Annotated in this window: 48 protein-coding genes; 24 read left to right on the top strand and 24 right to left on the bottom strand. The window is 72.5% G+C overall.

Translation table 11 applies throughout. The features are described 5' to 3' along the window. Positions 1 to 314: 314 nt before the first annotated feature. Complete coding sequence (locus tag QEZ54_RS30635; RefSeq protein ID WP_281308216.1) at positions 315 to 1367, bottom strand: LacI family DNA-binding transcriptional regulator; 1053 nt, start codon at positions 1365 to 1367, stop codon at positions 315 to 317. A gap of 108 nt (positions 1368 to 1475) precedes the next feature. After that, entirely contained in the window at positions 1476 to 4952 is a 3477-nt protein-coding gene (locus tag QEZ54_RS30630; RefSeq protein ID WP_281308215.1) for a discoidin domain-containing protein, read from the bottom strand. A 299-nt stretch (positions 4953 to 5251) separates the two neighbouring features. Here QEZ54_RS30630 and QEZ54_RS30625 point away from each other — a divergent pair, with 299 nt between their 5' ends. Both QEZ54_RS30625 and QEZ54_RS30620 read left to right on the top strand, forming a co-directional pair. Further along, complete coding sequence (locus QEZ54_RS30625) at positions 5252 to 6658, top strand: GH1 family beta-glucosidase (protein WP_281308214.1); 1407 nt, start codon at positions 5252 to 5254, stop codon at positions 6656 to 6658. Between the two features lie 85 nt (positions 6659 to 6743). Continuing rightward, complete coding sequence (locus QEZ54_RS30620) at positions 6744 to 7988, top strand: FAD-binding protein (RefSeq protein ID WP_281308213.1); 1245 nt, start codon at positions 6744 to 6746, stop codon at positions 7986 to 7988. A gap of 181 nt (positions 7989 to 8169) precedes the next feature. Here the strand turns inward: QEZ54_RS30620 and QEZ54_RS30615 are convergent, their stop codons facing one another. Then, entirely contained in the window at positions 8170 to 9000 is an 831-nt protein-coding gene (locus tag QEZ54_RS30615; RefSeq protein ID WP_281308225.1) for an NAD-dependent protein deacetylase, read from the bottom strand. Between the two features lie 190 nt (positions 9001 to 9190). Between QEZ54_RS30615 and QEZ54_RS30610 the strand changes: the two genes are divergently transcribed. Both QEZ54_RS30610 and QEZ54_RS30605 read left to right on the top strand, forming a co-directional pair. Beyond that, positions 9191 to 10918 (top strand): glycosyl hydrolase family 18 protein, encoded by a 1728-nt coding sequence (locus QEZ54_RS30610; RefSeq protein ID WP_281308212.1) that lies wholly within the window; start codon positions 9191 to 9193, stop codon positions 10916 to 10918. A gap of 134 nt (positions 10919 to 11052) precedes the next feature. Next, positions 11053 to 11625, top strand: coding sequence for a GNAT family N-acetyltransferase (locus tag QEZ54_RS30605; protein WP_281308211.1), 573 nt, complete (start codon positions 11053 to 11055; stop codon positions 11623 to 11625). A gap of 180 nt (positions 11626 to 11805) precedes the next feature. Here QEZ54_RS30605 and QEZ54_RS30600 read toward each other — a convergent pair whose 3' ends face one another. Both QEZ54_RS30600 and QEZ54_RS30595 read right to left on the bottom strand, forming a co-directional pair. After that, positions 11806 to 12579, bottom strand: a complete 774-nt coding sequence (locus tag QEZ54_RS30600; protein ID WP_281308210.1) for an alpha/beta fold hydrolase — start codon at positions 12577 to 12579, stop codon at positions 11806 to 11808. A 57-nt stretch (positions 12580 to 12636) separates the two neighbouring features. Continuing rightward, the gene (locus QEZ54_RS30595; protein ID WP_281308209.1) at positions 12637 to 13632 is read right to left on the bottom strand and encodes a helix-turn-helix domain-containing protein; all 996 of its coding nucleotides are present in this window, start codon (positions 13630 to 13632) and stop codon (positions 12637 to 12639) included. Positions 13633 to 13702: 70 nt separating this feature from the next. Between QEZ54_RS30595 and QEZ54_RS30590 the strand changes: the two genes are divergently transcribed. Beyond that, entirely contained in the window at positions 13703 to 14989 is a 1287-nt protein-coding gene (locus QEZ54_RS30590; RefSeq protein WP_281308208.1) for an amino acid permease, read from the top strand. A 97-nt stretch (positions 14990 to 15086) separates the two neighbouring features. On the opposite strand, the gene QEZ54_RS30585 is transcribed toward QEZ54_RS30590, so the two are convergent. Continuing rightward, positions 15087 to 15932 (bottom strand): hypothetical protein, encoded by an 846-nt coding sequence (locus QEZ54_RS30585; RefSeq protein ID WP_281308207.1) that lies wholly within the window; start codon positions 15930 to 15932, stop codon positions 15087 to 15089. A 91-nt stretch (positions 15933 to 16023) separates the two neighbouring features. Beyond that, entirely contained in the window at positions 16024 to 16524 is a 501-nt protein-coding gene (locus tag QEZ54_RS30580; RefSeq protein ID WP_281308206.1) for a DUF402 domain-containing protein, read from the bottom strand. A gap of 152 nt (positions 16525 to 16676) precedes the next feature. Here QEZ54_RS30580 and QEZ54_RS30575 point away from each other — a divergent pair, with 152 nt between their 5' ends. Then, positions 16677 to 17276: a putative glycolipid-binding domain-containing protein gene (locus QEZ54_RS30575; protein ID WP_281308205.1), complete on the top strand. Its 600-nt coding sequence runs from the start codon at positions 16677 to 16679 to the stop codon at positions 17274 to 17276. Here the strand turns inward: QEZ54_RS30575 and rnhA are convergent. Together rnhA and QEZ54_RS30565 are read right to left on the bottom strand one after the other, a co-directional pair. After that, positions 17273 to 17731, bottom strand: coding sequence for a ribonuclease HI (gene rnhA, locus QEZ54_RS30570; RefSeq protein ID WP_281308204.1), 459 nt, complete (start codon positions 17729 to 17731; stop codon positions 17273 to 17275). The two genes, QEZ54_RS30575 and rnhA, sit on opposite strands and share 4 nt — an antisense overlap. A gap of 28 nt (positions 17732 to 17759) precedes the next feature. Next, complete coding sequence (locus QEZ54_RS30565) at positions 17760 to 18200, bottom strand: DoxX family protein (protein ID WP_281308203.1); 441 nt, start codon at positions 18198 to 18200, stop codon at positions 17760 to 17762. Positions 18201 to 18451: 251 nt separating this feature from the next. On the opposite strand from QEZ54_RS30565, the gene QEZ54_RS30560 reads away from it, so the two are divergent. The 4 genes from QEZ54_RS30560 to QEZ54_RS30545 all read left to right on the top strand — a co-directional run bounded on the left by QEZ54_RS30560 (position 18452) and on the right by QEZ54_RS30545 (position 21071). Further along, a complete protein-coding gene (locus QEZ54_RS30560; protein WP_217403279.1) occupies positions 18452 to 18730 on the top strand; it encodes a hypothetical protein in 279 nt (92 codons plus the stop codon). Between the two features lie 111 nt (positions 18731 to 18841). Beyond that, positions 18842 to 19132 carry a type VII secretion target gene (locus QEZ54_RS30555; protein ID WP_281308202.1) on the top strand — a complete coding sequence of 97 codons (291 nt, stop codon included), beginning with the start codon at positions 18842 to 18844 and terminating at the stop codon, positions 19130 to 19132. Next, the gene (locus tag QEZ54_RS30550; protein ID WP_281308201.1) at positions 19132 to 20664 is read left to right on the top strand and encodes a hypothetical protein; all 1533 of its coding nucleotides are present in this window, start codon (positions 19132 to 19134) and stop codon (positions 20662 to 20664) included. The genes QEZ54_RS30555 and QEZ54_RS30550 overlap by 1 nt, the downstream gene beginning before the upstream one ends. Further along, the gene (locus tag QEZ54_RS30545; protein WP_281308200.1) at positions 20661 to 21071 is read left to right on the top strand and encodes a hypothetical protein; all 411 of its coding nucleotides are present in this window, start codon (positions 20661 to 20663) and stop codon (positions 21069 to 21071) included. The genes QEZ54_RS30550 and QEZ54_RS30545 overlap by 4 nt, the downstream gene beginning before the upstream one ends. A 193-nt stretch (positions 21072 to 21264) precedes the next feature. Here the strand turns inward: QEZ54_RS30545 and QEZ54_RS30540 are convergent, their stop codons facing one another. From QEZ54_RS30540 to QEZ54_RS30510, 7 genes are all read right to left on the bottom strand, one after another. Further along, entirely contained in the window at positions 21265 to 22632 is a 1368-nt protein-coding gene (locus QEZ54_RS30540) for a wax ester/triacylglycerol synthase family O-acyltransferase (RefSeq protein ID WP_281308199.1), read from the bottom strand. A gap of 192 nt (positions 22633 to 22824) precedes the next feature. Beyond that, entirely contained in the window at positions 22825 to 23076 is a 252-nt protein-coding gene (locus QEZ54_RS30535; protein ID WP_281308198.1) for a hypothetical protein, read from the bottom strand. Positions 23077 to 23147: 71 nt separating this feature from the next. Further along, the gene (locus QEZ54_RS30530) at positions 23148 to 23573 is read right to left on the bottom strand and encodes a cytochrome c oxidase subunit 4 (RefSeq protein ID WP_281308197.1); all 426 of its coding nucleotides are present in this window, start codon (positions 23571 to 23573) and stop codon (positions 23148 to 23150) included. An 89-nt stretch (positions 23574 to 23662) separates the two neighbouring features. Then, the gene (locus QEZ54_RS30525) at positions 23663 to 24037 is read right to left on the bottom strand and encodes a hypothetical protein (RefSeq protein WP_281308196.1); all 375 of its coding nucleotides are present in this window, start codon (positions 24035 to 24037) and stop codon (positions 23663 to 23665) included. A gap of 45 nt (positions 24038 to 24082) precedes the next feature. After that, positions 24083 to 24832, bottom strand: coding sequence for a metallophosphoesterase (locus QEZ54_RS30520; RefSeq protein WP_281308195.1), 750 nt, complete (start codon positions 24830 to 24832; stop codon positions 24083 to 24085). Next, the gene (locus QEZ54_RS30515; RefSeq protein WP_281308194.1) at positions 24829 to 25089 is read right to left on the bottom strand and encodes a BON domain-containing protein; all 261 of its coding nucleotides are present in this window, start codon (positions 25087 to 25089) and stop codon (positions 24829 to 24831) included. The genes QEZ54_RS30520 and QEZ54_RS30515 overlap by 4 nt, the downstream gene beginning before the upstream one ends. A 21-nt stretch (positions 25090 to 25110) precedes the next feature. Continuing rightward, positions 25111 to 25668 (bottom strand): hypothetical protein, encoded by a 558-nt coding sequence (locus tag QEZ54_RS30510; RefSeq protein ID WP_281308193.1) that lies wholly within the window; start codon positions 25666 to 25668, stop codon positions 25111 to 25113. Between the two features lie 113 nt (positions 25669 to 25781). On the opposite strand from QEZ54_RS30510, the gene QEZ54_RS30505 reads away from it, so the two are divergent. From QEZ54_RS30505 to QEZ54_RS30490, 4 genes are all read left to right on the top strand, one after another. After that, positions 25782 to 26444: an NAD(P)H-binding protein gene (locus QEZ54_RS30505; RefSeq protein ID WP_281308192.1), complete on the top strand. Its 663-nt coding sequence runs from the start codon at positions 25782 to 25784 to the stop codon at positions 26442 to 26444. A 52-nt stretch (positions 26445 to 26496) separates the two neighbouring features. After that, on the top strand, positions 26497 to 26976 hold the full coding sequence (locus tag QEZ54_RS30500; RefSeq protein ID WP_281308191.1) for a GNAT family N-acetyltransferase: 480 nt from the start codon (positions 26497 to 26499) through the stop codon (positions 26974 to 26976). Between the two features lie 219 nt (positions 26977 to 27195). Then, the gene (locus QEZ54_RS30495) at positions 27196 to 27762 is read left to right on the top strand and encodes a YdeI/OmpD-associated family protein (RefSeq protein WP_281308190.1); all 567 of its coding nucleotides are present in this window, start codon (positions 27196 to 27198) and stop codon (positions 27760 to 27762) included. A 49-nt stretch (positions 27763 to 27811) separates the two neighbouring features. Continuing rightward, positions 27812 to 28219, top strand: coding sequence for an OsmC family protein (locus QEZ54_RS30490; RefSeq protein ID WP_281308189.1), 408 nt, complete (start codon positions 27812 to 27814; stop codon positions 28217 to 28219). A gap of 64 nt (positions 28220 to 28283) precedes the next feature. On the opposite strand, the gene QEZ54_RS30485 is transcribed toward QEZ54_RS30490, so the two are convergent. Beyond that, positions 28284 to 31040 (bottom strand): glycoside hydrolase family 3 N-terminal domain-containing protein, encoded by a 2757-nt coding sequence (locus tag QEZ54_RS30485; RefSeq protein WP_281308188.1) that lies wholly within the window; start codon positions 31038 to 31040, stop codon positions 28284 to 28286. Between the two features lie 373 nt (positions 31041 to 31413). On the opposite strand from QEZ54_RS30485, the gene QEZ54_RS30480 reads away from it, so the two are divergent. The 4 genes from QEZ54_RS30480 (at position 31414) to QEZ54_RS30465 (ending at position 35604) form a co-directional block, all read left to right on the top strand. Continuing rightward, entirely contained in the window at positions 31414 to 32187 is a 774-nt protein-coding gene (locus tag QEZ54_RS30480; protein WP_281308187.1) for an SDR family oxidoreductase, read from the top strand. Then, positions 32165 to 32563, top strand: a complete 399-nt coding sequence (locus QEZ54_RS30475) for a hypothetical protein (protein WP_281308186.1) — start codon at positions 32165 to 32167, stop codon at positions 32561 to 32563. Before QEZ54_RS30480 ends, QEZ54_RS30475 begins: the two co-directional genes overlap by 23 nt. Positions 32564 to 33139: 576 nt before the next feature. Continuing rightward, complete coding sequence (locus QEZ54_RS30470) at positions 33140 to 34534, top strand: family 2B encapsulin nanocompartment shell protein (RefSeq protein ID WP_348650590.1); 1395 nt, start codon at positions 33140 to 33142, stop codon at positions 34532 to 34534. A 29-nt stretch (positions 34535 to 34563) separates the two neighbouring features. Next, the gene (locus QEZ54_RS30465; protein WP_281308185.1) at positions 34564 to 35604 is read left to right on the top strand and encodes a family 2 encapsulin nanocompartment cargo protein polyprenyl transferase; all 1041 of its coding nucleotides are present in this window, start codon (positions 34564 to 34566) and stop codon (positions 35602 to 35604) included. Between the two features lie 27 nt (positions 35605 to 35631). Here the strand turns inward: QEZ54_RS30465 and QEZ54_RS30460 are convergent, their stop codons facing one another. Further along, positions 35632 to 36183, bottom strand: a complete 552-nt coding sequence (locus QEZ54_RS30460) for a DUF1697 domain-containing protein (RefSeq protein ID WP_281308184.1) — start codon at positions 36181 to 36183, stop codon at positions 35632 to 35634. Further along, complete coding sequence (locus tag QEZ54_RS30455; protein WP_281308183.1) at positions 36180 to 37004, bottom strand: DNA-formamidopyrimidine glycosylase family protein; 825 nt, start codon at positions 37002 to 37004, stop codon at positions 36180 to 36182. Before QEZ54_RS30455 ends, QEZ54_RS30460 begins: the two co-directional genes overlap by 4 nt. Before the next feature lie 128 nt (positions 37005 to 37132). On the opposite strand from QEZ54_RS30455, the gene QEZ54_RS30450 reads away from it, so the two are divergent. Further along, a complete protein-coding gene (locus QEZ54_RS30450) occupies positions 37133 to 39307 on the top strand; it encodes an acyltransferase family protein (protein ID WP_281308182.1) in 2175 nt (724 codons plus the stop codon). Positions 39308 to 39320: 13 nt separating this feature from the next. On the opposite strand, the gene QEZ54_RS30445 is transcribed toward QEZ54_RS30450, so the two are convergent. After that, positions 39321 to 39806 (bottom strand): MarR family transcriptional regulator, encoded by a 486-nt coding sequence (locus QEZ54_RS30445; protein WP_281308181.1) that lies wholly within the window; start codon positions 39804 to 39806, stop codon positions 39321 to 39323. 86 nt (positions 39807 to 39892) lie between these two features. Between QEZ54_RS30445 and QEZ54_RS30440 the strand changes: the two genes are divergently transcribed. Further along, positions 39893 to 40669, top strand: coding sequence for a pirin-like bicupin family protein (locus QEZ54_RS30440; RefSeq protein ID WP_281308180.1), 777 nt, complete (start codon positions 39893 to 39895; stop codon positions 40667 to 40669). Between the two features lie 51 nt (positions 40670 to 40720). Here the strand turns inward: QEZ54_RS30440 and QEZ54_RS30435 are convergent, their stop codons facing one another. The 3 genes from QEZ54_RS30435 to QEZ54_RS30425 form a co-directional block, all read right to left on the bottom strand. Continuing rightward, on the bottom strand, positions 40721 to 41980 hold the full coding sequence (locus tag QEZ54_RS30435) for a mannosyltransferase family protein (protein ID WP_281308179.1): 1260 nt from the start codon (positions 41978 to 41980) through the stop codon (positions 40721 to 40723). 125 nt (positions 41981 to 42105) lie between these two features. Then, positions 42106 to 42489 (bottom strand): hypothetical protein, encoded by a 384-nt coding sequence (locus QEZ54_RS30430; RefSeq protein ID WP_281308178.1) that lies wholly within the window; start codon positions 42487 to 42489, stop codon positions 42106 to 42108. Between the two features lie 10 nt (positions 42490 to 42499). Next, on the bottom strand, positions 42500 to 43981 hold the full coding sequence (locus QEZ54_RS30425; protein WP_281308177.1) for a cation acetate symporter: 1482 nt from the start codon (positions 43979 to 43981) through the stop codon (positions 42500 to 42502). Between the two features lie 146 nt (positions 43982 to 44127). Here QEZ54_RS30425 and QEZ54_RS30420 point away from each other — a divergent pair, with 146 nt between their 5' ends. From QEZ54_RS30420 to QEZ54_RS30405, 4 genes are all read left to right on the top strand, one after another. Continuing rightward, positions 44128 to 45324, top strand: a complete 1197-nt coding sequence (locus tag QEZ54_RS30420; RefSeq protein WP_281308223.1) for a histidine kinase — start codon at positions 44128 to 44130, stop codon at positions 45322 to 45324. Positions 45325 to 45329: 5 nt separating this feature from the next. Then, positions 45330 to 46085 carry a LytTR family DNA-binding domain-containing protein gene (locus tag QEZ54_RS30415; RefSeq protein WP_281308222.1) on the top strand — a complete coding sequence of 252 codons (756 nt, stop codon included), beginning with the start codon at positions 45330 to 45332 and terminating at the stop codon, positions 46083 to 46085. Between the two features lie 228 nt (positions 46086 to 46313). After that, a complete protein-coding gene (locus QEZ54_RS30410) occupies positions 46314 to 46661 on the top strand; it encodes a DUF485 domain-containing protein (RefSeq protein WP_281308176.1) in 348 nt (115 codons plus the stop codon). Further along, on the top strand, positions 46658 to 48301 hold the full coding sequence (locus QEZ54_RS30405; RefSeq protein ID WP_281308175.1) for a cation acetate symporter: 1644 nt from the start codon (positions 46658 to 46660) through the stop codon (positions 48299 to 48301). The genes QEZ54_RS30410 and QEZ54_RS30405 overlap by 4 nt, the downstream gene beginning before the upstream one ends. A gap of 52 nt (positions 48302 to 48353) precedes the next feature. Here QEZ54_RS30405 and QEZ54_RS30400 read toward each other — a convergent pair whose 3' ends face one another. Continuing rightward, the gene (locus QEZ54_RS30400; RefSeq protein ID WP_281308174.1) at positions 48354 to 48785 is read right to left on the bottom strand and encodes a CBS domain-containing protein; all 432 of its coding nucleotides are present in this window, start codon (positions 48783 to 48785) and stop codon (positions 48354 to 48356) included. Positions 48786 to 48861 lie beyond the last annotated feature (76 nt).

Below are 48861 nucleotides of genomic sequence, written 5' to 3'. Positions count from 1 at the left end.
GCCACCGCAGGCGGCGGTGGTCAGGATCAGCGATGCGGCGAGCAGCGAGCCGCCGATCACGACAGCGCGGCGCCGCAGACCGTTGCCGGTGTGAGCTGAACGCATTGCCATCCTCCAAACAGGAAGGGAAGGGGGTTTTCGAGGTTCTTGCGCGAAGGTGGTGCGGAGGTGCGATTGGAGAGCGCTCTCCCACACAGGAGCATGTTCTCCTGCCCCGCGCATGTCAAGGGGCTATTACCGTTCCGTTACGCACCCCCACCGCGCACGCTGCGCAGACCTGGGGTCACCAGGTCATAGGAGGTTGCGTCGATGCGTCAGGCCGACTGCCGGACCACGAGTTCCGGCTCGAAGATGACCGACGTGGTCCGGTGCCCGCGCTGGTCGATCCGGGCCAGGAGCAGCCGCGCCATCTCCGCGGCCATGTCCTCGACGGGCTGCCGCACTGTGGTCAGCGGCGGCCTGCCCGTGGTGGCGGCGCTGGAGTCATCGAAGCCGATGACGGCGACGTCGCCGGGAACGGCTTTCCCATGATCACGAAGGACCATCATTGCGCCCTGGGCCATCACGTCGCTGGCCACGAAGACGCCGTCGACCTCCGGATACTCCCGCAGCAGCTGCTCCATTGCGCGCTCGGCGCCGTCGGAGGTGAAGCCGCCGTCATAGGAGGGCACGTAGGCGAAGCCGTGCTTGGCCATCGCCTCCCGGAAACCGTTGAGGCGGTCGGCGCCGGCGGGCATGTCCATCGAGCCGGAGATCGTGGCCACGTGCTGGCAGCCGCGCGCGGCCAGGTGGTCGGCGGCCAGCCGGGCACCGTTGTACGTCGCCACGTCCACGTAGCTGATCGGCATGGGCGAGGCGGGGCGGCCGTACAGCACGGCGGGCACCGCCGCCTCGGCCAGCAGTCCGGGCAGCGGGTCGTGCGGGTGCAGTGAGATGACCACGACCCCGTCGACCTGCCCCTGCCGTACGTCGGCGACGACCTTCTGGCACGCCTCCTCGTCGCCGGCCAGGGTCAGCGCCAGGTGCACCCCGACCGGGCGCAGCACGCTGAGCACGCCGCCGACCACGCGGCCGAAGAACGGGTCGGAGAAGAACCGGCCCATGAACGGGTCGTCGGCGGTGCGGCTCTCCGCCTCGGAGACCACCAGCGCGATGGCGCCGGTGCGGCCGGTGACCAGCGAGCGGGCCGCCCGGTTGGGCACGTAGCCGGTGGCGGTGACCGCGTCCCAGACCGTCTTGTGCAGCGCCGGATCCACGTTGCGGATGTTGTTGATCACGCGGGACACGGTCGCCCGGGAGACGCCCGCGACCTGCGCCACGTCCTCGAGGGTGGGCAGCCGCGGCGCTGGGGGTCGGTCACTGCTCATGAACGAATTTATAGCACAGGCGGAGAGCGCTCTCCCTTCACCACCTGCGCGAAACGGGTGCGGCGGGCCGCCCTGCCGGGCCGCCCGCCGCACTCTACAAGCGCCAGGTCAGCTCTGATAGACCTGGAACTCCCACAGCGAGTAGCCGTAGGCGGTGTTGCGCGCGGTGCCGTTCATCCGGATGTACCGGCCCGAGGCGTTCACCGGGATCTGGTCGAACCCGCCGTTGCCGGTGGTGGTCGAGTAGATGTTCGTCCACGTGGTGCCGTCGTTGGAGACCTGGATCTGGTACGACTTGGCCGAGGCCGTCTCCCACGCCAGCAGCACGTTGTTGAACGACTTCACCGAGCCCAGGTCGCACTGCAGCCACGCGGTGTCGACCCACTCGCTGGCCCAGCGGGTGCCGTAGTTGCCGTCGGTGGCGTATGACGGCAGCTGCGGACCGTTGGTGCCGGTCGGCTGGTAGGTCGAGGCGGTGCACGCCCTGCCCTGCGAGATGTTGGTGCCCGGGATCGTCGGCGGCACGACCCGGAACGACTTCTGCTCGATGCCGACGTTGCCGTAGCCGTCGAAGGCGTACACGTACACCTTCCACACGCCCAGCTGCTCCGGCGCGGTCACCTGGAACTCGTTGCTGCCGAGCTGGGTGAACCGCACGTTGGAGAACCCGGTGCCGCCCGTGATGTGCTTGTTGCTGAACATCAGGTTGTACCGGATGGCGTCGCCGTTGGGGTCGCTCGCCCCGGCGTACACGGTGAAAGTTCCACCAGCGGGGACCGAGGTCTGGTTCGACAGCGTCAGGCTGGAGAACTCCGGCGGGGTGTTGGCCGAGGCCGTACCCGAGTACGCCTGCTTGAGCGCGTGGTACCCGAGCCGGCGCCAGCCGCCGGTCAGCGTGTTCAGCCAGACGCCGCCGAAGTCGTTCTCCAGGCCGTAGTGGAACTCGGTGGCCCCGAGCGCCACGCCGGGGTGGCTGAGGATGGCGTTCCAGCTGGCCGTGTAACCGGCCTTCTTCTGCACGTCGGTGGGCTCGGTCGGCACCCCGTTGATGTCGTTGGGCACCTCCCACTCGCCGTCCGGGCCGCCCTCGGTCACGACGTACGGCTTGTTGTAGCCGCCGTTGATCCACGCCTGCTTCACGCCGCCGATGGCGCCGTAGGAGTTGATCGCCCACAGGTCCAGGTTCGGGGCGTTGTTCTTGTAGTACGGCCACGCGCCCACCCAGGCGTCGGTCGAGGTGACCGGGTGGTTCGGGTCGGCGGCGTGGATCGCGACAGCCACCTCGTTGACGAAGGCCGCGTACGCGTTGCGCCGCGCCTCGACCTCGGCGGCCGGCAGGCCGTGGTCCTGCATCGTCAGCAGCACCTCGTTGCCGACGTCCCACATCAGCACGCCCTGGCGGTTCTTGAGCGCGTTGACCCGGGCCACGATCTCGGCCTTGACCGAGGTCTTGTACGCGGTGTCGTTGACGTAGTCCGCGCCCTGGTTGAGCCAGTGCCCGACGATCACCTTGATGCCGAACCGGGCGGCCGTGTCCAGCAGCCCCGGGGTCGCCGCGTCGTCCACGCCCCAGGTGCGGATGGTGTTGACGCCCATGTTCTTCAGGTCGCGCATGTACCCGTCGCCCGCGCCCTGCGGCGGACCGTAGGTCAGGCCCTTCACCAGGTACGACGCGCCGTTGACCTGCAGCTGCCAGTTGCCCTGGGTGCCGGTGACCTTGACGACGCTCGGACCGGCCGGCACGGCCGGGTCGGTCATCGCCGGGGCGGCGGTGCCGGCCTGCCGCGACACGGTCACCTTGTCCACGGCCAGGACGCCGCCGGAGGTGGTGGCCGGGGTCGGCACGGTCTCGCCCGCGATCGCGTTCGGGTAGAGGCCGCCGATGGCCAGGTCGAGCCGCAGGTAGAAGCCGTGGTGCACGGCCGCGTCCCAGGCGGCCACGCCGACCTGGCTCTCGCGCACGACGTAGGTCTGCACCCCGTCGAGGTAGAAGCGGATCTCCTCGTCGGTCTTGGTGCGGTCGATGACCTGCGCGTACTCGTGGAAGGCGGTCTGGCAGCCCTGGCAGCTGGCCAGGCCCGAGGTGCGGCCGTTGTACTCTCCGCACGGCCCGTCCGGGGCGGTGCCGCAGTGCAGCGTGTTCGACAGCTGGCTGCGCCCGTTGACGCCGCTCATGATGTCGGTCTCGCCGACGCCCGGCCAGTTGTTGTAGTTGCCCCGGTACGCCGCGCCGGTGGCCCGGAACGCGGGCCAGTAGCCCAGGCCGTTGGCCGGGTTGGGCTGCTGGATGACGGCGGAGAAGCGGGTCAGCTCGCCCGCGGCCGGGGTGAAGTCGGTGCGCTGGGTCTCCAGCCGGCCCGAGGTCCAGTTGCCGGCCCCGTCGCGGATCGCCTTGATGTTCAGCTTGCCGTCGCCGGTCAGGTAGACGTTGGCCGTCGACGCGCTGGCGGTCTCGATCTCACCGGTGCCCCAGTTGGCCGCGCCACCCGGGTACTGCGTACCGGTGCGCAGCAGCCAGTTGGCCGCGCTCGGGGAGGTGTTGGCGGCGCCGTCGAAGTTCTCCTCCCACACCGTGGTCCAGTTGCCCGACGGGCTGGGCGAGGTGTTCGGCGTGGTGCTCGGCGAAGCGCTCGGGCTGGTCGGGGTGCCGCCGGCGAAGACGCGCAGCTCCCACAGCGAGTAGCCGTAGCCGCCGACCCGGGTGGTGCCGTACATCCGCAGGTAGCGGCCGGTGCCGGACAGGCCCAGGCTCTGCGTGCCGCCGGTGCCGGTGGTGGTGGAGTAGACCGAGGTCCAGTTGCTGCCGTCGGGCGAGGTCTGGATCTGGAACGCGGTCGCGTAGGCCGCCTCCCACACCAGCTCCACCTTGCAGATGCTGTACGACTGCCCGAGGTCCACCCGCAGCCACTGCGGGTCGGCGAACAGGCTGCCCCAGCGGGTGCCGGTGTTGCCGTCGACCGCCTCGGCGGGCGAGCCGACCTCGACCGAGGACGCGGTCGCGGTCTTGCCCTGGGCGATGTTGGTGGTGCCGCAGGCACCGGCCGAGGGCGACGGGTTGGTCCCGCCGATGCTGCCGATGACCTTGAACTCGTACAGCGAGTAGCCGTAGCCGCTGTTGCGGGCGGTGCCGTACATGCGGACGTAGCGGCCCGAGCCCGTGACGTTCAGGGTCTGGGTGCCGCCGGTGCCGGTGGTGGTGCTGTAGATCGAGGTCCAGTTGACGGCGTCGTTCGACGTCTGGATCTGGAACGCGGTGCCGTAGGCGCCTTCCCACTGCAGCACGACCTGGCTGATGGTGGCGCTGCCCTGCAGGTCGACCTGCAGCCACTGCGGGTCGCTCCACTGGCTGCCCCAGCGGCTGCCGGCGTTGCCGTCGACCGCGTTGGCCGCGGCCAGGTCGGCGCCCTGCACGGAGGAGGCGGTGGCGGGCTTGCCCTGCGAGATCAGCGTGTCGGCCGCGTTGGCCGTGGTGAAGGGGACGATCAGGACCAGGGACGAGACGACGGTGGAGATCGCGACCGGTATCGCGATCCGCCACCGGCGGGCGAGTCGCCTCGCGCCCGGGCTGGTGAGGGCGGGTGTCATGGAGCTCCTACCTGTTCATCGGGGCGTTCGGAGGAGTCGTGGGTCGGGCCCGTGCGGGCCACGATGGAGAGCGCTCTCCGAGTGTTACGCCGAAATTTCCTCAGTGTCAAGACGGCGACGATCATCGGTGACGACTCGCCCCGATCAATCCGTTTTGACCGATCAAATCGGCAACCTCGTTGCGAGAAGAGCGTTTCGGCTCTTGACATCCGAGCCGTCCAACCGAGACCCTTGGCCGAGTGGGAGAGCGCTCTCCATTGCGTTTCCCGCTTCGTGCCCGGCACCCCGAGAGGTAATCGATGCTCACGCAGACCGAGGAACCCGCCGCCGCAACGCGGCATACGCTGCAGTTCCCCCAAGACTTCTGGTGGGGCGCGGCGACGGCGGCGTACCAGATCGAAGGCGCCGTGGCGGAGGACGGCCGCACCGCGTCGATCTGGGACACCTTCTGCGCCACGCCCGGCCGCGTCGCCGACGGGCACACCGGCGCGGTCGCGGCCGACCACTACCACCGCTACCGCGACGACGTGGCGCTGATGCGCGAGATCGGACTGTCGGCGTACCGGTTCTCGATCTCGTGGCCGCGGGTCAAGCCCGGCGGCGGCGCCGCCGTCAACCAGGCCGGCCTGGCCTTCTACGACCGGCTCGTCGACGAGCTGCTCGGCTCCGGCATCCGGCCCACGGCCACCCTCTACCACTGGGACCTGCCGCAGGAGCTGGAGGACCGGGGCGGCTGGCTCGACCGCGACACCGCCCACCGCTTCGCCGAGTACGCCGCGGTCGTGGCCGAGAAGCTGGGCGACCGGGTCAAGCTGTGGTGCACCCTCAACGAGCCGTGGTGCTCGGCGTTCCTCGGCTACGGCTCGGGGCACCACGCTCCGGCCCGTACCAGCGCGGATGGTGGTCTGAAAGCCACCCACCACCTGCTGCTCGCCCACGGCCTGGCCGCCCGCGCCCTGCGCGCCGCGGTGCCCGGCGCGCAGGTCTCCATCGCGCTCAACCAGGGCGCGGTCCGGCCGCTGACCGGCGCCGACGGCGACCGCGACGCCGCCCGCCGCATCGACGGGCTGCTCAACCGGATCTTCCTCGACCCGATCACGAAGGGGCAGTACCCGGCCGACGTCGTCGCCGACACCGCCGCGGTCAGCGACTGGTCGTTCGTCCGCGACGGCGACCTGGCCGTGATCGCCGCGCCGCTCGACGCGCTCGGCGTGAACTACTACGCCCCCGACCTGGTCAGCGCGGCCACGCAGCCGTCGGAGGAGAACTCGCCCTACCCGGCCACCGCCGACGTCGCGTTCCACCAGACCCCCGGCCCGCAGACCGAGATGGGCTGGACCGTCGACCCGACCGGCCTGCGCGACGTGCTGCTGCGCCTGCACCGCGACCACCCCGGGCTGCCGCTGTACGTCACCGAGAACGGCGCCGCCTACGTCGACGCGGTCGACGCCGACGGCCGGGTCCGCGACGCCGACCGCACCGAGTACCTGCGGCTGCACCTGTCCGCCGTGCACGAGGCCATGCGGGCGGGCGCCGACCTGCGCGGGTACTTCGTCTGGTCGCTGCTGGACAACTTCGAGTGGGCATTCGGCTACGGCAAGCGATTCGGCATCGTCCGAGTCGACTACGACACGCAGCAGCGCATCCTCAAGGACAGCGCGCTGTGGTACCGCGAGGTCATTAGGGCTGGTGGCATCGCGGGCTGACTCCCCACCACCGCGGGGAGTCCCACGGGGCGGGTCCGGCGCCGACCTCTCACGGCGCCGGACCCGCCCCGTCTAGGCTTTCCACGTGACCGTGACCAACTGGGCCCGCAACGTCGTCTTCCAGGCCGGACAGGTGCGCCGACCGTCGTCGGTGGACGAGCTGCGGACGATGGTCGCCGGATCCGCGCGGGTGCGGGCGCTGGGCACCGGGCACTCGTTCAACGAGCTCGCCGACACCGAAGGCGAGCTGGTCAGCGTCGCCGGGCTGCCGCCCGTCGCCGAGATCGACCGCGAAGCCGCCACGGTGCGGGTCACCGCCGGCACCCGCTACGGCGAGCTGGCCACGACCCTGCACGCGGCCGGGTTCGCGCTGCCCAACCTCGGCTCGCTGCCCCACATCTCCGTCGGCGGCGCCTGCGCCACGGGCACCCACGGCTCCGGCCGCCGCAACGGCAACCTGGCCACCGCCGTCGCCGCCCTCGAACTGGTCACCGGCACCGGCGACCTGCTGACCCTCGACCGCACCGACGACCGCTTCCCCGGCGCCGCGGTGCACCTGGGCTCGCTGGGCGTGGTCACCCACCTCACCCTGGACCTCGTCCCCACCTTCGAGATCCGCCAGTACGTCTACGACGGCCTGCCCGCCGCCTCCGTCCGCGGCTGCTTCGACGAGGTGCTCGACGCGGCGTACAGCGTGAGCCTGTTCACCTCGTGGTCGGGGCGCGGCATCGACCAGGTGTGGGTCAAGAGCACCGACGGGGACGGGTTCGCCGCCCCCGCCCGCTGGCACGGCGCGGAGCTCGCGGACTCGCCCCGGCACCCGATCGGGAGCATGTCGCCGGTGCACTGCACCGCGCAGCAGGGGGTCGCCGGGCCCTGGCACGAGCGGTTGCCGCACTTCCGGCTCGACTTCACCCCGAGCAGCGGCGACGAGCTGCAGTCGGAGTTCTTCATGCCGCGCGAGTCGGCGCCGGCGGCGTACGCGGCGCTGGAGCCGATCGCGCCGCTCATCGCCCCGGTGCTGCAGATCAGCGAGATCCGTACCGTCGCCGCCGACGACCTGTGGCTGAGCCCGGCGTACGGCCGCGACAGCGTCGCCTTCCACTTCACCTGGATCGCCGACGCGGCCGCGGTCGCCCCGGTCCTGGCGGCGGTGGAGCAGGCCCTCTCCCCGTTCACCCCCCGCCCCCACTGGGGCAAGGTCTTCTCCCTGGACCCGGCCCAGGTCCGGGCCGCCTACCCGCGCCTGCCCGACTTCCTCGACCTCCGCGCCGCCCTCGACCCCCAGGGGCGCTTCCGCAACCCCTTCACCGACCGCTACCTCCACTGACCCCGCCCAGCCCCGCCCGGCCGTGCCCGGCCCCGCCCCGATCGGTCCGGTGGCGAGGCCCAAGATCGTTCAAGTTGCCGGGCAATCGGGCGTATCAAGGTCTCCCTTTCGCCCGATTGCCGGGCAACTTCAACGATCTTGAGGGGCCTGGGCGTGGGTGCGGCGGGACGGGTCCTCCTGCTCAGGCGGGGGCGGTGGAGCGTTGGGGGAGGCGGTGCAGGAGGGCGGGCAGGACCGTGCCGAGGGGGGCGTCCAGGCGCAGGGCGGCGTCGGCGTCGGAGCGGGTGGTGCCGCGGTTGACGATGGCGACCGGGATGCCGTGCTTGACGGCGCGGATGACGAAGCGCCGGCCGGACATGACCGTCAGCGAGCTGCCCAGCACCAGCAGCGCCCGCGAGCGTTCGACCAGGTCGAAGCAGTGCTGCACGCGCGGGGCGGGCACGGTCTCGCCGAAGAAGACGACGTCGGGCTTCAGCATGCCGCCGCAGGCCTCGCAGTCGGCCGTGGCGAAGCCCGCCACCTCGTCGTCGGTCAGTTCGACGTCGCCGTCGGGGTGGACCGCGGTGATCTGGGCGGTGTAGCCGGGGTTGGCCGCCTCGAGCCGGCGGTGCAGGCGCTGGCGGGTGCTCAGGTCGCCGCAGTCCAGGCAGATCACCCGGTCGAGGCTGCCGTGCAGTTCGACCACGGCGTCAGCGCCCGCGGCCTGGTGCAGGCCGTCGACGTTCTGGGTGACGATGCCGGTGAGCAGACCGCGCTCCTGCAGCGCGGCCACGGCGCGGTGGCCGTCGTTGGGGCTGGCCCGGGCGATGCCGCGCCAGCCGAGGTGGCTGCGCGCCCAGTAGCGGCGCCGGGCGAAGGCCTCGCGGGTGAACGTCTGGTAGGTCATGGGGGCGCCGCGCCGCTGTACGCCGTTGGGGCCCCGGTAGTCGGGGATGCCCGACTCGGTGGACAGCCCGGCGCCGCTGAGCACGGTCACGTCGCCGCCGCCGACGAGCTCAGCCAGCTGATCCATGGTCACTTCGAGCACCCCACCATGCTGCCACCGCGGCCGCCGAGCGCCGAGCGGGCGTCCGTAGCACGTTAAGGATCATTGATAGGAGTCTTTACTATTAGGTTTCTTTAATTTACGTTGACGAGTACATGACAGCCTGCAAATCCAAGGTAGGTGGAAACTCATGAAACGCCCAGCTCAGAGTGCCCGCATGCGGGTACTGGCGGCCACCGCCGCCACGCTGGTGGCGATGGGTGCCTCGCTCGCGATCTCCACCGCGGCGTCGGCAGCCAACCTCGTCAGCAACCCCGGCCTGGAGACAGGCAGCCTCTCCCCCTGGACCTGCGCCGGCGGCCTCGGCAGCGTGGTCACCACGCCCGTGCACGGCGGCACCAAGGCCCTCGCCGGCGCGGCCAACGCGTCCAACCACGCGCAGTGCAGCCAGACCGTCACCGTCCTGCCGAACACGGCGTACGTGCTCAGCGCGTGGGTGCGCGGTGGCGGCGGCTACGTGTACCTCGGCTACACCGGCGGCACCGAGACCTGGAACCCCAACTCGGCCAACGCGTGGACCCAGCTGTCGCTCAACCTGACCACGGGCGCCGGCCAGACCTCGCTGACCATCAACATCCACGGCTGGTACGGCACCGGCACGTACTACGCCGACGACTTCTCGCTGGACGGCCCCGGCGTCCCGCCGTCGTCGCCGCCCGCGTCCCCGTCGGCCTCGCCGTCGAAGACGGCCAGCCCGAGCCCGTCGGTGTCGCCGTCGCGCTCGGCGTCCCCGTCGCCGTCGGTGTCGGTGTCCCCGCCGCCGCCCGGCGGCAAGAAGATCCTCGGCTACTTCGTCGAGTGGGGCATCTACGGCCGCAACTACCACGTCAAGAACATCGCGACGAGCGGTTCGGCCAGCAAGCTGAACTACATCAACTACGCGTTCGGCAACGTGACCAACGGCCAGTGCACCATCGGTGACGCCTACGCCGACTACGACAAGGCGTACGACGCCGCCACCAGCGTCGACGGGGTCGCCGACACCTGGGACGCCGGCGCCCTGCGCGGCAGCTTCAACCAGCTGCGCAAGCTCAAGAAGATGTACCCGAACATCAAGGTGCTCTGGTCGTTCGGCGGCTGGACCTGGTCCGGCGGCTTCGGCCAGGCCGCGGCCAACCCGACCGCGTTCGCCAACTCCTGCTACAACCTGATCGAGGACCCGCGCTGGGCGGACGTCTTCGACGGCATCGACATCGACTGGGAGTACCCCAACGCCTGCGGCCTGTCCTGCGACAGCAGCGGCCCGGCGGCCTTCAAGAACCTGATGTCGGCGCTGCGCACCCGGTTCGGCTCCAGCTACCTGGTCACCGCGGCGATCACGGCTGACGGCACCGCCGGCGGCAAGATCGACGCGGCCGACTACGGCGGCGCGGCGCAGTACCTCAACTGGTACAACGTGATGTCGTACGACTACTTCGGCGCCTTCAACGCGCAGGGCCCCACCGCCCCGCACTCGCCGCTGACGTCGTACACCGGCATCCCGACCCCCGGGTTCTACACCGACGCGGCCATCCAGAAGCTGAAGAGCAAGGGCGTGCCCTCCTCGAAGCTGCTGGTCGGCATCGGGTTCTACGGCCGCGGCTGGACCGGCGTCACCCAGGCCGCCCCGGGCGGCACGGCCACCGGCGCCGCGCCGGGCACGTACGAGGCGGGCATCGAGGACTACAAGGTCCTCAAGAACAGCTGCCCGGTCACCGGCACCATCGCCGGCACCGCGTACGCCAAGTGCGGCAGCAACTGGTGGAGCTACGACACGCCCAGCACCATCAACGGCAAGATGTCCTACGCCAACGCGCAAGGTCTCGGCGGCAGCTTCTTCTGGGAGCTCTCCGGCGACACCACCAACGGTGAACTGATCACCGCCATGCGCAACGGCCTGGGCTGATCCACCCGGGCGGTTGCCCACTGACGGCGGGCGTCCCCGAGGACGCCCGCCGTTCCGCTTCCCCGCGCGGGATCGGGAGCCGGCGGCCGCGAAACCCGAGGCGGCAGTGGTGGCAGGCGTGCGACCATGCCGCGATGGAGGTCTACCTGCGCACGGCTCGGCTCGAGCTGCGACCCTTCACCGGCTCCGCCGAGGACGTCGAGAACCTGTACGCCCTCGACGACGACCCGGCGGTGATGAAGTACCTGACCGGGGGCCGGAGCACGCCGCGCGAGACGGTCCGCGACGAGGTGCTGCCCCGGCTGCTCGCGGCGTACCGGCGGTCCCCCGGGTTCGGGTGCTGGGCGGCGGCGGCTCGGGACGGTGGCGCCTTTCTCGGCTGGTTCGCCCTCAGCCGCGACGAGTCGACGCCGGCCGGCCAGGCGGAGCTGGGGTATCGGCTGCGGCAGGAGGCTTGGGGGCAGGGGTACGCGACCGAGGGGTCGCGGGCGTTGATCGACAAGGGGTTCGCCGAGCTGGGGCTGGGGCGGATCACCGCGCACACGATGACGGTGAACCTCGGCTCGCGGCGGGTGATGGAGAAGTGCGGGCTGCGGTATGTGCGCACGTTCTTCCTGGACTGGCCGGATGTGATCGAGGGCGGCGAGCAGGGCGACGTGGAGTACGAGCTGCTCCAGGCGGACTGGACGCCGTCCTCTCGGAGCTGACGCGAGGCCCGTCCGCCCCGGCGCGGCCCGGCCTAGCATTGACGCTGGCCTATCCAGAAGACGAAATTCCCGAAAACGTCTTCTGGATAGGCCAGCGTCGATTTCAAGCGGGGCGCGGTGCGGCGCGGCGGGGTGCGGCGGGGTGCGGCGCGGCGGGGTGCGGCCAGCGGGTGGGGCGGGTCAGCGGGTGGTGGTGGTCGGGTCGGCCACGAAGGAGAGGAGCAGGGTGTCGAGGTCGCCGCCGAGCAGGGCTACGCCGTGGTCGGCGCCGGGGCGCAGGAGCAGCTTCTTGTGCTTGGACACCGACAGCCCGTACAGCTCCCTGGCCTGGTCGGTGAAGCCGCCCTCCAGCTCGCCCGCCGCGAAGATCGTCGGCACGTCCAGGGACTTGACCGCGACCCGCGCGTCGGCGTCGTACACGGTCGGCGCGGACAGGCTGACCACCCCGTCGACCGGCGGCGCGGTGCGCGAGGCCGCCGTCAGCGCGATGGTGCCGCCCCGCGAGGCCCCGAACACGAAGACCCGCTTGACCCCCGCCGCGCGCAGGTGCGCGATCCCGGCCTGGGCCACCTCGATCGCGTCGCGGGAGCCGATGTCCAGCGACAGCGCCCGGTAGCCCTTCTGCTGCAGGGTCAGCGCGAACGGATACCACTGGCACGGGTTGCTCTCCGCCTGGTGCAGCAGCACGACGCCGGTGTCACCGGTGCCGACCTCGATCGCGGCGGTCATGTTGTGCGTGGCGTCGGTGATGACCACGAGCGGGCCGCGGTCGGCCAGGCAGGCCACGTTGGCGTCCTCGAGCACCCGCTGCCGGGCGGCGGCGGTCGGGTCGAGCGGGGACGGCGAGGGTGTCCCCGTGCCGTCGGCGCCACCGCACCCGGCGGCGAACGTGACGCAGAGCAGCGCGGTCGTGGCGAGCAGGCGGCGTGACAGGGTCGCGGTGATTGTCCTCATGCGAGCCTGGACGCCCGACCGTACCGGACCGGTTGTCGAACTCTAAAGGTTGTTTACTTATCGAGACGCGGCCGTCCTGGCGACCCCCCGGCGGAACACCTGGCGGTATGTCTGCGGCGGCACCGAGGTGAACCTGCGGAAGTGCGTACGCATGTTGACCGCGGTGCCGAAGCCGACCCGGGCGGCGATCCGCTCGACCGGCTCGTCCGTGGTCTCCAGCAGCTCCTGCGCCCGCCGGATGCGCTGCTCCAGCAGCCACTGCAGCGGGCTGACGCCGAGGTTGTCGCGGAAGCGCCGGGCGAACGTGCGCGGGCTCAGGTGCGCCTGGCGGGCCAGCTGCGCCACCGTCAGCGGCTGGTCGAGGCGGTCGCGGGCCCAGCCCAGTACCGGGGCGATCTCCGAGCGCGCCTCGCCGCGCGCGAGCGGCTGGGCGAACTGGGCCTGCCCGCCCTCGCGGTGCGGCGGCACGACCATCCGGCGGGCCACCTCGTTGGCGACGGCGGCGCCGAAGTCCTGCCGGACCAGGTGCAGGCACAGGTCGATGGCCGAGCCGGTGCCCGCCGAGGTGAGCACCTCGCCCTCGTCCACGTAGAGCACCTCGGGGTCGACCTTGACCCGGGGGTAGCGGTGGGCGAAGTCGAGCGCGTTCATCCAGTGGGTGGTGGCCCGGCGGCCGTCGAGCAGCCCGGCCTCGGCCAGCACGTAAGCGCCGCTGCAGATGGAGGCGATCCGGGCGCCCCGCGCGTGCGCGGCCTGCACCGCCTCGACCAGGGCCGGAGGCGGGCCGCACTGCACGCCCCGGTTGCACGCGGGGACCAGCACGGTGTCGGCGGCGACCAGGTCGTCCAACGTGTACGCGGTCTGCACGAGCAGGCCGGAGCGCACCCGCAGCGGGCCGGGTTCGGCGGCGCACAGGCGCAGCTCGTACCACGGGTCGACCAGGTCGGGGCGGTCGACGCCGAACACCTCGCACGGCACGGCGAGCTCGAACACGGGCAGGTCGTCGGTGATCGCCACCGCGACGACGTGCCTCTTGACTGCGGCGGGCCCCATGGCAGGATCCTATCGCACGACGGCATTCCTGCCACTGGTGCGCCGACCAGCCATACCCGAGGGTGTAGTAATGACCGAAACGCTGCAGCGACCTGACAACACCGCTGCCGACCACTCCCCCGCGCACGGGCGGCTCACCCTGCCCCAGGGCGCCGCGCTGTACGTCGGCGCCGTCCTGGGCACCGGCGTGATCGCGCTGCCCGCGCTCGCGGTGCAGGCCGCCGGACCCGCCTCGCTGCTGGCATGGCTGGGCCTGGTGCTGCTCTCCGTGCCGCTGGCGCTCACCTTCGCCGCGCTGGGCGCCCGCTTCCCGGATGCGGGCGGGGTCTCCACGTACACCCGGAACGCGTTCGGGCCGCGCGCGGCGGCCGCCGTGGGCTGGTGCTTCTACTTCGCGGTGCCCGCCGGGGCCCCGGCCGCCGCGGTCTTCGCGGGCGCCTACGTCGAGGCGGCCGTCGGCGGCGGCCAGCGCACCGTGCTGCTCACGGCCGCCGCGCTGATGCTCGCCGTGACCGTCACGAACCTGTTCGGGGTGACCGTGTCCGGGCGGGTGCAGCTCGTGCTCGCGGTGCTGCTGGTGACGCTGCTGCTCACCGCCGTGATCACCGCCGCGCCGCACGGGGACACCGCCAACCTGCGCCCGTTCGCCCCGCACGGCTGGCTGGCCATCGCCCCGGCCGCGGCGCTGCTGGTGTGGAGCTTCGCGGGCTGGGAGGCGATCACGCACCTGGCGGCGGACTTCCGCAATCCGGGCCGGGACCTGCCGCGGGCGGCGGGCGTCGCGGTGGGCGTCGTCGGCGTGCTGTACCTGGCGGTGGCGGGCGTCGGCATCCTGGTGCTCGGGCCGCAGGCGGGCACCGGCGCGCCGCTGGCGCGGCTGCTGGAGATCGGTCTGGGCGGACCGGCCGGGGCGCTGGCCGCGGCGGCGGCGCTGCTGCTCACCTTCGGCACCATGAACGCGTACTACGCCAGCGCCGCCAAGCTCGGCGCGGCGCTGGGCCGCGACGGGGCCCTGCCGGCCTGGCTCGCCCGGGGTGCGCGCGCCGGGGATGTGCCGCGGCGCAGCCTCGCCGTCACCGCGAGCCTGTCCGCGCTGGCCATGCTGGTCGTCGCGGTGACCGGCACCGGGGCCGAGCCGCTGGTACTGCTGGCCACCGGCGCGTTCGTCGCCGTGTACGCGCTGGGCACCGCTTCGGCGCTCAAGCTGCTGCCGCGCGGCACCGCGGCGCACCGCAGCGCGATGGTGGCGCTGGTCGCGGTGGTGGCCCTGGCGCTGACCACCGGCTGGTACCTGCTGTGGCCGCTGGCCATGGGCCTCGGAGCGCTGCTCTACCAGCGGCGGGCCGTCCGCAACTGAACGGGCACGCCCGGCCCGCGCGCTCCCGTGGCAGAGGGATGGGAGGCGCGGGTCGGGCGTGAGACTCACCCGATGCTGGTCACCGGGCCGGTGGTGGTCACCAGGCCAGGGCGGCGCAGTCGGCCTCGTCCGGCAGCAGCGGCCGGATGGCGACCGAGTACGTCTTGCCGCCGGAGGTCCACGGCGTCAGCTGGTTGGCCTTGGCCGCGGCCGTGAGCACGGCGGCGGCCTGGTCACCGGAGGCGGCGACGCAGCCCAGGTCCATGCCCTCGGTGAACGGCTTGCCGGGCAGCGCCGGGCCGGGCCAGGCGATCTCGGCCTGGGCGCCCGCGTCGGCGTTGGCCTGGTAGGTGCTGGCCAGACCGGCGACGACCTTCGCCTGGTACGGCTCAGAGGTGCTGACCGCGCTCTTGCCGAGGGTGGTCTCCAGGTCGGTCAGCGCCTTGATCAGGTCGAGCAGCTTGCGCCGCGCCGCGACCTGGTCGGCCGACAGGCCGTTGGTGGTGATCTCCTCGGTCAGCGCGTACGCCGAGGTCGTCTTGTCGCCCTCGGCGGTGTGCACGGTGATCACGGTGTTGGGCATGTCGGTGACCCCGGGCTGGCCCAGGTCGGCCTTGTCGCCCACGCCCGCCTTGACCGCGCGGTCGACCAGCTTCTGCACGTCGCCGCTGGAGATGCGGCGCAGTTGGAGGTTCGGCAGCGCCGGACCCGGGTAGATCATCACCACGGGGCCCTCGGTGATGACGCGGCCGTCGGCGTAGACGCTGAGCATCGGAACGCGGCTGGCCAGGTAGGACGGGGGGACGAAACCGCCGACGTACTCGACGCGCAGGGCGACGGTGTCACCGCCGGGGAACGTGAACTGGTCGCCGTCGCCCTTGCTCGCGCCGTCGGCGGCCTGGGCGCAGCCGGCGGCACCGAGCACGAGCAGCGAGGCGAGCACCGCTCGGACTGCAAGAGTTGCCTTCATGCCTGCTGTGACCGCGCGCGGGCCGCCTCGGTTCCCAGGTTCCGGGAAAAGTTCCGTGCCACCCTCAGCCGAGTGCGGCGAACCCGTCGCCGGCCAGTGCCACCAGCTCCTCGAGCGCCTGCCGGGCCCGCGCGGCGGCGGTCGGGTCGCGCTGCTCGATGCCGCTGGCGACGAACTCGTCCTCGTCGAGCCGCAGCACCAGGGCCCGGTCGGCCGACACCCACAGGTCCAGGTCCAGGTCCTCGACGACCAAGCCGGCGGCGTCCCACTCGGCCGGCCGGGTGACGTCGCAGTACCAGCCTTTCCGCCCGGTCGGGCCGCCGACCTCCTTGACCGAGTACCACCGGTCGCGCCAGTAGTGCTCGGTGAAGACGTCGCCCGGGTCGAAGCTGACGAAGCCGAAGTCGCGCGGCCCGTCCCCGGCGAACGGCGCCCGCACCACCAGGTGCACGCCGTCGTCAGCGAGCACCCGCGCCGGATAGCTGATCTTCTCGCGGCCCTGCTTGACCAGCCGGACCAGTACCTCGTCCCCGACCACCAGCGGTTCACCCGCCCCCTGCCCCATCCCGCCATGATCGCACCACCACCCACCACCCCCCGCCCCGCCCACCGCCCCCACCGCGCCGCGCCCGGCGCCCCGCCCGGCGCCGTTAAGAAGGGGCCCTTCTACCTCGCAAAACGATAAGAAGGGGCCCTACCTTTCATTAACCTCAGGGCATGAGGCCGATGCCGCGTGCACTGCTGTGGGACCGGATGGTCGAGGTCGGAGCCGACATCGCCCTGGTCGACCTGCGTCCGGACCGACTGTTCGCGCACGGGCAGGCGGTGGCGGCCGAGCCGGTCGCCCACTCCTGCCGCTACGAGCTGGCCACCGGGGCGGGGTTCGCCACCGACACCCTGACCGTGGAGTCCGAGGGCGCGGGCTGGCAGCGCGAGGTCAGACTGGAGCGCTCCGACCGCGGCTGGCGGGTGGTCACCAGCGAGCAGGGCCGGTTCGGCTCGGCGTCGCTGCCGGGCATCGTGGACGCGGACCGGCTCGCCGACGCGTACGACGTGGACCTGGAGTGCACGGCGCTGACCAACACGCTGCCGATCCGGCGGCTGAACCTGCTCGGGGCGGCGCCGGGCACCGCCCACACCGTGGCGGTGGCCTGGGTACGGGTGCCGTCGCTGCAGGTCATCCCGGTGGAGCACACGTACAGCGTGGTCTCGCCGGAGAAGATCCGGTTCACCTCGGGCACGTTCAGCGCCGAGCTGACCGTCGACGGGGACGGCTTCGTGGTCACCTATCCGGGGTACGCCGCCCGCGTCGGCTAGCGCCCGCGGGCCTGGGCCATGCCCTTGTTCGCCAGGGCGTCGGCGCGTTCGTTGCCGGGGTCGCCCGCGTGCCCCTTCACCCAGCGCCACTCGATGGTGTGCCGGGCGGCCGCCTCGGACAGCCGCTGCCACAGGTCGGCGTTCTTGACCGGCTTGCGGTCGCTGGTCAGCCAGCCGTTGCGCCGCCACCCGGCCAGCCAGGACGTGATCCCGTTGCGCAGGTAGCTGCTGTCGGTGTGCAGGCGCACCGCCACCGGCCGCTTGAGCGCCTCCAGGGCCTGGATGGCGGCCATCAGCTCCATCCGGTTGTTGGTGGTCTGCTCGGCCTCGCCGCCGCACAGCTCGCGCTCGTGGCCGCGGTAGCGCAGGATGGCGCCCCAGCCGCCGGGGCCGGGGTTGCCGCTGCACGCGCCGTCGGTGTAGATCTCCACCAGGTTGTCGGCCGGGTCTGCCATACCGGGCAACCTACCGGGTGGGGCCGGGTCAGTAGCGACGCACCGGCCCGTCCGCCTCCTGGGTGCGGCGGTGGGACAGGAGGTGGTCGAGGCTGTAGCGGCCCGCGCCGACGGCGGCCAGCAGCAGGGCGCCCACGCCCAGGGCGATGACCAGCTCGGCGCCGCCTTTGTCGACGAACAGGCCGTGGCCGATGTGCACGGTCAGGTACGCCCCGAGCATGTCGACGGCCAGCAGCAGGCCCACGATCGGCGTGAGCAGGCCCAGGACCAGCAGCGCGCCGCCGACCAGCTCCACGGTCGCGGCGAGCCAGGCGGACAGGCCGGGCAGCGGGATGCCCATGGCCCGGAAACCAGCGGTGACCTTCGGGATGCCGAGGTCGAAGAACTTCTGCCAGCCGTGGGCGAAGAAGACGATGCCCAGCCCGAGCCGTGCGATGAGTTTGGCCAGGTCACGTACTGATTCAGGCACGACGAACATCGAAACGCCTCCACCGGATCGCCCACTGTCGACCAGCTTTTCACAGTAACGGACGGTTAGCCCGGTATCGCACGAGAAACCCGACAGGCCGGGACACACCGACACGCGAGCCGAACTCGGATGAGGCGCCCCGTCGTGCGGAAACCGCGCGGGCATGGTGGGATGCAATCCGCGAGGTCTCCACCGTGCCCGGCGGGCGACTCTCGTACGCACCGAGCGCACCCGGCAGAACGGAGGATCAGATGCCCTCAGACGGCCTGATTAACCGGCGATTCGTATACAACGGCCACGCCAGCACCGTCGCCGACTACGACGGCAACAAGCGGCTGGCCATCGTCATGGACGACCAGCCGCACCAGTGCTTCTCGGTCAGCATCGACCTGCCCGACGACCCCTCCGTCGGCCTGCAGCTCGACCTGTACCTGGCCGACGGGCAGTTCTACGCGTGGCCGGCGGCGGGCCGGGGCGAGCCGCCCGCGCTGCGCCAGGGCAGCGTCGTGGAGCCCTCCGCCGACGCCTGAGCCGAGCCCGCCTGGGCCCGGCCCGGCCGGGGCCGAGCCCCGACTGAGCGGCCGACCGGCCGCAGTCCACACGGGACAGAAGCGATCATCGATCGCTGCTAGCCTGCCCGCATGCATGCCGACACCGCCGCCATGCGGCAGGTCGCGGACGGGTTCCGCGACGTGTCCACCGCACTGCGCGACGAAGCGTCCCACCTCGGCCGCGAGGAGCTGCCGGTGGTGCTCGACGACTACGTCTACGCCGTGGCCAAGGTCCCCGAGGCGCTGGAGGAGTTCCTGCGGACCTGGTCGACCGAGCTGACCTGCACCGCCGACGCCTGCGGCGACATCGTGCACGGCCTGGCCACCGCCGCGCAGGCGTACGACGACGCGGACAAGAACGCCACCGTCAGGACGCGCTGATGGGCGCCTACCACCTGAGCAGGCTCATCGAGGCCAAGCGCGACATCGACGGCTCCTACGGCTACTGGGGCACCGGCAGCCTGCTGCACGGCATCGACGGCGGGCTGTCCGCGCCGCACCTGACCGAGTTCTACGGCATCGCCGCCAACCTCGCCGACCGGCTGCGCGAATACGCCAAGCGCGTCGACGCCCAGGCGGTGCAGACGCACACCCTGGCCTCGCGCAAGCTGGACGCGGCCGTGGTGGGGCAGATGTCGGTGCCCGCCGCCGACGGCATGAAGGCCCTGGAGGCCGAGCTGAAGCGCATCGTCGACGTGCTCGGCGACGCCGCCGACGTGCTCACCGCGCACGCGGGCGCCATGGTCGACGCGGCCCGCGAGGACACCCGGGGCGTGGAGCAGCTGCGCGACGCCCGCGCCCGGGTCGCCGACATCGACGGCTTCTTCGACTACGACGGCGACGTCATGCGCGCGGCCCACCGCACCGCGATGGACGGCGTCGGCGCCCGGGTGCACGCCCATACGGCCGCCCGCGACAGCGCCGACCGGGTCGCCCGCACCCTCAACGACCTGACCAGCCAAGCGCGCCTGGCCAGGCTGGGCGCCTCGCCGCTGCGGGCGCTGGACGAGCTGATGATCGCCAACGCGGGCGGCGACGAGTTCCACGGCGTGATCCTCACCGCGGCCGCCGCCGACCGGGCCCGGCAGCGGCTCGACGCGCTCAGCGAGGCCGACCGGGCGGCGCTGCTGGCGCTGCTGGCCGGGGCCAAGTCGCCGTACGAGCGGGCGTACCTGCTCAAGGCGCTGGCCGCCGGGCACAGCGTCGGCGACATCGCCGCGTTCGACCAGCAGATCCACGCCCACGGCGACGACCCCGCCTGGCTGGACCGGCACCTGGCCCCGCTGGACACCAGCGCCAACCCGGTCCAGGGCGCGCACACCTCCACCGTGTACGACGGCAAGGAGTGGACCCAGGGCCAGTTCCCGACCTGCGTCGCCTCGTCCACCGTCACCGCCCGCGCCCAGGTCGACCCGCTCTACGCGCTGCGGCTGACCACCGGCGGCCACCCCGGCGACCCGGCGTTCGACAACCCCGACGCGTTCGCGGCCCGGCTGCGCGAGGAGCAGCAGCGCGTCTACGACGGCGGCCGCAACATCTTCCAGAAGGGGTTCGGCGTCGACGGCATGGCCGACTGGCAGTCCACCACCGTCGCCGACGAGGAGATCGGGGCGCACACCGGCATCGACTACCACGACGTCAAGCTCGGCGACACCGACGCCCGCCGCGACGCGCTCACGGAGGTCGAGAAGGCCGTCGACAACGGACTGCCGGTGCCGGTGTCGGTGAGCGACGACTGGACGCCCGACCACCAGATGATGATCGTCGGCCACGACGGCGGCATGCTGCAGATCTACAACCCGTGGGGCTACACGGTATGGGTCAGCGAGGACGACTTCATCAACGGGCACCTGGACACCGCCGTGCAGAAGGGCGTCCCGCCCACCCCGATCAGCATCCGGGTGCCCCGATGAGCGCACCCCACTCCGCGGCCGGCCGGCGCGTCACCGAGGCGGAGCTGGCCGCGCTGGACCCGGCACCGCTGCTGGCGGCGTGGCCGTACCGGCCGCACCTGTACGCCGACGGCGCCATCGCCGCCGCGATCTCGCTGCACCACCTGCGCGCCCGGCCCCGCTCGCTGACCTTCGTGGCCGAGATCGTGCGCCGGGGCGGGACGGCGTTCGCCGTGGACCTGCCCGAGCCGATGCCGACGCCGGCGCAGAGCGCCCTGGTGCGCGAGTGGCTCGCCGCCGCGGCGTCCATCCCGGACGGCCCGTCCCTGACCGTGGACGAGGCGCTGGCCCGCTGGCTGGACGCGGTCGCCGCGATCCTGGGCATGCGCGCGTCCCTGGCCCGGACGCCCGAGCCCGGTGGCGGGTGAGTGCCAAGGCGCGCTTCCGCCACGCCCGGGGGCTTGCCCGGCGCCCGCACCGGACGCGACGCTGCCGGAGCAGGTCCGCGGTGTCGACGAGCCCGGACCGCGGTCACCGCCGCGCGATCGGAGCGGCGGTGACCGGTGCTCCCGGTGCGGTCGCGCCACCCCGGCCCTGGTGGGGTGGCGCGACCGCACCGGCTCAGTGACCGGCGGCTTCCAGCAGTTCCGCGACGGCGCGCGGCAGCGCCTCGCTGATCTTCTCCAGGTCGGGCAGGGCGGCACCGTCGGCGTACAGGCCGATGTGGACCGTGTCGCGGTAGCGCGACATGCCCACGGCGAGCGTGTGCCCGCTGGCCAGCGGCGCGATCGGGTACAGCTCCTCCAACTCGGCCCCGCCCAGTCGCAGCGGCAGCGGCGGCAGCGGCACGCTCGTGACGACCAGGTCGAACAGCAGCGGCGCCGCGTGCGCGGCCAGCGGCGCGGCCAGCCGGTGCAGCGCGGGCGGGAGCACCCCCGCCAGCACCGGGATCGCCCCGGCGCCGCGCAGGGGCCCGCGCGCCTTGTTGGTCTCCATCTCGGCCCGGACCCGCCGGGCCCGCTCCACCGGGTCGTCCTCGCCCACCGGCAGCTCGCACAGGTACGCCGACAGCTGGTTGCCGTCCTCGCTGCCGCCCGAGCGGGCCCGCTGGCTGGCCGGGACCAGCGCCCGCAGCGCCGGCAGGTGCCGCCCGTGCGTGGCCAGCCAGTGCCGCAGCGCCCCGGCGACCACCGCCAGCAGCACGTCGTTCATGGTGCCGCCGACGACGCGGCGGATCCGCTGCAGCTCGCGCACCTCCAGGCCCACGAACGCCGCCCGGCGGGTGCCCGAGGGCGGGGCCAGCAGCGGCGACGGGGCCGGCGCGCGCATCGTGCCCAGCACCGCCGAGACGATGTCGAACGCGCGGGTGGCCTGGCCGAGCAGCCCGCTGGCGGTGCCGTAGGCACCGGCGGCCGCGCCGATCGCACCGCCCAGCAGCTGGCCGGACCGGCCCACCAGCCCCGACGGCCGCGCCGCCGTACGCCGCGCCGCCGCCCGCGCCGAGGGCAGCGACAGGCCGCCGTCCAGCAGCGCCAGGCCGATGCCGATCGCGCCCTGGCCGTCGCACATGGCGTGGTGCATCTTGGCCAGCAGGCCGAACCGGCCGCCGTCCAGCCCGCTGACCACGTGCAGCTCCCACAGCGGGCGGTCGCGGTCCAGCGGGGCCGCCATCACCTCGGCGACCAGCGCGGCCAGGTCCTCCCGGCCGCCGCCGGGCAGCTCGTGGTGGTGCACGTGCGCCCGCGCGTCGAACTCCGGGTCCTCGGCCCAGGCCGCACCGCCCGGGGGGAGCGCGGTGGGGACGACGCGGCGACGCATCCGGGGCACCTGCCGGGCCCGTTCGGTGAGCAGGCTCACCACTTCGGCCGCGGACGCACCGGCGTCCGGGCGGAAAACGGCCACCGCGCCCAGATGCATGGGCGAGGCGCTGTTCTCCAGGCACAGAAACGACAGGTCCAGAGCGCTGAGCCGCGCGTCTTCCATCGGCATCCCTCAAGTCTCATGACGGCAGAGCCCACAGACCCCCGAGCCGGCTGCGCTGGCGTCAAGGAGGCTGACCCTGCGTACAACGTCTAAGACCACGTTAAGGGCGCGCGATGACACCCGCGTTACAGGCCCCGTCGAGCGTGTCGCCCGACACCCTCACGCCCGCCGATCCCACGCATCGACCGAGGTGCCCGGTCAGGCGGGCGAGCTGGGCTGCCTCTCCTCGCGCTCCAGGCGCAGCCGCTCGTCGTGGCTGATCAGACCCATCGCCTCCTGGGCCTTGGCGACGTCCTTGGCCTTCTGCCGGATCTCGTCCTCGCGCGCGTGCTCGCACCGGGACCGGCCGTCGGACTGCCAGTGCTCATTGCGGGTGATCCGGCCCGCCATCTCCTCGGCCCGTCCCACCAGCCGCTGCGACACGTTGCTGAGCTTCGCCTCGATACCCATCGCGCACACTCCCCCGTGCCCCGGATGTTTCACCCGGACATCTCGATTGTGCGCCCGAACGCGGGCCGCCGTCACCGTTCGGCCGAGCGGCGGGTGCCGGTGTAGTACTCGAACAGCAGCGCGGCGGCGGTCACGATCGTCGCCACCACCCCGAGCGCGATCAGCCACCACATCCAGAACACCAGCCCCAGCGAGGCGGTCAGCGCCGCCAGCGCGATCCCGAACGGCCAGTAGCTGCCCGGGCTGAAGAAACCGATCTCCCCGGCGCCCGCGGCGATCTCGGCGTCGCGGCGGTCCTCCGGCCGCGGCTCGATCCGGCGCGACACGAACCAGAAGTAGCCGCCGCACATCAGGCACAGCAGCCCGCTGAGGGTCAGCGCGGTGGTGCCGATCCAGTCCGGGCCCTGCGGGGTCGTGCCGCTCCACAGCCAGTAGACGACCGCGGCCACGAACAGGAACGCGCTCACCCCGAGGAACAGCCGGTATTCGGTCCTCAATCCTCACCCCTCCACGGCAGGCGGCCCGTGACGGACCCGATCCCGTTCTAGCAGGATCGGGCGCCACGGGCCGGGGACTGGCGCGGAAATCAGCTCTGCATGCTGCCGACCGAGTCACGCACCCGCTCGCCGGCGTGGCCGAGCTGCCTGCGCAGCGAGACCACCGCCTCGTCGACCGGGTGCCCGCGCAGCGCCTCGGCGACGGCGAAGCCGACCAGGGCCCCGACCGCACCGGCTGCCACCACCCACCCCCACCGCACCGGCGCGGGTCGCCCCGCCAGCACGTCGAAGGCGGCCGACGCCCGCCGGCGCGCCTCGGTGCCGGTGCTGGTCAGGGTGTCCCTGACCGCCTCGGCCCGCTCGACGGCCCGCTCGGAGGCGACATCGCGCGTCGAGCTGAGCCCCCGGAGGAACTCGTGCCAGGTGGCAGCCGCGACGCCCTCGTGGTTCCGGGTTCCGAACATCGTTGTCTCCTGCCTACTCGCGAACGGCGACATCGCTGGTATGCCCTAGGCCGCGGCCTGCGAAACCGCGAGTCTCGCCTCGTCCGAGTGCAGTTGGTACACGCTGTACGCCTGCCGGATCACCGGGTGGGCGACGTTGCGCACCGGCACCCCGCCCGGGGTCATGCCCCGCTCGGACCCGGCGTGGGCGTGGCCGTGCAGCGCCAGCGCGGTCGGCGCGGCGTCGATCGCCTGCGCCAGCAGGTACGAACCGAGGAACGGGTAGATCTCCAGCGGCTCGCCGTGCAGCGTCTCGGGCACCGGCGCGTAGTGCGTCAGCGCCACCAGCACGTCGCAGTCCAGCCCCAGCAGCGCCGACTCCAGGGCCTGCGCGCTGCGCTCGGTCGTACCGACGAAGTCCTTGATCTCGCGCTCGCCGAACCTGCTGGCGCACCGCCCCGCGAAACCGCCGCCGAAGCCCTTCACCCCGGCCACGCCCAGCCGCCCGGCCGGCAGGTCCAGCACCACCCCGTCGCCCTCCAGCACCGCGATGCCGGACTGCCGCAGCACGTCGGCGACCTCGTCGGCCTGGTCGGTGTGGTGGTCGTGGTTGCCGAGCACCGCCACCACCGGCACGCCCAGGTCGCCGAACTCCTTCGCCACGCACTCGGCCTCCGCCGGGGTGCCGTGCCGCGTCAGGTCCCCGGCCAGCAGCAGCGCGTCGGCCTGCTCGGGCAGCATCAGCAGCCGGGGCCGGTAGCGCCCCAGCACGTCTACGTCCATATGTACGTCGCCGACCGCGGCCACCCGCATCATGAAAGCACCTCCGGCTCGGCGGGCTCGCGCACCGCCGTCACCGTGATGTCGTTGCACACCCTGCGGTCCGGAAAGCGCGCCAGCACGCGCGCCTCGATCGCCTCCCGGCGCGACGCGCACTCGACCTGGCCGCGCAGCACCACGGTGGCACCGTGCCGGACCACCTCGATGCCCTGCTCGGAGATCTCATCGTCCTCCGTGAGCATCCGCTGCACCGCCGCGTCGATGTACTCGTCGCTGATGTCGTGTTCGTTCACGCCGCTCCCCTCCTCTGACCCCTACTGCGGCGGGATGACCTCCAACAGGCTGAGCAGGTACAGGCACGCCTGGGCGTACACCGACTCCTTGGTGTTGGCGCGCACCCGGTCCCATTCGATCTGCTCCCGCAGCGAGCGCGCCAGCGGCAGCGCCCGCGCGAAGTCGCAGTGGTGCTGGGAGAACGTCAGCAGCTTGTGCTCCATCAGCCGGGTCGCCGAGAGCACCGGGAGGTGCACGGCGTTGACCGGCATGACCTCGCTGTCGGCCAGCACCTCGTCGGTGACCGGATGCTGCACCGGGCGGAAGATCAGATCGACCAGGCGGTCGTCGTCGAACACCTTGACCAGCCAGTCCTCGGGCGGGCGCACCACCCGGAACCCGGCCTGCGCGAACGCTGCCAGCGCGGGTTCGACGTCCTGCTCGCGGAGCAGATAGTCCACGTCGTGGTCGCTGGAGGTGCCGCCGCGGGCGTACGCCGCGAAGCCTCCGGCCAGCACGAACGGAATCTCCGCGCGCTTGAGCACACTGGCCGACTTCTTCATCGTCTCCAGCAGCTCGGCACTGATCTCGCTCAGCATGCGGTGCCCATACCCCCGATGTGCATGTTCCACACCTTCCCCACCCGCCTCCAATAGTGCCGCAACCGGCGGTCGGATACCCTCACCTCGGCCGATGTCGACAGGAGCGGCGCATGCGAGTTCTGATCTTCGGGGCGACCGGGATGGTCGGGCAGGGTGTGCTGCGTGAATGCCTGCGCGACGACAGCGTCGAGGCGGTCCTGGTCGTCGGGCGCACCCCGACCGGGCAGACCCACCCGAAGCTGGCCGAGATCACGCACCCCGACCTGTACGACCTCACCGCCGTCGCCGACCGGCTCACCGGCTTCGACGCCTGCCTGTTCTGCCTCGGCGTGTCCTCGGCCGGGATGAGCGAGGCCGCCTACACCCGGGTCACCTACGACCTCACCCTGGCCGTGGCCGCGACACTGGCCGAGACGAGCCCCGGCATGCGGTTCCTGTACGTCTCCGGCGCCGGGACCGACAGCACCGGACGCGGCCGCAGCATGTGGGCGCGGGTCAAGGGCCGCACCGAGAACGCCCTGCTGGCGATGCCGTTCGACACGTACCTGTGCCGGCCGGGGTTCATCCAGCCGATGCACGGGATCGTCTCCAAGACCGGCCTCTACCGGGCCGGGTACGCCCTCACCCGCCCGCTCTACCCGCTGCTGCGCCGCCTGCTCCCCGGCGCGGTCACCACCACCGAGAAGGTCGGCCGGGCCATGGTCCGGGTCGCCCGCGACGGCGCCCGGGAGCGGATCCTGGGCAACCGCGAGCTCAACGCCATCGCCGCCTGAGCCCGCGGCCGCGGGCGCCCCGCCGCCGCCCCGCCGTGGCATGATCGGCGCCGTGACCACCCCGCACCCTCCGGTGATCCGCCCCCGCGAGGTCGCCGACCTGCCCGGCTGCGTCGAAGCGCTGGCCGCCGTCCACGCCTCCGGCGTCCGCTACCCCACCCGGTGGCCCGCCGACCCGATCGCCTGGCTGACCCCCGCCGACGTCGAGCAGGGCTGGGTCGCGGTCATCGGGGGCACGGTCGTCGGCCACGTGCTGCTGCGCGACAGCCCCGGTCACGGCCACAACATCAGCCGCCTGTACGTATCCCCCGCCGCGCAGGGCACCGGGGTGGCGTCGGGGCTGCTCGGCGCGGCCGTCGGCTGGGCCCGCGAACGCGCGCTGCCGCTGATGCTGGAGGTGACCACCCACGCCACCGCAGCGATCGCGCTGTACGAGCGCACCGGCTGGCGCCGCACCGGCACCACCGAGGCGGCCTGGACCGCCCCCGACGGCACCCCCGTCTCCGTCCACCACTACACCCTCGACACCTGACCAGCCCCGCCCCTCCCCCTCCCCCCGCCCGCCGCCCCGGCGGTTCGTGCAGTTTCGGGGAAAGTGCTGGAATCTTGGACTTCTTTCGTGCAGTTTCCCCGAAACTGCACGAACGCTTCGCGGGGGCGCGGGCGGGGGCGGGCGGGGGCGGGCGGGGGCGAGTGGCCGGCAGGTGGGCGGCGGGCAGGGGATGTCGGCGGGTGGTGGTTGACTGCCGCGGTGGGTGATGAGGCGGAGATCGTCGAGTTCGGGTCGGCGGCGGAGTTCGAGCAGTGGGTGGCGGCGCACCCGGACTCGCCCGGGATCTGGTTGAAGCTGGCCAAGGGGGTGCCGGGGGCGTTGAACTACGCGCAGGCGCTGGACGTGGCGCTGTGCCACGGCTGGATCGACGGGCAGAAGCGGGCCCTGGACGAGTCGTACTGGCTGCAGAAGTTCACCCCGCGCCGGGCCCGCAGCCGCTGGTCGAAGATCAACCGGGACAAGGTCGAGGCGCTCATCGCGGCGGGGCGGATGCGCCCCGCCGGGCTCGCCGAGATCGAGCGGGCCAGGGGCGACGGGCGCTGGGACGCCGCCTACGACAGTCCGCGCACCGCGCAGGTGCCCGACGACCTGGCCGAGGCGCTGGCCGCCGCCCCGGCCGCGGCCGCCTTCTTCGCCACGCTGAACAGCGCCAACCGCTTCGCGATCCTGCACCGGATCCAGGACGCCAAGAAGCCGGAGACCCGGGCCCGGCGGATCGCCCAGTACGTCGCCATGTGCGCCGAGGGCCGCAAGATCTACCCGTGACCTGCGCTACCGCGCGCATGTCCGTGCCCGCGTGACTACCATGGCGATCATGGCTGAGGTGAGGGTCGAGCGGACCGACGACGGCGGATTCTTCGCCACCAACGCGCGCGGGGCGCGCGTGGCGATCGGCGGGTCCGATCAGGACGGCGTGTTCACACCGGTGGAGCTGCTGCTGGTGGCGCTGGGCGGGTGCGAGATCGTGACGGTCGAGCCGCTGACGGCCAAGCGCGGGCACCGGCTGGTGAAACTGGCCGTGCGCGTCGACGCGGAGAAGGTCGAGACCAGCAAGCTCGGTCCGGTGACGACGACGTACGAGATCGAGCTGCCGCCCGGCGACGCCAAGGCCGCCGAGGTGTTCGAGGCGGTCGCGCACCGGGTGCACGAGGGCTACTGCACCGTCGGCCGAGCCCTGCGCGAACCCACCGACACGATCCAGGTCCTCCCACCCCGCTCCTGACGTGGGCAGGGGCACCTCCTCGGAAGGTGCCCCTGCCGCATCGCGCCCCCCGCGGGGCGCAGGCTCAGCCCAGGGTGCAGGCCGAGCCGTTGACCGTGAAGGCCGCCGGGTTCGGGTTGGACCCGCTGTAGGTGCCCTGCACCCCGAACTGGGCGTTGCCGCCCGGTGCGATGGTGCCGTTCCAGCCCGCGTCGCGGGCGGTGACCGAGCTGCCGGTCTGCGTCACGGTGGTGTTCCAGCCGCCGGTCAGCACCTGGTTGCCGACGAAGGTCCAGGCCAGCGTCCAGCCGCTGATCGTGGTGGTGCCGGTGTTGGTGATGGTGATGTTGGCGGTGAAGCCGGTGCCCCAGTTATTGGGCACCCAGCCGACCTTGCAGCCCGCGCCGCCGCCGCCGGGCAGCGTGGTGACCGTGACCGTGTTCGAGTCGACCGACACGTTGCCCGGCGCGTCCACGGCCCGCACGTAGTACCGGTAGGTGCTCGCCGCCGCGAGCCCGGTGACCGCGAAGGCGGTCGTGCCGGCGCCGGTGGTGCCGACCTGCGTGAACGTGCCGCCGGAGGCGCCCGGCGCCTGGAACACCCGGTAGCCGACCACGCCGGTGTCGTCAGTGGACGCGGTCCAGCTGAGCGTGGCGCCGCTGCTGGTCACGTTCGAGGCGGTGAGGCTGCCCGGTGCCGTCGGCGGGGCGCCGTCGACGACGGTGGTGCTGAACGTGCCGGTCGCCGAGCGGCTCGAACGGTTCCCGGCGGCGTCGCGGGCGTACACCGCGACCGTGTAGCTGGTGGAGGCGGACAGGCCGGTCAGCGCCACCGAGTTCGTGGTCGAGGTGGCCAGCGCCGTCTCGGTGGTGCCCTGGACGCGGACGACGTCGTAGCCGGTGACGGCCACGTTGTCGGTGGCGGCGGCCCAGCTCAGCGTGGCGCTGTTGGGGCCGGTCTGGCTCGCCGACGGGGTGCCCGGGGTGCTCGGCGGGGTGGTGTCGACCGGCGGCTGGGTCGAGTACGACAGGCCGTAGCCGTACGCGAACAGCGGGGTCTTGCCGTCGCCGTCGTTGATCGGCTGCTGGCTGGCGCTGCTCATCCAGGTCATCGGCAGCTTGCCGGTCGGCGCGACGACGTTGAACAGCACGTCGGCCACGCCCTGCCCCTCGGTGCCGGGCAGCCACGCCGCGACCAGCGCGCTCCAGTTGCCCAGCTGCGACGCGATGTCGAGCGGACGCCCCGACACGAGCACCACGACCACCGGCACGCCGGAGTTGCGCAGCGTGGCCAGCGTCGCCAGGTCGGTGCTGTCCAGGCCCAGGTCACCGGTCCGGTCACCCTGCCCCTCGGCGTACGGCTGCTCGCCGACGACCGCGATCGCCACCTTGTACGAGCTGTCGATGCCGCTGCCGCTCGCGTTGTAGGTGACCGTCGCGCCCGACCCGACCGTGTTGCGGATGCCCTGCAGGATCGTGGTGCCGGGCGTGGTGTTGCCCGAGGCGCCCTGCCACGAGATCGTCCAGCCGCCGCTCTGCAGGCCGATGTTGTCGGCGTGCCGCCCGGCCACGAAGATCTTGCCGCCGCTCGGCGCGATCGGCAGCACGTTGTTGCTGTTCTTCAGCAGCACCAGCGACTGCGCGACCGCGCTGCGGGCCAGCGCCCGGTGCGCCGCACCGCCCACACTGGACGTGTAGTTCCGGTCGGCCAGCGGCTTCTCGAACATGCCGAGCTCGAACTTCTTGGTCAGGATGCGCCGCACCGCGTCGTCGACGCGCGCGGTGGTGACCCGGCCGGCGTTGACCTCGGTACGCAGCAGGTTGATGAAGTTCTTCCACTCGGTCGGCACCATCACCATGTCGATGCCCGCGTTGACCGCGCTGCGCACGTCGGTGGCGCTCATGCCGGTGGCGCCGTCGATCTGGTCGATGCCGTTCCAGTCCGACACCACGAAGCCGGTGAAGCCAAGCTCTCCCTTGAGGACGGTCGTGATCAGGTACTGGTTGCCGTGCAGCTTGGCACCGTTCCAGCTGCTGTAGGAGATCATGACCGAGCCGACGCCCTTGGCGATGGCGGCCTGGAACGGCGGCAGGTGGATCGCGCGCAGCTCCGACTCCGAGAGCTGCGTGTTGCCCTGGTCGGTGCCGTTGGCGGTGCCGCCGTCACCGACGTAGTGCTTGGCCGTGGCCAGCACCGACGCGGTGCCGCCCAGCGTGCTGCCCTGCAGGCCGGTCACGATGGTGGCCATCGAGCTGACCAGCTCGGGCTTCTCGCCGAACGACTCGTACGTGCGGCCCCAGCGGTCGTTGCGGGCCACGCACAGGCAGGGCGCGAAGTCCCAGTCGACGCCGGTGCCGGTGACCTCCTCGGCCACGGCGCGGCCGATGTCCTGCACCAGGGCCGGGTTGCGGGTGGCGCCCAGGCCGATGTTGTGCGGGAAGATCGTCGCGCCGACGACGTTGTTGTGGCCGTGGACGGCGTCGGAGCCGTACAGGATCGGGACGCCCAGCGGGGTGGCCAGGGCGGCACGCTGGAAGTTGTCGGTCATGTCGGCCCAGCCGGTGGCGTTGTTCGACGAGGGCGCCGAGCCGCCGCCGGACAGCACCGAGCCGAGCCGGTACGAGGTGATGTCGCTCGTGCTGACCGACGCCCGCTCGGCCTGGGTCATCTGGCCGAGCTTGTCGTCCAGGCTCATCCGCGACAGCAGGTCGCTGACGCGGGTGGCGACGGGCAGCGACGGGTCCTGGTAGGGCAGGCCGGCGGCGCCGGCGGAGGTCGGGACGGCGAGCAGGCTCGCGCCGACCAGAGCGACCAGCGCGATGCGGGTACGCAGCAGTCTCATGAAAGTTCCCGGGTGCACGGGCGGGACGGGTCCCGCGATGGCGGAGTCCCTCAGCCCGGCGGTGCCGATGCCGACCGAGGGCGTTCTTGCCCACCTGCCCGGATGGGGTGGGAGCGCTCCCGCAGCCCACCATACGTGACATCCACACCCATGAAAACCCCCGCCCGCTCGCACACGGGCCCGCACGGCTTCAAGTCGCCGGGCAATCGGGCGAATCATGAACCTCCGTCGGCCCGATTGCCCGGCGACTTGACCGATCTTCGGCTCCGGGTGGCGGGAGTGGCGGACGGCGGCGGGGCGCTGGTGGGACGATGCCGGTGGGGACTGCCTGGCTGGGCTGGGCAGGTGCGGGCGCTACGGGTGGGGGTCGCAGATGATGCTGTCCGGCAAGCGGGTGCTGGTGTTCGCCGCCGACGAGCGGCTGGGCGCGGCCGCCGCCCACCACCTGGCGCGGCACGGCGCCACGGTCTGGGTCAGCGGCCGCGACGAGGACGCCGTACGGATCCTCGCCGAGAAGATCCGCGCCGACGGCGGGGAGGCCGCGTGGGCCTCCGTCGACCCGGGCGACCGCGACGAGGTCCGCGCCCACCTCGCCGAGGTGGCCGCGGGCGGCCCGGTCGACACGGTGGTGAACGTGCTGTCGCTGGCGGGCGTCGCGGCCGGCGACGGCGTGCCGTACCACGACCTGGACCCCGCCGCCATGACCGGCGCACTCGGCCACGTCGTGGGCGCCCAGTTCCTCACCGGCGCCGAGGCGGTCCGGGTGATGCTGCCCGCCCGCCGCGGTTCGATCATCACGGTCGCCTCGACCGACGGCCGCAGCGGCCGCCCGCACACCGGCGCACTGGGCGCGATCGCGGGCGCGCTGGAGGCCCTGACCCGCAGCATGGCCAGTGAGTACGGCCGCAACGGCATCCGCGTCAACCACGTCCGCACCGGACACAGCAGCGGCCCGCGCATGTTCGCCGACAACGCCCTGGGCCGCCCGGTCACCGCCGACGAGGTGGCCGCCGCGATCGCCTGGCTGGCCTGCGACGAGGCGGCCGGGGTAACCGGGCAGGTGCTGGAGGTCAGCGGCGGCGAGCGCGGCACCACCGACGCCGTCGCCCCGGAGGGAGAACGCCATGTCGAACTCGATCTACCATGACGAATTCGGGTCCATCAGCCACGACGACACCAGGCGCGTCCTGGAGCTGACCTGGACCCCCGCGACCGACCACATCACCGACGACCACTTCCGGGCCCTGCTGAGCCGCTTCGCGCAGACCGCCGAGCAGCTGCCCACCGAGTACGTCGTCGTCGACGAGCGCCAGCTGCACCACCGCCCCGACGCCGACTTCGACTCCTGGTGCGACCAGAACCTGGTCCCCGCCTGGAACCGGGCCGGAGTGACCAAATTGGCCTATCTGTCAGCCCCCGCCTACGCCGCCGAGGCCGAACCGGCCCCCGAAGGCCCCGCGACGTTCCCCACCTGCCACTTCGACTCGATGCAGTCGGTACACGACTGGTTCGCCACCTCCTGACCGCGAACCACCGGCCACCACCGCCCCACTTCCCGACCCGCGGACAGCGATCACGATCGGATGATCGCCATTTGCGGTCAAACGAAGCACCCCAGCACCAGCTTCTGACCTCAAACGACGATCACCCCAACCCGCCGACCCACCGCCCCCCGACCGCGACCCCGTCCACAACCCATTTCGCCCCATTTTGTCGGCTCCACGCGAGCAAGCCGGACCACGTTCCCACCCCCTCGTCGTCGCCGCTCTTGCCCTGACCCCAGCCCTCAGACAATCCCGACACGCCCGACAAGAGAAGCTCCACCGGCGATCCCGCCACACCCCGCCCCGAAGTCAGGACCTGCACCAACCGCCACCACCCCACGATCGCCGCCCCACCCGACCCGGGCCCGCACCCTAACAGAGCCCGTACCATATTAAAAGCGGATATTTTCCAGCGATCAGGACTTCCGCTCACCCCTCCAGATCACTAAGAATTGGTACGAACCGGACGCAAGGAACACTCCACGCGTTCCGGCCACACACCGGCGGCTTCCCCCCGCCGGTTCCTCCTATCCAGGGGTGGTGATCGTGGTGTCCGTGGACGCCCGCACAGAGGTCGACAATGGACAGCGCCAGCAGTCTCTCGCGACTGCCGCAGCCCGCAACCTCGCGACGACGACCAAGTCCGCGCCGCAGATGCAGGAGATCTCCTCCCGGTGGCTGCTGCGCGTACTGCCGTGGACGCAGGTCAAGGGCGGTACCTACCGGGTCAACCGGCGGCTCAGCTACGCCGTCGGCGACGGCCGGGTCAGCTTCACCACCGCCGGCGGCCAGGTCCGGGTGGTCCCCCCGGAGCTGTGCGAGCTGCCGCTGCTGCGCGGCTTCGACGACGCCATGGCCCTGGAGGCCCTGGCCGACCGGTTCCGCCAGCACGAGTACGCCCCCGGTGACGTCATCGTCACCAGCGGCGAGCCCGCCGACCAGGTCTACCTGCTCGCCCACGGCAAGGTGAACCGGATCGGCACCGGCAAGTACGGCGACAAGATCGTTCTCGGGGTGCTGGCCGACGGCGAGTACTTCGGCGAGCAGGCGCTGACCCAGGCCGGCACCGTCTGGGACACCACCGTCAAGGCGGTGACCTCCTGCATCGTGCTGTCGCTGCCGCGTACCGCGTTCGAGGAGGTCGCGGGGTTGTCGGAGAGCCTGCGCGAGCACGTGCGGCGGCGGCGGGACAGCCCGGTCCCGGCGCAGAACAAGCACGGTGAGGCCGCGATCGACATCTCGGCCGGCCACGTCGGCGAGGCGCAGCTGCCCGGCACCTTCGTCGACTACGAGCTGACGCCCCGCGAGTACGAGCTCAGCGTCGCGCAGACCGTGCTGCAGGTGCACACCCGCGTGGCCGACCTCTACAACGAGCCGATGAACCAGATCGAGCAGCAGCTGCGGCTGACGATCGAGGCGCTCAAGGAGCGCCAGGAGCACGAGCTGATCAACAACCGCGAGTTCGGCCTGCTCAGCAACGCCGACCTCAAGCAGCGCATCCACACCCGCACCGGCCCGCCCACGCCGGACGACCTCGACGAGCTGCTCAGCCGGCGGCGCAGCTCGCACGCCTTCCTCGCCCACCCGAAGGCGATCGCCGCGTTCGGCCGCGAGTGCACCCGCCGCGGCATCTACCCCGGCGGCGTGGAGCTGCACGGCTCCGGCGTGCCCGCCTGGCGCGGCGTGCCGCTGCTGCCCTGCAACAAGATCCCGATCAGCGAGAACGGCACCACCTCGATCCTGGTCATGCGCCTGGGCGAGGCGGAGCAGGGCGTCATCGGGCTGCACCAGCCGGGCATCCCGGACGAGTACCAGCCGAGCCTGTCGGTGCGGTTCATGGGCATCAACGACAAGGCAGTCATGTCGTACCTGGTGAGCGCCTACTACTCGGCGGCGATCCTGGTGCCCGACGCGCTGGGCGTGCTCGAGAACGTCGAACTCGGCCACTGACGGCCCGTACCGACCGAGGAGGGATCCCTGTGACTACGGTCGACCTGCTGGCCCGGGGCCAGTCCGCCCGCGAGGTGCTCGCCTGGAGCCGTGAGATCGTCGACCCCGCGCTGCGCGAGGCGGTGGACCGCCTGCCGCCGTCCATGCGGCGCATCGCGGGATACCACTTCGGCTGGTACGACGCCGACGGCGCGCCCGCCGGCGCGGACGCGGGCAAGGCCATGCGGCCCGCGTTCACGCTGGCGGCCGCCGAGGCGGTCGGGGGCGCCGCCGCCGACGCGGTGCCCGCCGCGGTGGCGGTGGAGCTGGTGCACAACTTCTCCCTGCTGCACGACGACGTGATGGACGGGGACGTGACCAGGCGCCACCGCCCGACCGCCTGGAGCGTGTTCGGGCAGGCCTCGGCGATCCTGGCCGGGGACGCGCTGCTGTCGCTGGCGTACGACGTGCTGGCCGGGTGCGGCCATCCGGCCGCGGCGCAGGCCGGGCGGATGCTGCACGCGGCAGTGCTGGAGCTGATCGACGGGCAGGCCACCGACGTCGCGTTCGAGGAGCGCCACGACGTGACCGTGCCCGAGTGCCGGGCGATGGCCGAGGCGAAGACCGCGGCCCTGCTCGGCGGGGCGTGCGCGCTGGGCGGGCTGCTCGGCGGAGCCGACCCGGACCGGGTCGCGGGGCTGCGCGAGTTCGGCACCCGGCTCGGCCTGGCCTTCCAGTACGTCGACGACCTGCTCGGCATCTGGGGCGACCCGGCCGTCACCGGCAAACCGGTCCACTCGGACCTGCACAGCCGCAAGAAGTCGCTGGTCGTGGTGTCGGCGTTGACGTCGGGCACCCCGGCCGGGCGGGAGCTGGCGCTGCTGTACCGGCTGGACCGGGCGCTGACCGACGCGGAGGTGGCCAGGGCCGCGGAGCTGATCGAGGCGGCCGGGGCGCGCGCCACCGGCCGGGGCGCGGCCAACGAGCTGCTGGCCGACGCGATCAGCGCCCTGCAGACCGCGCACCCGCGCCCGCACGGGGCGGCCGCGCTGCACGCACTGGCCCGGATGGCCACGCACCGGCAGCGCTGAACACCTGACCTGGACGGGCCCGGCGAGCTACTCGCCGGGCCCGTCCAGCAGCTTGACCAGTTTCGTGACGGTGTTCCAGTTGCGGGCGGTGGCGATGTCCACCGACAGCCGCTTCTGGAAGAAGGCCTGGGTGAGCTTGCTGTCGGCGATGCCGTCGGGCAGCCACACGTACACCTCGCGGCGGCCGGCGACCATCACCTCGGTGCCGTACGCGGCCCGGTCGATCGCGTCGAGGGCCTGCTGGGTGACCGGGGCGGACAGGAACACGACCAGGTAGCGCGACGGGTCGGTGACCCGGTCGGCCAGCGGGTCGGCCGCGGTGATCGCGGCCAGCTCGTCGCGGCCGCGCACCAGCACGCCGACCTCGGCGCCGAACCGCTGGGCGAGCGCCGCCGAGATCTGCTCCGCCAGCGCCGTCTCGTCCGCCCCGTCGCTGCCGAACAGCGCGTTGCCGCTGCGCAGCAGGGTCGACACGTCGGTGTGGCCGAGTCCGACCAGCAGCTCCTTCAGGTCCGCCATCGGGATCTGCTTGTTGCGGCCGACGTTGATCCCGCGCAGCAGCGCCACGTACCGGCTCATCGCTTTCCTCTCCGCTCAGGCTGGCAGACCGAGCACCAGTACGAGTTGCGCCCGGCCAGCTCGCCCCGGCTGACCGGGGTGCCGCAGACCAGGCACGGCTGGCCGGGGCGGCGGTAGACGTACACCTCGCCGCCGTGGCGGTCCACCCGCGGCGGCCGCCCCATCGCCTCGGGGGTGTGCTCGTCGCGGACCGTGTCGATCCGGCCGGTCACCACCGCCTGGGCCATCAGCTGCCGCAGGTCGTCCCAGATCGCCCACCAGGCGGCCTCGGCCAGGTCCCGCCCCGGCATCGTCGGCGACAGCCCGGCCCGGTACAGCGCCTCCAGGACGAAGATCAGGCCCGTCCCGGCGACGATCGACTGGTCCAGCAGCAGCGCGGCCAGGGCGTTGCCGCTGCGGCGGATGCGCGCGTACGCCTCGTCGGGCTTGGCGTCGGCGCGCAGCGGGTCGGCGCCCAGCCGGGCCCGCAGCTCGTCGACCTGCGGCGGGTCGAGCAGCTCGCAGGCGGTCGGGCCGCGCAGGTCCAGCCAGTGGCGCCCGTCGGCCAGCCGCAGCCGCACCTGCCCGACCGGGGCCGGGGCGGGCAGGTCCCCGTCGGCGAACTTGCCGTAGAGGCCCAGGTGCACGTGCAGGGTCAGGCCGCCCTCGTAGTGGTGCAGCAGGTGCTTGCCGTACGCCTCGGTGTCGGTCAGCACCGCACCGGACAGGCGCGCCGCACCGGCCTCGAACCGCCCCTGCGGGCTGGTCGCGGCCACCGGGCCGCCCGCGAACAGCTCGCGGTGGCGGTCGGCCAGACGCCGTACGGTATGTCCTTCGGGCACCGGCCCACCCTAGCCGCCGCCGCCGACCCGACCGCAGCGCGGCCCGGCCGCTCGCGCCCTGATTGCGGCCCGGTGGACGGGGCGGATATCTTCTGTGGCCGAATGACTGCCCGGAAGGAACCCCCTCGATGACCTTGTCGCAGTCGCCTCCCGCCACCGCCGCGCCGGCCTACCCCGGGTCCGCGGACGACACGGCGGTGCTGGCGCCGGTGCCGGCCGAACCGGCGCCGCGGCACGGCAGCGACTTCCGCGGCGACATCGCCGGGCTGCGCGCGGTCGCCGTCGGCCTGGTCCTGCTGTACCACGCGGGCCTGCCGTTCCTGCCGGGCGGCTTCGTCGGCGTCGACGTCTTCTTCGTCATCTCCGGGTTCCTGATCACCGGGCAGCTGCTCAACGAGGTCGACCGCACCGGCCGGGTCTCGCTGGCCGGCTTCTACGCCCGCCGCGCCAAGCGGATCCTGCCCGCCGCCGCGGTGGTGCTGATGGCGGTGGCCGTCGCGGGCCGGCTGCTGCTGCCCCGTTCGGTGTGGGAGGACACGGGCGGCGACATCGTCGCCGCGGCGACCTACATCCTCAACTGGCGGCTGGCCGACCGGGCCGTGGACTACCTGGCCGGCGACTCGGCCGCGTCGGCGGTGCAGCACTTCTGGTCGCTGGCGGTGGAGGAGCAGTTCTACATCGTCTGGCCGCTGCTGATCATCGTCGCGCTGCTGGCGGCCCGCGTGCTGCGCCGGGTCCCGGCGCGGGTGCTGATCAGCGTCGGGCTCACGGTCGGCGCGCTGGCGTCGCTGGCCTGGTCGATCCACTACACGGCCGGGTCGCCGCAGCGCGCGTTCTTCGTCTCCACCACCCGCATGTGGGAGCTGGCGCTGGGCGCGGGCCTGGCCCTGGCCGCCGCCCGCACCGCCCGGCTGCCGCGCAAGCTCGCGCTGGTCCTCGGCTGGGCCGGGCTGGCCGCCGTGACCGCCGCCGCGGTGCTGATCACCGAGAACACCCCCTGGCCCGGGTACGCCGCCGCGCTGCCCACCCTCGGCGCGGGCGCGGTCATCGCCGCCGGTGCCGCCGCCGGCCGGGGCGGGCCGGTCGCGCTGCTGGGCACCCGGCCGTTCCGCTGGGTCGGCGAGCTGTCGTACTCGCTGTACCTGTGGCACTGGCCGATGCTGGTCATCGCGACGGCGTACTGGGACGGGCTGTCGGTGCAGCGCGGCCTGCTGGTGGCCGCGGCCTCCGTGGTGCCCGCCTGGCTCACCTACCGGCTGGTCGAGAACCCGATGCGGTACGCGAGATCGGTGTCGCGCTCGCCGCGGCTGGCGCTCAGCCTCGGCGGCAACATGACCCTGGCCGGGATCTGCGCGGGCCTGGTGCTGGCGATGTCGGGCGTGTTCGCGGCCGGTGCCGCCGACACGCCCCGCAACCCGATCGGCGCGGGGGTGCTGCCGCAGACCGGCATCACCGAGCGCAACATCAAGATGCAGGAGAGCTTCGCCTACATCTACCCCGACCCGCTGAAGGCCGCCAACGACGCGCCCGACAGCGCGAGCGTCTGCTTCCAGGAGGCGGACCCGGCCGAGATCATCTGGTGCACCTACGGCAACCCGCAGGGCAGGACCAAGGTGGCGCTGGTCGGCGACTCGAAGATGGACCAGTGGCTGCCCGCGTTCCAGGCCATCGCCGCCCAGAACGACTGGCAGGTCGACATCGCGTTCAAGGCCGCCTGCCCGTTCACCACCGCCCCCGCCCTCAGCGGCGGCGACGCGGCCAAGCCGTACACCTCGTGCACGCAGTGGAACGCGACCCTGCTGCGGGAGCTGGAGCAGCGGCGCTACGCGTACGTGTTCACCTCGTCGGGCACCGCCAAGGCCGCCGCCGCCGACGGCACCGCCTCGGCGCAGGCGCTGGCCGACGGCATGCGGGAGGCGTGGACGCGGCTCGACGGGGTGGGCACCAAGGTGGTGGTGGTCGCCAACAACCCGTCGCCCACGGTGAAGATGATCGACTGCGTGGACCGGAACCGGTCGAAGCTGTCGGCCTGCTCGTTCGACTGGCAGCGCCACGCGCAGGACGAGGCCTTCCGCACCCAGCAGCTGGCCCTGTCGGCCGCGCCGAAGGTGAAGCTGGTCGACCTGTTCGACTTCATCTGCCCGACGCTGAGGTGCCCGGCCGTGGTCGGCAACGCGATGGTCTACCGCAGCGGCTCGCACGTGACCGCGACGTACGTCAAGACGCTGACGCCGTTCCTGGCCGACGCGCTGCGCAAGGCGGGCGTCCCGGTGACCTACGCGGCGGCCGCCAGCGGCGGCTGAGCGCCGCTGACGCCTACTCGCCCGGCTCGCCGGTGCGGCTGAGGCCGGGGCGCAACTCGTCGCGCATACGCCCGAACGAGGCGCGGACCGCCGCGCGCTCCCCGGCGGACAGCTGGTCGATCATGTGCTGGCGCACGGCGGCGACGTGGCCGGGGGCGGTGTCGGCGAGCTTGCGGGCGCCCGCGGCGGTCAGCTCGGCGTGCATGCCGCGCCGGTCGTCGTCGCACTCCACCCGGCGCACCCACCCGGCGGCCTCCAGCCGGGTGACGGCTCGGGTCACTCCGCTGCGGGAGGAGAAGGTAGCGTCGGCGAGGTCGCGCATGCGCATGCGCCGGCCGGGCGCCTCCGACAGGTGGACCAGCAGTTCGTAGTCGGTGAACGAGACCCCGGAGTCGGTCTCCAGCTGCCGGTCCAGCGCCTGTATGAGCAGCCGCGTGCCCTCGATGTAGGCCCGCCAGGTGTCCTGCTCGTCGCTGTCGAGCCAGCGCACTTCGTCCATGCGCACAGTCTAGCGGGAATAGTTGACGGCGCAACAATGTCGTGTATCTTGAAATGGTTGACACTGCAACGACATGGAGCGCGATCATGAGGCTGTCCACCGCCACGCCCCGCCGGGAGCTCGTCGACGTGCGCCCGGCCGGCGACCGGGCCAAGACCCGCATCTCCTGGCTCGACTCCAAGCACTCGTTCTCGTTCGGGCAGCACTGGGACCCGCGCAACACCCACCACGGCCTGCTGCTGGTCAACAACGACGACATCGTCACGCCCGGCTTCGGCTTCGAGACGCACCCGCACCGCGACATGGAGATCGTCACCTGGGTGCTGCGCGGCTCGCTGGTGCACCAGGACTCCACCGGCCACTCCGGCGTCATCTACCCCGGGCTGGCGCAGCGGATGAGCGCCGGCCGGGGCATCATGCACTCGGAGAAGAACGACTCCTGGCGGCTGCAGGGCGACCGGCACGCCGACCCGGTGCACTTCATCCAGATGTGGGTGGTGCCCGACACCGACGGCGTCACCCCCGGCTACGAGCAGCTGGAGATCGAGGACGAGCTGCTGCGCGGCGGCCTGGTCACCGTCGCCTCCGGCATGAAGGAGCACCGGGGCGCCGCCGCCATCCGCATCCGCAACCGCCACGCGGCACTGCAGGTGGCCCGAATGCAGCCCGGCGACAGCGTGGAGCTGCCGCACGCGCCGTACCTGCACGTCTTCGTCGCGCGCGGCGACATCGCGCTGGAGCAGGCCGGACCGCTGCGCGCCGGTGACGCGGTGCGGCTGACCGCCAGCGGCGGCCAGCGCCTGACCGCGACGACCGCGGCCGAGGTGCTGGTGTGGCAGATGCACGCCGCGCTGGTCGGCTGAGCACCGCCTGAGCCGAGCCCCCGGCCCGCGGGCGCGGGCCGGGGGCTCGGCTCAGGCGATGAAGGTGTTGTGCAGGAAGGTCAGCAGCATGATGCTCTGCGCCCCGATGGCGCTGACCAGGTAGACCCGGCCGAATCCCTCGCTGCGGCCCATCTTGGCCAGCACCATGAACGCCGGCAGCGCCTCCAGGGCGTACCGGACGAAGGACGTCAGCGGAGTTCCGCGCGCGATCGGACCCGTCAGCGGCACCAGCAGGCACAGCGCCGCGAACACCGTGAGGTACAGATTCTCCCGGCCCAGCCGCCAGGGGCCGACCAGCGCCAGCACCAGCAGCGCCCCGAAGGCCAGCACCGACGACAGGGCGATCACATTGTGCACGGCCAGGTGGTCGAAGATCGATTTCGAGTCGGCGATCTTCTCCACCACCCAGCTGAGCGTCACCCACGGCGGCTGGGTCTCCCGGCGCCAGTTCTCCTGGACCCTGCTGAAGATCATGGGCTCGTCGAAGTGGTACCAGCAGTAGGCGGCGTAAGCGAGCACACCGCCGGGCACCAGGCCCGCCGCCAGCACGTCGGGACGGATCCGGCGCCACTGCGGGCGGCCGCCGGCCAGCAGGCCGCGCTGCCGGACATACTCGATGACGAAGGCGACCCCGAGCATGACACCCACCAGCCGGGTGCCGCTGGACAGGGCGGCGAGCGCGCCCGCGGCCCACCACCGGCCGCGCCGCATGAAGTACAGCGACCCCGCCGCCAGCATGATGAACATCGACTCGTTGTACCCGGCGAAGAGGAAGAACCCGGTCGGGAACGCGAGCAGGTAGAAGATCGACCGGCCGGCGTCGCCCAGGTCGCCGAGCACCTCCACCGCCAGCCGGTGCATCAGCACCAGCGCGCCGAACGCGCACACGGCCGACACCGCCAGCGCCGCCACGATGGTCGGGCCGGGCAGCACCCAGCCGACGACGCGCACCGTCGCCGGATACAGCGGGAAGAAGGCGGTGGACATCTCGTTGGTGCCGTAGCCGGAGTCGGCGATGCGGATGTACCACAGGGTGTCCCACTGCGACCACTTCGCCAGCGCCTCCAGCAGGTTCGCCGGACGCGCCCCGGACGGGCTCTCGACCCGGATGAACGGCAGGTAGGACATGTACGTCATGACGCACATGCCCACTAATCCGGCGAGCCACGTCCACAGCCCCGCGCGCAGGGAATCCCGCCAGCCCGGCAGCGGCGCCGCCGGTGCGGGCGCAGCGGCGGGCAGGGATTGATCCTCAGCCGTGCCGTCGACCGTCGTCAGGGGTGTCGTCACCTTGCTGCTCCCGCAAGTTCGGCGTGCGGCATGCCGGGGTGCGGCCGCACAACCCGACGATGATGCCACGGGCGGCACCGGCGCCGGTGCCCCACCCGCGAAGGTCACCTGCCCGGCCGCGCCGCCTAGCCCCTGCGCTGCGGCGCGTCGGCCGGACGGCCGACCAGGGCCGCGAAGTCCGCCTCGTTGCGCTCGGCCAGCCGCGTGTACACCCACCCCGCCGCCGCCAGGAACGGGAACGCCGCCACGCCCAGCAGCAGCCACGGCAGGCCGATCCCGGCCACGCTGACCCGGGTCGCCGCGGGCCACAGCGTGAACACCAGCGGCAGCCCGCCCAGGGTCACCGCGACCACCCCGGCCAGCCGCAGCGCCAGCCCCAGCTGGACCCGCATCAGCTCGCGCACCAGCACGTCCCCGACCGGGGTCTGCTCCACCAGCTCGGCGTGCGCGCCCGGCGCGGGCCGCGACCGGCGGTGGGCGGCCAGGTCGACGCGCACCCGTTCGCTCATGCCCGCCAACCTACAGCCGCAGTGTTTCGGGGGCGTGCAGCCGCAGCAGCATCGCGCCGACCCCGGCCGGGACCCGGCGCCGGGTCGCCGCCGACACCGCCGTCATCACCGCGAACGACAGCGGCACCGTCCACGCCGCCGGCTGGGCCAGCAGGTCCGCGGCCAGGCCCGGCGCGGGCGGGGCGAACACCGTCCACAGCACCGCCACCACCGCGCTGCCGCCCCCGGCCAGGATCCCCGCCGCCGCCCCCGCCGCGGTCAGGCCGCGCCACCAGATGCCCAGCACCAGCAGCGGGCAGAAGCTCGACGCCGCCACCGCGAACGCCAGCCCCACCACCTGCGACACGTTCAGGCCGTGCACCGCCAGCGCCAGCAGCGTCGGCACCGTCCCGGCCGCCAGCGCCGCCAGCCGGAACGCCGTCAGCGGCCCGGCCGCCCGCCGCGCCAGCCACCCCGGCAGCCGTACGTCGTTGGCCAGCACCCCCGCGACGCTGGTCAGCAGCCCGTTGGACGTCGACAGGAACGCCGCGAACGCCCCGGCCGCCACCAGCGCGCCCAGGCAGTCGGCGGCCAGGCCCGGCCCCAGCGCCGCCCCGGGCAGCAGCAGCACCACGGTGTCGTTGCGCCCGTCGGCCAGCTGCGGGGTGTAGACCCGGCCCAGCACCCCGTACACCGCCGGGAAGAGGTAGAAGACGCCGACCAGGCCCAGCACGATCGCGGTGGTGCGCCGCGCCGAGGCCCCGTCGGGGTTGGTGTAGAACCGGGCCAGCACGTGCGGCAGCCCCATCGTGCCCAGGAACGTCGCCAGGATCAGCGAGTACGTCCCGACCAGCCCGCCCGTCGGCGCCGCCCACGCCGCGTCGTGCGGCACCGGCGGGCTGCCGTCGGAGCGCCACCGCGCCAGCAGGAAGAACGCGGGCACCGCGATCGCGGTCAGCTTCAGCCAGTACTGGAACGCCTGCACGTACGTCGCCGAGCGCATCCCGCCGAACGCCACGTTGCCGGTCACCACCGCCCCGACCAGCACCACCCCGAGCCAGTGCGGGCCGCCGGTGACGATCCCGAACGTCAGCCCCGCCCCCTGCAGCTGCGGCAGCAGGTAGAACCAGCCGATGAACAGCACGAACGCCGTCGCCAGCGCCCGCAGCCGGGGCGACCCGAGCCGCGCCTCGCAGAAGTCCGGCAGCGTGAACGCCCCCGACCGGCGCAGCGGCGCCGCCACGAACAGCAGCAGCGCCAGGTAGCCCGCGGCGAACCCGACCGGATACCAGAGCATGCGCGCCCCGTACGCCAGGATCAGCCCGGCCACGCCCAGGAAACTCGCCGCCGACAGGTACTCCCCGCCGATCGCCGCGGCGTTCTGCGTGGGGCTGACCATCCGCGACGCCACCAGCAGATCCGACGTGCCCCGCACCAGGCGCACACCCCACGCTCCGATGACGACGGTCACCACGGTGACGGTCGTGACGGCGAACAGGGCGTAGGCGTTCACAGCCGTCGGATCGTAACCGCCCCACCGCCCGCGCGCCACGCCCGCAGGTGCCGCCCGCCGCGCGCCTCCGGCGGTTTGGAAGGGGCCCTTCTTCTACGTGAAGCGATAAGAAGGGGCCCTTCCTTCTCCGGGGGCGGCGGGGGAACATCGGGGGCGTGCTTGCGGCGGTGGGGGTGGTGGCGGTGGTCGGCGTGGTGGCGGCCGCCGCCGTGGTGATGCTGCGCGGCAGGCGGCGGGTGATCACACCGACCGAGCGGGCCACGTACCAGGTGCTGCACTCGGCGGCGCTGGCCAGCGGGCCGCTGCGGCAGGGGCTGCGCGACGACACCGCGGCCCAGGCGCTCAAGCATCTGCGTACCCTCGTCGGCACCGCCGGGCTCGCCCTGGCCGACCGGGGCGGCGTCATCGCCCACGACGGCGCGGGGACCGACCACCGCGACGCGGTGCTCGCCGCCGCCCGCCGCGCCCTGGCCACCGAGCGGCCCGTGCTGCTGCACGCCGACGAACTCTCCTGCGTACGGCTGGACTGCCCGGTGCGCGGCGTCGTGGCCGCCCCCGTCACCCCGCCCTCGCGCACCGGCGCCCCGACCGCCGCGCTGGTCGCCGTCACCGACGCCCGCCCCTCCCCCGGCCTGCTGCGCGTGGTGCTGGAGACCGCCCACTGGATGGCCCTGCAGCTGGAGCTGGCCGAACTGCAGGAGGAGCGCGCCCGCTCCGCCCGCGCCGAGGTCCGCGCCCTGCGCGCCCAGATCAGCCCGCACTTCGTCTACAACGCCCTCACCGCGATCGCCTCGTTCGTGCGCACCGACCCCGAGCGCGCCCGCGAGCTGATCCTCGAGTTCGCCGAGTTCACCCGCTACTCCTTCCGCGCCCACGGCGACTTCACCACCCTGGCCGAGGAGCTGCGCTCGATCGACCGCTACCTCACCATCGAACGGGCCCGCTTCGGCGAGAAACTCCAGGTGCGGCTGCGGGTGGCGCCGGAGGTGCTGCCGGTGGAGGTGCCGTTCCTGTGCCTGCAGCCGCTGGTCGAGAACGCCGTCCGGCACGGCCTGCACCCCAAGCCGGGGATGGGCACCATCCGGATCAGCGCCGCCGACGCCGGGGCCGACTGCGAGATCATCGTCGAGGACGACGGCGTCGGCATGGACCCGGCGGTCCTGCTCAACCCGGCCCCGGCCGGCGACGCCGAACCCGGCCGCCACGTGGGGCTCGGCAACGTCGACGACCGGCTGCGGGCGGTCTTCGGCGACTCGTACGGCCTGGTCGTGGAGACCGCCCCCGACGCAGGCACCCGCGTCAGCCTGCGCATCCCCAAATTCCACCGGAGCAGCCGCGCATGACCGTGATGGAGCCCTCGCTGCGGGTACTGGCCGTCGACGACGAGCCGCCCGCCCTCGACGAGCTGGCCTACCTGCTGCGCAACGACCCCCGGGTCGGGCACGTGCACACCGCCCCCGACGCCACCGAGGCGCTGCGCGTACTGCGCGACACCGACGTCGACGCGGTCTTCCTCGACCTGCGCATGCCCGGCCTGGACGGAATGGACCTGGCCAGGCTGCTGCAGCGGTTCGCCCGCTCCCCCGCCGTCGTCTTCGTCACCGCCTACGACGACCGGGCCGCTGACGCGTTCGACCTCGGCGTCGTCGACTACGTACGCAAACCGGTGCGGCCCGAGCGGATCGCCGAGTCGCTGCGGCGGGTGCTGGCCGAACGCGGCCACGGCGGCGAACGGGCCACCCCCGACCCCGCCGGGGCCGACGTCACCATCCCGGTCGAGCTCGGCGGCGTCGTCAAGCTGCTGGCCCGCTCGGCCGTGTGCTGGGTCGAGGCCCAGGGCGACTACGCCCGGCTGCACACCGCCGACGGCTCGCACCTGGTCCGGGTGTCGCTGACGCAGCTGGAGGAGCGCTGGACCGAGGCCGGTTTCCTGCGCATCCACCGCTCCTACCTGGTCCGGCTGGACCTGGTCACCGAGCTGCGGCTGACCGGCTCCGGGTACGTCGTCACCGTCGAGGGCCACCAGCTGCCGGTCGCCCGCCGGCACACCCGCGCCCTCAAGGACCGCCTCATCCGCCCCGCGAAGCAGCACTGGACCGCCTGACCACGCCGCACGCTCGCCGCTCGCTGCGTTGAGAAGGGACCCTTCTACGTCGGAAAGCGATGGGAAGGGTCCCTTCCTTACTGCCGTTCGGCGAAGGCGGCTCGCCGCTGGGCGCGTGGGGGCTACCGTTCGGCGCGGGTGGCAACCGCGCCCGATTTGCCCGTACCGGCAGGCGATCACCGGTCCTAGCCTGCGCTGAACCGTTCCCTCCCCACAGGCTGGTGACACATGAGCACCGACGCTCCCGAGAAGAGCGCAGCCACGCCCGACCGCTACGAGCAGGTGGCGAGCAGTCCCGAGTTCGCCGGACTGCGCTCGGCGCTGCGACGCTTCGTCTTCCCGATGACCATCGCCTTCTTCACCTGGTACGCGCTGTACGTGATCCTCTCCGCGTACGCGCGTGACTTCATGGGCAAGGTCGTGCTCGGCGACCACATCAACGTCGCCCTGATCTTCGGGCTGCTGCAGTTCGTCTCCACGTTCCTCATCGCGTGGCTGTACGCCCGCTACGCCGACCGCAGGCTCGACCCCGTCGCCGAGCAGATCAAGGCCGAGCTGGAAGGAGGCGACCAGTGAGCGCCCGTACCCTCACCATCGTCCTGTTCGTCGTCTTCGTGCTGATCACCCTGGGCATCACCATCTGGGCCAGCCGCCAGACCCGCACCGCCACCGACTTCTACGCCGGCGGCCGCTCCTTCTCCGGCTTCGCCAACGGCATGGCCATCGGCGGCGACTACATGTCGGCCGCCAGCTTCCTCGGCATCGCCGGCATCATCGCCCTGTCGGGCTACGACGGCTTCCTCTACTCCATCGGCTTCCTGGTCGCCTGGCTGGTCGCGCTGCTGCTGGTCGCCGAGCTGCTGCGCAACTCCGGCAAGTACACGATGGCCGACGTGCTGGCGTTCCGGATGCGGCAGACCCCGGTCCGGGTCGCCGCCTCCATCTCCACCATCACCGTGTCCATCTTCTACCTGCTCGCGCAGATGGTCGGCGCGGGCGCACTGGTCGCGCTGCTGCTGGGCATCAAACCCGGACAGACCTTCCTCGGTATGGACGCCGCCACCGCGAAGATCGCCACCATCGTCTTCATCGGCATCCTCATGATCGTCTACGTCACCGTCGGCGGCATGAAGGGCACCACCTACGTCCAGATCGTCAAGGCGTTCCTGCTCATGGTCGGCGCCGCCCTGATGACCGTGCTCGTGCTCGCCGCGTTCAAGTTCAACCTGTCCGACCTGCTCGGCAGCGCCGCCGAGAAGTCCGGCAAGGGCGCGGCGTTCCTCGAACCGGGCCTGCGCTACGGCAAGGAGGTCGCCGGCGACGCCACGCAGACCTTCTACAACAAGATGGACCTGCTCTCGCTCGGCATCGCCCTGGTCCTGGGCACCGCCGGCCTGCCGCACATCCTGATCCGCTTCTACACCGTGCCCAACTCCAAGGCCGCCCGCAAGAGCGTGCTCTGGGCCATCGGCATCATCGGCGTCTTCTACCTGATGACCCTGGCCCTGGGCTTCGGCGCGGCGGCCATGGTCGGCAGCGAGGCCATCACCGCCCAGGACAAGGGCGGCAACACCGCCGCACCGCAGCTGGCCCAGGCACTCGGCGAGAAGTTCTTCGGCGGTACGAACGGCGGCGCGGCGATGCTCGCCGTCATCGCGGCCGTCGCCTTCGCCACCATCCTGGCCGTCGTCGCCGGCCTCACCCTGGCCTCGTCCAGCTCGCTGGCGCACGACCTCTACGCCAACGTGTGGCGCAAGGGCCAGGTCACCGAGGGCGGCGAGGTGAAGGTGGCCCGCATCTCCGCGTTCGCCATCGGCGCGGTCGCGATCGTGCTGGCCATCTTCGCGCAGAGCCTGAACGTGGCGTTCCTGGTCGCGCTGGCGTTCGCGGTGGCGGCCTCGGGCAACCTGCCCGCCATCCTGTACTCGCTGTTCTGGAAGAGGTTCACCACCACCGGGGCCACCGCGGCCATCTACGGCGGCCTGGTCACCGCCGTGGTGCTGGTGTTCTTCTCCCCGGTCGTGTCGGGCACCCCGACGGCGATGTTCCCCGACTCGGACTGGCACTGGTTCCCGCTGTCCAACCCGGGCATCATCTCGATCCCGGTCGGCTTCCTCTGCGGCTGGCTCGGCACCCTGCTGTCGCGCGAGCCCGCCGACGCGGCCAAGTTCGCCGAGCTGGAGGTCCGGTCGCTGACCGGCCACGGCGCGCACTGACCGCAAGCCGAAGGGGGCGCAGGTCCACCTGCGCCCCCTTCGGCATGTCCGCTCACGCCCGGGTGGGCGGAGCCTTGCAGATCGTCTCCACGAAGTGGGCCAGCTTCTCGTGGTCCAGGTGCTGGGCCAGGTCGGCCTCACTGATCATGCCGACGAGCTGGTGGTCCTCGATCACCGGAATCCGGCGGATCTTGTGCTGCTCCATCAGCTTGAGCACCTCGTTCTCGTCGGCCTTGGCGTCCACCCAGATCGGGGTGCCCTGCGCCAACTGGGCCGCGGTCATCTTGGCGGGGTCCTTGCCCGCCGCGATGCACTTGACCACGATGTCGCGGTCGGTGATGATCCCGCGCAGCTTGTCGTCCTCACCGCAGATCGGCAGCGAGCCGACCTGCAGGTCACGCATCATCTGGGCGGCCCGGTCGAGCGTCTCGCTCTCCGGTACGCACTGCACCCCGAAATGCATCATCTGCTTCGCCGTCGTCATGACAACCCCCCTTGAGCGGTCCCCTGCCGCCCATCCTCCGCGCGCCCCCCACCCGCCCGCACGCGAATCGACACAC

The sequence above is a fragment of the Catellatospora sp. KI3 genome, assembly GCF_029948125.1.
Taxonomy (GTDB): Bacteria; Actinomycetota; Actinomycetes; order Mycobacteriales; family Micromonosporaceae; genus Catellatospora.
The sequence above is the reverse complement of the archived record's forward strand: the minus strand, read 5'-3'. Positions and strand labels throughout refer to the sequence as shown.

Bases quoted from the DNA above. Each gene is read 5' to 3' on its own strand.
- QEZ54_RS30635 (WP_281308216.1), bottom strand. From the start codon at position 1,367: ATGAGCAGTGACCGACCCCCAGCGCCGCGGCTGCCCACCCTCGAGGAC.
- QEZ54_RS30630 (WP_281308215.1), bottom strand. From the start codon at position 4,952: ATGACACCCGCCCTCACCAGCCCGGGCGCGAGGCGACTCGCCCGCCGG.
- QEZ54_RS30625 (WP_281308214.1), top strand. From the start codon at position 5,252: ATGCTCACGCAGACCGAGGAACCCGCCGCCGCAACGCGGCATACGCTG.
- QEZ54_RS30615 (WP_281308225.1), bottom strand. From the start codon at position 9,000: ATGGATCAGCTGGCTGAGCTCGTCGGCGGCGGCGACGTGACCGTGCTC.
- QEZ54_RS30610 (WP_281308212.1), top strand. From the start codon at position 9,191: ATGCGGGTACTGGCGGCCACCGCCGCCACGCTGGTGGCGATGGGTGCC.
- QEZ54_RS30605 (WP_281308211.1), top strand. From the start codon at position 11,053: ATGGAGGTCTACCTGCGCACGGCTCGGCTCGAGCTGCGACCCTTCACC.
- QEZ54_RS30600 (WP_281308210.1), bottom strand. From the start codon at position 12,579: ATGAGGACAATCACCGCGACCCTGTCACGCCGCCTGCTCGCCACGACC.
- QEZ54_RS30595 (WP_281308209.1), bottom strand. From the start codon at position 13,632: ATGGGGCCCGCCGCAGTCAAGAGGCACGTCGTCGCGGTGGCGATCACC.
- QEZ54_RS30590 (WP_281308208.1), top strand. From the start codon at position 13,703: ATGACCGAAACGCTGCAGCGACCTGACAACACCGCTGCCGACCACTCC.
- QEZ54_RS30580 (WP_281308206.1), bottom strand. From the start codon at position 16,524: ATGGGGCAGGGGGCGGGTGAACCGCTGGTGGTCGGGGACGAGGTACTG.
- QEZ54_RS30575 (WP_281308205.1), top strand. From the start codon at position 16,677: ATGAGGCCGATGCCGCGTGCACTGCTGTGGGACCGGATGGTCGAGGTC.
- rnhA (WP_281308204.1), bottom strand. From the start codon at position 17,731: ATGGCAGACCCGGCCGACAACCTGGTGGAGATCTACACCGACGGCGCG.
- QEZ54_RS30560 (WP_217403279.1), top strand. From the start codon at position 18,452: ATGCCCTCAGACGGCCTGATTAACCGGCGATTCGTATACAACGGCCAC.
- QEZ54_RS30555 (WP_281308202.1), top strand. From the start codon at position 18,842: ATGCATGCCGACACCGCCGCCATGCGGCAGGTCGCGGACGGGTTCCGC.
- QEZ54_RS30550 (WP_281308201.1), top strand. From the start codon at position 19,132: ATGGGCGCCTACCACCTGAGCAGGCTCATCGAGGCCAAGCGCGACATC.
- QEZ54_RS30545 (WP_281308200.1), top strand. From the start codon at position 20,661: ATGAGCGCACCCCACTCCGCGGCCGGCCGGCGCGTCACCGAGGCGGAG.
- QEZ54_RS30540 (WP_281308199.1), bottom strand. From the start codon at position 22,632: ATGCCGATGGAAGACGCGCGGCTCAGCGCTCTGGACCTGTCGTTTCTG.
- QEZ54_RS30535 (WP_281308198.1), bottom strand. From the start codon at position 23,076: ATGGGTATCGAGGCGAAGCTCAGCAACGTGTCGCAGCGGCTGGTGGGA.
- QEZ54_RS30525 (WP_281308196.1), bottom strand. From the start codon at position 24,037: ATGTTCGGAACCCGGAACCACGAGGGCGTCGCGGCTGCCACCTGGCAC.
- QEZ54_RS30520 (WP_281308195.1), bottom strand. From the start codon at position 24,832: ATGATGCGGGTGGCCGCGGTCGGCGACGTACATATGGACGTAGACGTG.
- QEZ54_RS30510 (WP_281308193.1), bottom strand. From the start codon at position 25,668: ATGCTGAGCGAGATCAGTGCCGAGCTGCTGGAGACGATGAAGAAGTCG.
- QEZ54_RS30505 (WP_281308192.1), top strand. From the start codon at position 25,782: ATGCGAGTTCTGATCTTCGGGGCGACCGGGATGGTCGGGCAGGGTGTG.
- QEZ54_RS30490 (WP_281308189.1), top strand. From the start codon at position 27,812: ATGGCTGAGGTGAGGGTCGAGCGGACCGACGACGGCGGATTCTTCGCC.
- QEZ54_RS30485 (WP_281308188.1), bottom strand. From the start codon at position 31,040: ATGAGACTGCTGCGTACCCGCATCGCGCTGGTCGCTCTGGTCGGCGCG.
- QEZ54_RS30480 (WP_281308187.1), top strand. From the start codon at position 31,414: ATGATGCTGTCCGGCAAGCGGGTGCTGGTGTTCGCCGCCGACGAGCGG.
- QEZ54_RS30475 (WP_281308186.1), top strand. From the start codon at position 32,165: ATGTCGAACTCGATCTACCATGACGAATTCGGGTCCATCAGCCACGAC.
- QEZ54_RS30460 (WP_281308184.1), bottom strand. From the start codon at position 36,183: ATGAGCCGGTACGTGGCGCTGCTGCGCGGGATCAACGTCGGCCGCAAC.
- QEZ54_RS30450 (WP_281308182.1), top strand. From the start codon at position 37,133: ATGACCTTGTCGCAGTCGCCTCCCGCCACCGCCGCGCCGGCCTACCCC.
- QEZ54_RS30445 (WP_281308181.1), bottom strand. From the start codon at position 39,806: ATGGACGAAGTGCGCTGGCTCGACAGCGACGAGCAGGACACCTGGCGG.
- QEZ54_RS30440 (WP_281308180.1), top strand. From the start codon at position 39,893: ATGAGGCTGTCCACCGCCACGCCCCGCCGGGAGCTCGTCGACGTGCGC.
- QEZ54_RS30430 (WP_281308178.1), bottom strand. From the start codon at position 42,489: ATGAGCGAACGGGTGCGCGTCGACCTGGCCGCCCACCGCCGGTCGCGG.
- QEZ54_RS30415 (WP_281308222.1), top strand. From the start codon at position 45,330: ATGGAGCCCTCGCTGCGGGTACTGGCCGTCGACGACGAGCCGCCCGCC.
- QEZ54_RS30410 (WP_281308176.1), top strand. From the start codon at position 46,314: ATGAGCACCGACGCTCCCGAGAAGAGCGCAGCCACGCCCGACCGCTAC.
- QEZ54_RS30400 (WP_281308174.1), bottom strand. From the start codon at position 48,785: ATGACGACGGCGAAGCAGATGATGCATTTCGGGGTGCAGTGCGTACCG.